The sequence below is a fragment of the Nocardia sp. NPDC049707 genome, from assembly GCF_040674855.1.
Classification (GTDB): Bacteria; Actinomycetota; Actinomycetes; order Mycobacteriales; family Mycobacteriaceae; genus Nocardia.
In genome coordinates, this window is the sequence record NZ_JBFANN010000011.1 from 1 (window position 1) to 57,211 (window position 57,211).

The 57,211-nt window shown below is 65.4% G+C and carries 58 protein-coding genes (1 of these 58 cut by a window edge); 30 read left to right on the forward strand and 28 right to left on the reverse strand.

Annotation, left to right across the window (positions count from 1 at the left end; all coding sequences use genetic code 11):
• Positions 1-182: 182 nt before the first annotated feature.
• The 4 genes from AB0J29_RS12820 to AB0J29_RS12835 form a co-directional block, all read right to left on the reverse strand.
• On the reverse strand, positions 183-1,697 hold the full coding sequence (locus AB0J29_RS12820; protein ID WP_364783874.1) for a histidine kinase N-terminal domain-containing protein: 1,515 nt from the start codon (positions 1,695-1,697) through the stop codon (positions 183-185).
• 24 nt (positions 1,698-1,721) lie between these two features.
• Positions 1,722-1,937, reverse strand: coding sequence for a biotin/lipoyl-binding carrier protein (locus AB0J29_RS12825; protein ID WP_364783877.1), 216 nt, complete (start codon positions 1,935-1,937; stop codon positions 1,722-1,724).
• Positions 1,938-2,209: 272 nt separating this feature from the next.
• On the reverse strand, positions 2,210-2,470 hold the full coding sequence (gene rsrA, locus AB0J29_RS12830) for a mycothiol system anti-sigma-R factor (protein ID WP_364493890.1): 261 nt from the start codon (positions 2,468-2,470) through the stop codon (positions 2,210-2,212).
• 20 nt (positions 2,471-2,490) lie between these two features.
• On the reverse strand, positions 2,491-3,132 hold the full coding sequence (locus AB0J29_RS12835; RefSeq protein WP_364783880.1) for a sigma-70 family RNA polymerase sigma factor: 642 nt from the start codon (positions 3,130-3,132) through the stop codon (positions 2,491-2,493).
• A gap of 366 nt (positions 3,133-3,498) precedes the next feature.
• Here AB0J29_RS12835 and ybaK point away from each other — a divergent pair, with 366 nt between their 5' ends.
• Both ybaK and AB0J29_RS12845 read left to right on the forward strand, forming a co-directional pair.
• Complete coding sequence (gene ybaK / locus AB0J29_RS12840) at positions 3,499-3,993, forward strand: Cys-tRNA(Pro) deacylase (RefSeq protein ID WP_364783882.1); 495 nt, start codon at positions 3,499-3,501, stop codon at positions 3,991-3,993.
• Positions 3,994-4,067: 74 nt separating this feature from the next.
• Positions 4,068-4,370, forward strand: coding sequence for a hypothetical protein (locus AB0J29_RS12845; RefSeq protein WP_364783884.1), 303 nt, complete (start codon positions 4,068-4,070; stop codon positions 4,368-4,370).
• A gap of 24 nt (positions 4,371-4,394) precedes the next feature.
• Here AB0J29_RS12845 and AB0J29_RS12850 read toward each other — a convergent pair whose 3' ends face one another.
• The gene (locus tag AB0J29_RS12850; protein ID WP_364783887.1) at positions 4,395-5,186 is read right to left on the reverse strand and encodes an SOS response-associated peptidase; all 792 of its coding nucleotides are present in this window, start codon (positions 5,184-5,186) and stop codon (positions 4,395-4,397) included.
• A gap of 132 nt (positions 5,187-5,318) precedes the next feature.
• On the opposite strand from AB0J29_RS12850, the gene AB0J29_RS12855 reads away from it, so the two are divergent.
• The 5 genes from AB0J29_RS12855 to AB0J29_RS12875 all read left to right on the forward strand — a co-directional run bounded on the left by AB0J29_RS12855 (position 5,319) and on the right by AB0J29_RS12875 (position 9,840).
• On the forward strand, positions 5,319-6,827 hold the full coding sequence (locus AB0J29_RS12855; RefSeq protein ID WP_364783890.1) for an aldehyde dehydrogenase family protein: 1,509 nt from the start codon (positions 5,319-5,321) through the stop codon (positions 6,825-6,827).
• A 108-nt stretch (positions 6,828-6,935) separates the two neighbouring features.
• Complete coding sequence (aroA, locus tag AB0J29_RS12860; protein ID WP_364783893.1) at positions 6,936-8,246, forward strand: 3-phosphoshikimate 1-carboxyvinyltransferase; 1,311 nt, start codon at positions 6,936-6,938, stop codon at positions 8,244-8,246.
• Positions 8,243-9,244, forward strand: a complete 1,002-nt coding sequence (gene rsgA / locus AB0J29_RS12865) for a ribosome small subunit-dependent GTPase A (RefSeq protein ID WP_364784291.1) — start codon at positions 8,243-8,245, stop codon at positions 9,242-9,244. The genes aroA and rsgA overlap by 4 nt, the downstream gene beginning before the upstream one ends.
• A 54-nt stretch (positions 9,245-9,298) precedes the next feature.
• The gene (locus AB0J29_RS12870) at positions 9,299-9,577 is read left to right on the forward strand and encodes a type II toxin-antitoxin system Phd/YefM family antitoxin (RefSeq protein ID WP_364783896.1); all 279 of its coding nucleotides are present in this window, start codon (positions 9,299-9,301) and stop codon (positions 9,575-9,577) included.
• Complete coding sequence (locus tag AB0J29_RS12875) at positions 9,574-9,840, forward strand: type II toxin-antitoxin system RelE/ParE family toxin (protein WP_364783899.1); 267 nt, start codon at positions 9,574-9,576, stop codon at positions 9,838-9,840. Before AB0J29_RS12870 ends, AB0J29_RS12875 begins: the two co-directional genes overlap by 4 nt.
• A 63-nt stretch (positions 9,841-9,903) precedes the next feature.
• Here AB0J29_RS12875 and secA read toward each other — a convergent pair whose 3' ends face one another.
• A complete protein-coding gene (gene secA, locus AB0J29_RS12880) occupies positions 9,904-12,732 on the reverse strand; it encodes a preprotein translocase subunit SecA (protein WP_364783902.1) in 2,829 nt (942 codons plus the stop codon).
• Positions 12,733-13,353: 621 nt separating this feature from the next.
• Here secA and AB0J29_RS12885 point away from each other — a divergent pair.
• The 7 genes from AB0J29_RS12885 to menD all read left to right on the forward strand — a co-directional run bounded on the left by AB0J29_RS12885 (position 13,354) and on the right by menD (position 22,237).
• On the forward strand, positions 13,354-14,766 hold the full coding sequence (locus AB0J29_RS12885) for a wax ester/triacylglycerol synthase family O-acyltransferase (RefSeq protein WP_364783905.1): 1,413 nt from the start codon (positions 13,354-13,356) through the stop codon (positions 14,764-14,766).
• Between the two features lie 7 nt (positions 14,767-14,773).
• Positions 14,774-15,331 (forward strand): hypothetical protein, encoded by a 558-nt coding sequence (locus tag AB0J29_RS12890; protein ID WP_364784294.1) that lies wholly within the window; start codon positions 14,774-14,776, stop codon positions 15,329-15,331.
• A 337-nt stretch (positions 15,332-15,668) separates the two neighbouring features.
• Positions 15,669-16,826, forward strand: a complete 1,158-nt coding sequence (locus AB0J29_RS12895) for a ferredoxin reductase (protein WP_364783908.1) — start codon at positions 15,669-15,671, stop codon at positions 16,824-16,826.
• Positions 16,827-16,907: 81 nt separating this feature from the next.
• Positions 16,908-18,314, forward strand: a complete 1,407-nt coding sequence (locus AB0J29_RS12900; RefSeq protein WP_364783911.1) for a fatty acid desaturase — start codon at positions 16,908-16,910, stop codon at positions 18,312-18,314.
• Between the two features lie 99 nt (positions 18,315-18,413).
• Positions 18,414-19,661 (forward strand): fatty acid desaturase, encoded by a 1,248-nt coding sequence (locus AB0J29_RS12905; protein WP_364783914.1) that lies wholly within the window; start codon positions 18,414-18,416, stop codon positions 19,659-19,661.
• 140 nt (positions 19,662-19,801) lie between these two features.
• On the forward strand, positions 19,802-20,437 hold the full coding sequence (gene bluB / locus AB0J29_RS12910; RefSeq protein WP_364784297.1) for a 5,6-dimethylbenzimidazole synthase: 636 nt from the start codon (positions 19,802-19,804) through the stop codon (positions 20,435-20,437).
• A gap of 156 nt (positions 20,438-20,593) precedes the next feature.
• Complete coding sequence (gene menD, locus AB0J29_RS12915) at positions 20,594-22,237, forward strand: 2-succinyl-5-enolpyruvyl-6-hydroxy-3-cyclohexene-1-carboxylic-acid synthase (RefSeq protein ID WP_364783917.1); 1,644 nt, start codon at positions 20,594-20,596, stop codon at positions 22,235-22,237.
• Positions 22,238-22,339: 102 nt separating this feature from the next.
• Here menD and AB0J29_RS12920 read toward each other — a convergent pair whose 3' ends face one another.
• A complete protein-coding gene (locus AB0J29_RS12920; protein ID WP_364783920.1) occupies positions 22,340-22,504 on the reverse strand; it encodes a hypothetical protein in 165 nt (54 codons plus the stop codon).
• Positions 22,494-23,774 carry a hypothetical protein gene (locus AB0J29_RS12925; protein ID WP_364783923.1) on the reverse strand — a complete coding sequence of 427 codons (1,281 nt, stop codon included), beginning with the start codon at positions 23,772-23,774 and terminating at the stop codon, positions 22,494-22,496. Before AB0J29_RS12925 ends, AB0J29_RS12920 begins: the two co-directional genes overlap by 11 nt.
• Before the next feature lie 81 nt (positions 23,775-23,855).
• On the opposite strand from AB0J29_RS12925, the gene AB0J29_RS12930 reads away from it, so the two are divergent.
• A complete protein-coding gene (locus AB0J29_RS12930; RefSeq protein WP_364783926.1) occupies positions 23,856-24,110 on the forward strand; it encodes an acyl carrier protein in 255 nt (84 codons plus the stop codon).
• Here AB0J29_RS12930 and AB0J29_RS12935 read toward each other — a convergent pair.
• Positions 24,107-25,567: a class I adenylate-forming enzyme family protein gene (locus AB0J29_RS12935; RefSeq protein WP_364783929.1), complete on the reverse strand. Its 1,461-nt coding sequence runs from the start codon at positions 25,565-25,567 to the stop codon at positions 24,107-24,109. The two genes, AB0J29_RS12930 and AB0J29_RS12935, sit on opposite strands and share 4 nt — an antisense overlap.
• A 51-nt stretch (positions 25,568-25,618) precedes the next feature.
• Here AB0J29_RS12935 and AB0J29_RS12940 point away from each other — a divergent pair, with 51 nt between their 5' ends.
• From AB0J29_RS12940 to AB0J29_RS12955, 4 genes are all read left to right on the forward strand, one after another.
• Positions 25,619-25,957, forward strand: a complete 339-nt coding sequence (locus tag AB0J29_RS12940; RefSeq protein ID WP_364783932.1) for a hypothetical protein — start codon at positions 25,619-25,621, stop codon at positions 25,955-25,957.
• A gap of 314 nt (positions 25,958-26,271) precedes the next feature.
• Complete coding sequence (locus AB0J29_RS12945) at positions 26,272-26,988, forward strand: helix-turn-helix transcriptional regulator (RefSeq protein WP_364783935.1); 717 nt, start codon at positions 26,272-26,274, stop codon at positions 26,986-26,988.
• A 12-nt stretch (positions 26,989-27,000) separates the two neighbouring features.
• On the forward strand, positions 27,001-27,423 hold the full coding sequence (locus AB0J29_RS12950; protein WP_364783938.1) for a hypothetical protein: 423 nt from the start codon (positions 27,001-27,003) through the stop codon (positions 27,421-27,423).
• 79 nt (positions 27,424-27,502) lie between these two features.
• Entirely contained in the window at positions 27,503-28,021 is a 519-nt protein-coding gene (locus AB0J29_RS12955; protein ID WP_364783941.1) for a hypothetical protein, read from the forward strand.
• Positions 28,022-28,182: 161 nt separating this feature from the next.
• On the opposite strand, the gene raiA is transcribed toward AB0J29_RS12955, so the two are convergent.
• The 15 genes from raiA to cofD form a co-directional block, all read right to left on the reverse strand.
• A complete protein-coding gene (gene raiA, locus AB0J29_RS12960) occupies positions 28,183-28,887 on the reverse strand; it encodes a ribosome-associated translation inhibitor RaiA (RefSeq protein ID WP_364784300.1) in 705 nt (234 codons plus the stop codon).
• Positions 28,888-29,132: 245 nt separating this feature from the next.
• Complete coding sequence (locus AB0J29_RS12965) at positions 29,133-29,777, reverse strand: ComF family protein (RefSeq protein ID WP_364783944.1); 645 nt, start codon at positions 29,775-29,777, stop codon at positions 29,133-29,135.
• A 73-nt stretch (positions 29,778-29,850) separates the two neighbouring features.
• Positions 29,851-31,668, reverse strand: coding sequence for an MtrAB system accessory lipoprotein LpqB (lpqB, locus tag AB0J29_RS12970; RefSeq protein ID WP_364783947.1), 1,818 nt, complete (start codon positions 31,666-31,668; stop codon positions 29,851-29,853).
• 2 nt (positions 31,669-31,670) lie between these two features.
• Positions 31,671-33,554, reverse strand: coding sequence for an MtrAB system histidine kinase MtrB (gene mtrB, locus AB0J29_RS12975; RefSeq protein ID WP_364784303.1), 1,884 nt, complete (start codon positions 33,552-33,554; stop codon positions 31,671-31,673).
• 38 nt (positions 33,555-33,592) lie between these two features.
• Positions 33,593-34,279, reverse strand: coding sequence for an MtrAB system response regulator MtrA (gene mtrA, locus AB0J29_RS12980; protein WP_174555219.1), 687 nt, complete (start codon positions 34,277-34,279; stop codon positions 33,593-33,595).
• Positions 34,280-34,348: 69 nt separating this feature from the next.
• Positions 34,349-34,996: a dTMP kinase gene (locus AB0J29_RS12985; RefSeq protein WP_364783950.1), complete on the reverse strand. Its 648-nt coding sequence runs from the start codon at positions 34,994-34,996 to the stop codon at positions 34,349-34,351.
• Positions 34,997-35,097: 101 nt separating this feature from the next.
• A complete protein-coding gene (ahcY, locus tag AB0J29_RS12990; protein ID WP_364783953.1) occupies positions 35,098-36,582 on the reverse strand; it encodes an adenosylhomocysteinase in 1,485 nt (494 codons plus the stop codon).
• 68 nt (positions 36,583-36,650) lie between these two features.
• Positions 36,651-37,721, reverse strand: a complete 1,071-nt coding sequence (locus AB0J29_RS12995) for an alkane 1-monooxygenase (protein WP_364783956.1) — start codon at positions 37,719-37,721, stop codon at positions 36,651-36,653.
• Positions 37,722-37,998: 277 nt separating this feature from the next.
• Positions 37,999-38,619: a TetR family transcriptional regulator gene (locus tag AB0J29_RS13000; protein ID WP_364783959.1), complete on the reverse strand. Its 621-nt coding sequence runs from the start codon at positions 38,617-38,619 to the stop codon at positions 37,999-38,001.
• 116 nt (positions 38,620-38,735) lie between these two features.
• A complete protein-coding gene (locus AB0J29_RS13005; RefSeq protein ID WP_364783962.1) occupies positions 38,736-38,930 on the reverse strand; it encodes a rubredoxin in 195 nt (64 codons plus the stop codon).
• Positions 38,927-39,100: a rubredoxin gene (locus AB0J29_RS13010; RefSeq protein ID WP_364783965.1), complete on the reverse strand. Its 174-nt coding sequence runs from the start codon at positions 39,098-39,100 to the stop codon at positions 38,927-38,929. Before AB0J29_RS13010 ends, AB0J29_RS13005 begins: the two co-directional genes overlap by 4 nt.
• 2 nt (positions 39,101-39,102) lie before the next feature.
• On the reverse strand, positions 39,103-40,341 hold the full coding sequence (locus tag AB0J29_RS13015) for an alkane 1-monooxygenase (protein WP_364783968.1): 1,239 nt from the start codon (positions 40,339-40,341) through the stop codon (positions 39,103-39,105).
• A gap of 245 nt (positions 40,342-40,586) precedes the next feature.
• Positions 40,587-41,102, reverse strand: coding sequence for an NUDIX domain-containing protein (locus tag AB0J29_RS13020; protein WP_364783971.1), 516 nt, complete (start codon positions 41,100-41,102; stop codon positions 40,587-40,589).
• Positions 41,103-41,178: 76 nt separating this feature from the next.
• On the reverse strand, positions 41,179-42,543 hold the full coding sequence (locus tag AB0J29_RS13025) for a coenzyme F420-0:L-glutamate ligase (protein WP_364783974.1): 1,365 nt from the start codon (positions 42,541-42,543) through the stop codon (positions 41,179-41,181).
• The gene (cofD, locus tag AB0J29_RS13030) at positions 42,540-43,538 is read right to left on the reverse strand and encodes a 2-phospho-L-lactate transferase (protein ID WP_364783977.1); all 999 of its coding nucleotides are present in this window, start codon (positions 43,536-43,538) and stop codon (positions 42,540-42,542) included. Before cofD ends, AB0J29_RS13025 begins: the two co-directional genes overlap by 4 nt.
• Positions 43,539-44,051: 513 nt before the next feature.
• On the opposite strand from cofD, the gene AB0J29_RS13035 reads away from it, so the two are divergent.
• The 7 genes from AB0J29_RS13035 to AB0J29_RS13065 all read left to right on the forward strand — a co-directional run bounded on the left by AB0J29_RS13035 (position 44,052) and on the right by AB0J29_RS13065 (position 50,781).
• The gene (locus AB0J29_RS13035) at positions 44,052-44,285 is read left to right on the forward strand and encodes a WhiB family transcriptional regulator (protein WP_029901515.1); all 234 of its coding nucleotides are present in this window, start codon (positions 44,052-44,054) and stop codon (positions 44,283-44,285) included.
• A gap of 196 nt (positions 44,286-44,481) precedes the next feature.
• Positions 44,482-44,961: a metallopeptidase family protein gene (locus tag AB0J29_RS13040; protein ID WP_364783980.1), complete on the forward strand. Its 480-nt coding sequence runs from the start codon at positions 44,482-44,484 to the stop codon at positions 44,959-44,961.
• 96 nt (positions 44,962-45,057) lie between these two features.
• A complete protein-coding gene (locus AB0J29_RS13045; RefSeq protein ID WP_364492763.1) occupies positions 45,058-45,447 on the forward strand; it encodes a DUF3499 domain-containing protein in 390 nt (129 codons plus the stop codon).
• A 61-nt stretch (positions 45,448-45,508) separates the two neighbouring features.
• Positions 45,509-46,879, forward strand: a complete 1,371-nt coding sequence (locus AB0J29_RS13050; protein ID WP_364784306.1) for a phosphomannomutase/phosphoglucomutase — start codon at positions 45,509-45,511, stop codon at positions 46,877-46,879.
• 238 nt (positions 46,880-47,117) lie between these two features.
• Positions 47,118-48,341 carry a tobH protein gene (locus AB0J29_RS13055; RefSeq protein WP_364783983.1) on the forward strand — a complete coding sequence of 408 codons (1,224 nt, stop codon included), beginning with the start codon at positions 47,118-47,120 and terminating at the stop codon, positions 48,339-48,341.
• Positions 48,341-49,582 (forward strand): mannose-6-phosphate isomerase, class I, encoded by a 1,242-nt coding sequence (gene manA / locus AB0J29_RS13060; RefSeq protein ID WP_364783986.1) that lies wholly within the window; start codon positions 48,341-48,343, stop codon positions 49,580-49,582. Before AB0J29_RS13055 ends, manA begins: the two co-directional genes overlap by 1 nt.
• 257 nt (positions 49,583-49,839) lie before the next feature.
• The gene (locus tag AB0J29_RS13065; protein ID WP_364783989.1) at positions 49,840-50,781 is read left to right on the forward strand and encodes a cation diffusion facilitator family transporter; all 942 of its coding nucleotides are present in this window, start codon (positions 49,840-49,842) and stop codon (positions 50,779-50,781) included.
• 66 nt (positions 50,782-50,847) lie between these two features.
• Here AB0J29_RS13065 and AB0J29_RS13070 read toward each other — a convergent pair whose 3' ends face one another.
• Both AB0J29_RS13070 and AB0J29_RS13075 read right to left on the reverse strand, forming a co-directional pair.
• A complete protein-coding gene (locus tag AB0J29_RS13070) occupies positions 50,848-52,308 on the reverse strand; it encodes an NAD(P)/FAD-dependent oxidoreductase (protein ID WP_364783992.1) in 1,461 nt (486 codons plus the stop codon).
• Positions 52,309-52,343: 35 nt separating this feature from the next.
• Positions 52,344-52,655, reverse strand: coding sequence for a hypothetical protein (locus tag AB0J29_RS13075; protein ID WP_364783995.1), 312 nt, complete (start codon positions 52,653-52,655; stop codon positions 52,344-52,346).
• Between the two features lie 20 nt (positions 52,656-52,675).
• Between AB0J29_RS13075 and AB0J29_RS13080 the strand changes: the two genes are divergently transcribed.
• Complete coding sequence (locus AB0J29_RS13080) at positions 52,676-52,876, forward strand: hypothetical protein (protein WP_364783998.1); 201 nt, start codon at positions 52,676-52,678, stop codon at positions 52,874-52,876.
• Between the two features lie 23 nt (positions 52,877-52,899).
• Complete coding sequence (locus AB0J29_RS13085) at positions 52,900-53,118, forward strand: DUF4287 domain-containing protein (protein ID WP_364784001.1); 219 nt, start codon at positions 52,900-52,902, stop codon at positions 53,116-53,118.
• Positions 53,119-53,180: 62 nt separating this feature from the next.
• On the opposite strand, the gene AB0J29_RS13090 is transcribed toward AB0J29_RS13085, so the two are convergent.
• Positions 53,181-54,569 (reverse strand): cation:dicarboxylase symporter family transporter, encoded by a 1,389-nt coding sequence (locus tag AB0J29_RS13090; protein WP_364784004.1) that lies wholly within the window; start codon positions 54,567-54,569, stop codon positions 53,181-53,183.
• A 131-nt stretch (positions 54,570-54,700) separates the two neighbouring features.
• Here AB0J29_RS13090 and AB0J29_RS13095 point away from each other — a divergent pair, with 131 nt between their 5' ends.
• Together AB0J29_RS13095 and AB0J29_RS13100 are read left to right on the forward strand one after the other, a co-directional pair.
• Complete coding sequence (locus AB0J29_RS13095; protein WP_364784007.1) at positions 54,701-56,362, forward strand: ATP-binding protein; 1,662 nt, start codon at positions 54,701-54,703, stop codon at positions 56,360-56,362.
• Positions 56,359-57,060, forward strand: coding sequence for a response regulator (locus AB0J29_RS13100; RefSeq protein ID WP_364492779.1), 702 nt, complete (start codon positions 56,359-56,361; stop codon positions 57,058-57,060). Before AB0J29_RS13095 ends, AB0J29_RS13100 begins: the two co-directional genes overlap by 4 nt.
• A gap of 35 nt (positions 57,061-57,095) precedes the next feature.
• Here AB0J29_RS13100 and AB0J29_RS13105 read toward each other — a convergent pair whose 3' ends face one another.
• Positions 57,096-57,211 carry the 3' portion of an XRE family transcriptional regulator gene (locus tag AB0J29_RS13105; protein WP_364784010.1) on the reverse strand. Its footprint extends 472 nt past the window's final position, so the window shows 116 of its 588 coding nt (coding positions 473-588); the start codon falls outside the window, past its right edge — the gene reads right to left on this strand; its stop codon occupies positions 57,096-57,098.

A 57,211-nucleotide genomic window follows, 5' to 3' on the forward strand; every position in this document is an offset into this window, starting at 1 on the left:
GACGCGACCATCGATGCGGCGCAGTCCGCGCACGCCCGCGATCGACGCGTCGAGACTCGCGCCTACGGCGCATGCGCTTCGACGACTCGGACGCGAGACGGGCCGCGAACGGTCGCTCGTAAGACTCGCTCCGTTGTGGGTGCATGGAGGCTGAATCTTATTGCTTGCCAGGCAAATTTGACTCAGCGCCCTGAGCGACGACCCAATGGGACTCGCAACACGGCATCGGTGCCGATGTCGGCGCCGGGGTGCAGGCCGATGGAACCGCCGAGTTCCGCGGTGACCAGGGTGCGCACGATCTGCAGGCCGAGGCGGTCGGAGGATTCCAGGCTGAAACCCGGTGGCAGGCCCCGGCCGTCATCGCTGATGATCACGTCCAGCCAACGCGCCGAACGCTCGGAACGGATTGTCACCGTGCCGTTTTCGCCGGAATCGAAGGCGTGCTCGATGGCGTTCTGCACCAGTTCGGTCAGCACCATCACCAGTGGGGTCGCGCGTTCGGCGGAGAACACACCGAGCGAACCAGCCCGGCGCACTTTGATTCTCGCGGTGTGCACGGTCGCGACATCGGCCATGATCGGCAGTAACCGGTCCACCACCTCGTCGAGATCGACCTCTTCGTCCACCGACATGGACAGCATTTCGTGCACCGAGGCGATCGAGGTGACCCGGCGCACCGATTCGGTCAGTGCGACCTGCGCCTCCTCATTCTCGGTGCGCCGCGCCTGCAACCGCAGCAGCGCGGCCACGGTCTGCAGATTGTTCTTCACCCGGTGGTGGATCTCACGGATGGTCGCGTCCTTGCTGAGCAGTGCGCGGTCGCGGCGCTTGACCTCGGTGACGTCACGGACCAGCACCGCGGCCCCGGCCAGCTCGCCGTGCGGGCGCAGCACCAGAGTGCGCAGCAGCACGGTGGCGCCCCGCGCCTCGACCTCCATGCGACGCCCGGTCCGGCCGGCGAGAGCGGCCTGGATATCGCCGACGACCTCCTGGGCATCGAACGGATCGGTGATCAGCGACCGGGTGGTGACGGCCAGATCCTGACCGGCCAGATCCGACTGCAGCCCCATCCGGTGATACGCCGACAGCGCGTTCGGGCTGGCGTAGACGACGATGCCGTCGGTATCGAGCCGGATGAAGCCGTCGCCCGCGCGCGGGCTCGAGTGCGTCGCGGCGCGGTCCTCGGTGGTCGGGAAGGTGCCATCGGCGATCATCTGGCACAGATCGTCGGCGCAGGCGACATAGGCGATCTCCAGCGTGCTGCGCACCCGCGAACGCTGTAGATCGGTATCACGGCTGAGCACCGCGATGACATCGTCGCCGCAGCGCACCGGAATGGCCTCGCGGATGGCGTGCACCGGATGCGGATGGTAGACACCCTCGGCCTCGATGTCGCTGTCCGCGCGCACGATCTTGCCGGTCATCAGCGCGTCGAAGACCTGCGGATGATCGGCCTCCGAGGCGATACCGCCGACCCGATCCTCCAGGTGGACCGTCGGTGCGGTAGTCGGGCGGCACTGTGCGACGCAGACGATATCTGCGCCGTCGGCGATCGGCCCCGCACCGACCCACAGCAGCAGATCCGCGAACGACAGATCGGCGAGCAACTGCCAATCGCCGACCACCCGCTGTAGATGGTCCACGGCGACGCCAGGTAGGTCGGTATGTTCGGCCAGCAGCTCACTCAGTGTCGACATATTCGATCTACCCGCTTCAGAAAGTTAAGAGATGACGGCGATCAGGTGCCCGGCCTTGATCGCATCGCCCTCTTTGACGCCGATCGAGGTCACCGTGCCACCGCTTTCGGCCAGCACCGGGATCTCCATTTTCATCGACTCGAGGATAACCAGGGTGTCGCCCTCGTATACCTCGTCGCCCTCGGCAACAACGACCTGCTGCACGACCGACACCAGTTCCGAGAGCACTTCCTCCGCCATGACACCCCATCCACTCGTTCGGCCCGTATCCGCTGAAACTACAGCCAACCACACATGAAACAATGGCCTTCGATCAGAGTGCTCCCCGCAACCGCGGGGGTGATCCAGGAGGATACCGATGGGTAAGCGTGGCCGTAAGAAGCGCAGCCGCAAGGGAAGCGCGGCCAATCACGGCAAGCGTCCTAACGCCTGAGCCGTAGCAGCACGAAAAACACCGAGGGCCAGCATCTTCCGTAAGGAAGACCTGGCCCTCGTGTTTTCGGTATCCGGAACTACTCGGTGGTCTCGACCCGCGTCACTGTGACGGATCGGCGGATCTCCAGGGTCAGTCGATCGCGCAGCGAATCCGGTGCCCGGTCGCCGCCGCATTTGCGGCTCAGCAGGCTCTTGATCTTCTCCTCGATGCCGTAGGCCTCGATGCACGGCGAGCAGTGGTCCATATGGTGCTGCAGCCGAGCCCGGGTGGCGTCGTCACATTCACCGTCGAGCATGAGCCAGACATCTGCGAGCACAGCCGTGCAGTCCAACTCCATATCGGGGTCACGCTCCGTACTCACTGCTTGACCTCCTGGCGTTGCGCGCCGTTGCGGTTGAATCCACGTTCGCGCGCCACATCGGCGAGCAAACCCTTCAGCTGCTTGCGGCCGCGATGCAGCCGGGACATCACCGTACCGATGGGGGTACCCATGATGTCGGCGATTTCCTTATACGGGAAGCCCTCGACGTCGGCGTAGTACACCGCCATCCGGAACTCCTCCGGCAGCTCCTGCAGTGCGGCCTTGATGTCGTCGTCCGGCAGCGCGTCCAATGCCTCGACCTCGGCCGAACGTAGTCCGGTCGAAGTGTGCTCGGCGGTGGCGGCGAGCTGCCAGTCGGTGATCTCGTCGGTCGGATACTGCGCGGGCTGGCGCTGCTTCTTGCGGTAGGAGTTGATGTAGGTGTTGGTCAGGATCCGGTAGAGCCAGGCACGCAGATTGGTGCCTTCCTTGAAGGATTTGAAGCCCTGGAACGCCTTGACGTAGGTCTCCTGCACCAAATCCTCGGCATCGGCCGGATTCCGGGTCATGCGCAGCGCGGCACCGTAGAGCTGGTCGAGCAGGGGGAGCGCATCGCGCTCGAACCGCTGCACCAGCTCGGCATCGTCGACCGCGGCGCCGACCGCACCGCCGGTCACCACGTCATCGTCGCTCGTCACACCAATCCCTTCGATCGCCGTACCTGCCAAATCTACAGGCGCGGTCGAAACGAGTGGGAACTGAGCATCCCCCGCGGCGCTCTCGATGCGCCCGGAGGCGGTATCGGAGTGGAACCACGGAGGGCACCGATCGTGCCGCAAATCGGGCACAGTCGACGCCACCGGGCGTTCTTCGAGCAGAACAGGCACCGACCTCTCCTTTACGTGCTGTAGCCGTGCGGCTTCTGTATTCGCATGCAACATGTCCGGGCTCGGCTGTGTTCCCATAGCGAACTCCCCACCCCGAAAGACACGGTGCCGGCCATCGCTAGCGACCGCTGCAGGTCGCTCGAAAAGGTCAGCAGCATCGCCATTATGGTGACCGGCATGGCAGCAGCCTCCACCCCGGCGATCCGCACCCTGGCCAAGGCCGGTGTGGCCCATCACATCCACGCGTACAAGCACGATCCGCGCGCCGACTCCTATGGCACCGAGGCGGTCGACGCACTCGCCGCCGAGGTCGGGGTGACGGCGGCACAGATCTTCAAGACGCTGGTGATCGAATCGTCGACCGGCGCGCTCGCGGTCGCGGTGCTGCCGGTGCCCAATACCCTGTCGCTCAAGGCCGCCGCCGCGGCGCTCGGTGTGCCCAAGGCGTCCATGGCGGACAAGGCGAAGGCCGAGCGAATCACCGGTTACGTACTCGGCGGCATCTCCCCGCTGGGCCAGCGCAAACTGCTGCCCACCGTGGTCGATGCCTCGGCATTGGCCTGGGATCGCATGCTGTGCAGTGCGGGGCGGCGCGGTCTGGAGATCGAACTGGCACCAGCGGATCTGGTCCGGCTCACCAATGCGGTAACCGCACCAGTCACATCCGTATAATTCCGCACCAAACCAGCAACATTTGTGCGTTACTGAACGGGCCATGATCGTCCGACTCGAGGATGTGATGCGAAATGTCGGCTTGTCAGCGTTTGCGCACCATGATCATCGTTGCGTTCGGAGCTCTACTGCTGCTCGCACCGACGGCCACCGCCGCACCGGGCGGTCCCCTGGCGACCGAGGTCGGCGACTTCTCATTCAACGCGCAGGTCAGCGACGATGCACCGAAGCGGAACGGCACCCCGAAGCAGGATGAAAGGGCCGACAAGGCCGAGAAGTTGGGCGGCGGTGTCGTGAGCAAGATCATCGACCTGGCCGGCAGCATTGCCAAATGCGTGCTGAATATCGCGACACCCAGCGTGAAGTGCCAACTCTGAGTTATCCGATGACCGGCCGGGCGATTACAGCAAGCTGATCTGCCCGGCCTTTTCCGTATCGGCCGGAATATCCAACGGCGCCAACAACTCCGGACCGTTATTGCGCACGCTGTTGACCAGCGACGACACCGGACGCGCCACAATGCCTGCCACCGATTCGGCGCTCGGTGTCTCCAGCAGGGTGGCCGGGGCCGGATGATCCGGATCCAGCCAGGCTGCCCAATGCTCCTGCGGCATGGGCAGCGGCATCCGGTCATGGATGCGGGTGAGCTCGCCGACGGCGTCGGTGGTCAGGATGGTGCACGACAGCAGCGGTTCGCTCGCCTGTTGCGAACGGTCCCGCCATACCGACCACAATCCGGCCATATACAGCCGCGAGCCATCGGCATTCGACATGAAATACGGATGTTTCGCGACCTTGCCCTTGGCCCGGGCATCTGGTTCGACCAACCACTCGTACCAGCCGTCCATCGGGACCAGACAGCGGCGATACTTCACCGCATCCCGAAACGATGGCGTGGTCGCCGCCTTATCGGCGCGGGCATTGAACAGCGGTTTGCCCTTGACCGGTACACCCGGTTCGGCGGCCTTGGTCCAGACCGGGATCAGGCCCCAGCGCATCCGCCGAATGCGCAGTTCGGGGTCGTCATCCGGGTGATCGTGCGCATGCCGCTCCACCACTGTCAGCACCTGGGTGGTCGGCGCGACGTTGTAGTTGGCGAAACCGCCGTTGTTATCGGTCGAAGTCTCGTCGATGGCGTCCAGTTCGGCGGCGAGCCGACCGGGATCGGTAGTTGTCGCATATCTGCCGCACATATCTCGATACTTCCACGCGGTGCCGACAGACTCGGGAAGAATCGACGGCAGGGGTGAACTGGTGAGAGTTGTGACATAGCATCATCTCAAAGAATGGTCGTTAACTTATCTCGGCAAGAGGAGAGACCAACCGTGACAACCATCGAGACCACCCCAGCGGCGCCGGAGACGGCATTGAATTCGGTCGATCCGGCCACCGGAGAGGTCTTCGCCACCCATGCGATCGCGGATGCGGACACGGTGCGCGCCGCCGTCGCCAAGGCCCGCGCCGCGGCCCCCACTTGGGGTGGGCTCAGCTTCGACGAGCGGCGCAAACATCTGCTGCGCTGGTCGAGCCGGTTGGTCACGGACTCCGAAGAGTTCACCGCGCTGATCCACAAGGAGAACGGCAAACCACTCGACGACGCATTCCTGGAGTTGGTGCTCGCGCTCGAGCACATTGCCTGGGCGGCCAAGAACGCCAAGAAGGTGCTGTCGCCGAAGCGGATCGGCCCCGGCGCATTGATGGCGAACTTCTCCGCGCGATTGGAACAACGTCCGTTCGGCGTCATCGGTGTGATCGGCCCGTGGAACTACCCGGTCTACACCCCGAACGGCTCCATCGCCTACGCGCTGGCCGCAGGCAATACCGTGGTCTTCAAGCCGAGCGAATTTTCCACCGGCATCGGCAATTTCCTCTCCGATGCATTCAAGAAGGCCAATCCGGATCTGCCGGAAGGCGTCTTCGAAACCGTCAACGGTTACGGTGCGACCGGGGCCGCGCTGGTCCAAGCCGGTGTGGACAAGATCGCGTTCACCGGCTCCACCGCGACCGGCAAGAAGATCATGGCCGCGGCCGCCGAATCGCTGACGCCGGTACTGCTGGAATGCGGCGGTAAGGATGCGGTGATCGTCGCGGGCGATGCCGACGTCAAGGCCGCCGCCGATGCGGTCGCCTGGGGCGCCACCGCGAACAGCGGCCAAACCTGCGCCGGTGTGGAGCGGGTCTATGTGGACCGCTCGGTGCGCGACGATTTCGTCGCCGAGGTCAAGCGCATCCTGAAGGACGTCAAGCCGGGCTCGGGCCCCGATGCGGCCTACGGTCCGATGACCATGCCCGGCCAGATCGATATCGTGCGCCGCCATATCGATGACGCGCTGGAGAACGGCGGCACCGCGGTGCTCGGCGGGCCGGAGTCGGTCAAGGGACCGTTCATCGAGCCGGTCGTGCTGGTCGATGTGGACGAGAACTCCGAGGCCGTGGCCGAGGAGACCTTCGGCCCGACCGTCACCATTCGCACGGTGAACAGCGTCGACGAGGCGGTCGAACTGGCGAACAAGTCCAAGTACGGGCTGTCCTCGGCGGTCTACTCGAAGGAGAACGGCCTGGAGATCGCGCGCAGGCTGCGCGTCGGCGCCACCTCGGTGAACTCGGTGCTGGCCTTCGCCGCCATCGCCGGTCTGCCCTTCGGCGGTGTCGGCGATTCCGGAATCGGGCGCATCCACGGCGAGCCCGGTCTGCGTGAATTCGCCCGACCGCATTCGATCGCAGTCCAGCGCTTCACGATTCCCGGCATGGCACTGCTCAGCTACTCGCGCACCCAGTTCACCATGAAGCTGCTGCGTCGCCTGGTCCCCGTCCTGCACGGACGCCACAAGTAAAGCCGCTGGTCGCCGCATCGGTCGCGCGCGATCGGTGCGGCGGCTGTGACCTGTGAGGCGCGCGATTTCCGGCGGAGTTGGGCCACCCGCCGCGTGTCCGGGGGCGCGATGGGTGAAGATGGATGGGTGAGTTTCTGGCCAGCGCCCCATGTCGATGTCCCCGTGCACGCGACCGTGACCCTGCCCGGATCGAAATCGATCACGAATCGGGCCTTGATCCTGGCCGCGCTCGCCGAGGGCCCATCGACCATTTCCGGCGCGCTGCGCAGCCGCGATACCGAACTCATGATCGGCGCCCTGCGCGCACTGGGTGTGCGAATCGAGGGCGACGCCGAAACGCTGACCGTGACACCGGCCCCACTGCATGGCGGCACCGTCGACTGCGGCTTGGCCGGGACCGTCATGCGCTTCCTGCCGCCGGTCGCGGCCCTGGCCACCGGCGATGTCGCCTTCGATGGCGACGAGCAGGCCCGGGTTCGCCCACTCGGCACCATCCTGGAGGCACTGCGCCGGCTCGGCGCGGATATCGAGGGCAACGCACTGCCGTTCACGGTGCACGGTAAGGGTGCGCTGCGCGGCGGCGCGGTCACCATCGATGCTTCCGGCTCCTCCCAGTTCGTCTCCGGACTGCTGCTGTCGGCGGCCCGGTTCGACGAGGGCGTCGTGGTGCATCACAACGGCAAGGCACTGCCATCGATGCCGCATATCGAGATGACGGTGGAGATGCTGCGGCGTGCCGAGGTCGTCGTCGATGCACCCGCCGACAGCCGCAAGGCCCAGACCTGGACCGTCGCACCGGGTCCGATCCGCGCGGTGAACTGGGATGTGGAACCGGATCTTTCCAATGCCACGCCGTTCCTGGCCGCGGCCGCCATTACCGGCGGCGAGGTCCGTATTCCGCACTGGCCACGCCTGACCACCCAGCCCGGTGATGTGATCCGGGAGATCCTGGTCCGTATGGGCGCCGAGGTCACCCGATTCGATGGTGTGCTGACCGTGCACGGCCCGGAGCGTTTGGCCGGTATCGATATCGATCTGCACGATGTCGGCGAGTTGACCCCGACCGTGGCCGCCCTTGCGGCACTTGCGGATTCGCCGTCCCGGCTGCGCGGTATCGGACATCTGCGCGGTCACGAGACCGATCGGCTCGCGGCCCTGTCCACTGAGATCAACCGGCTCGGCGGCAATGTCACCGAAACCGAGGACGGACTCGAGATCACCCCGACCCCACTGCACGGCGGCAACTGGCATTCCTATGCCGACCACCGAATGGCAACGGCCGGTGCGATCCTCGGTCTGCAGGTGCCCGGCGTGGCCATCGAGGATATCGGCACCACGGCCAAGACGCTGCCCGGCTTCGTCGGCCTGTGGGAGCAGATGCTCGATCCCACGCTATCGGATCAGGGAGCGGCCCACTGAGACGCCCCAGAGGCAATGTTGCCAGCTACGACGAGTCCGATGTCCGGGTGCGCCCGGGCAAGTCGTCTCGTCCGCGCACGAAAACCCGTCCGCAGCACAATGATGCGGAATCGGCCATGGTCGTCTCGGTGGACCGCGGTCGCTGGGGTTGTGTGCTCGGCGGCGATCCGAACAAGCTGATCGTCGCCATGCGGGCCAGGGAGTTGGGCCGCACCCCGATCGTCGTCGGCGATCAGGTCGACGTGGTCGGCGATCTGTCCGGCAAACCCGACACCCTCGCCCGCATCGTCCGCGTCGGCGAACGGCGAACGGTCTTGCGACGCACCGCCGATGACACCGATCCCTTCGAACGGATTGTCGTCGGCAATGCCGAACAACTGTTCATCGTGGTTGCCCTCGCCGATCCGCCACCGCGTACCGGTTTCGTCGAACGCGCCATGGTCGCCGCGTATGCCGGTGGGCTGCAACCGATCCTGTGTTTGACCAAACACGATCTGGCCGCCGAATCCGAATTCGCGGCCGCCTTCGACGATCTCGACCTCACCATTATCTACGGCGGCATCGGCGACCCGGTCGAACCGGTCCTGGGCCGGCTCACCGACCGGCTCACCGCCTTCATCGGCCACTCCGGCGTCGGCAAATCCACGCTGGTGAATCGCCTTGTGCCCGAAGCGGATCGGGCCGTCGGCGAGGTCTCTGGTGTGGGCAAGGGCAAACACACCTCCACCCAATCCGTCGCCCTGCCGCTACCCCACGGCGGCTGGGTCATCGACACACCCGGTGTCCGTTCCTTCGGACTGGCCCACATCACGCCCGACGATGTGATCGCCGCCTTCACCGATCTGGCCGCCGCCATCGAAGATTGTCCGCGCGGCTGTACCCATCTCGGTCCGCCCGCCGATCCCGAATGCGCGCTGGATGCCTTGCCCGGCAAGGAACGCCGCGTCGCCGCCATCCGCCTGCTACTGACGGCCCTGAACTCCAACGAAGCCTGGTAGGTCCGCGTCGAACAGCGCGTCGGTGGTGTACACATTGCGGTGTACACTCCAGGTATGGAGGATCAGCTCAGCATCCGTGAGGCCCGCGCCCAACTACCCGCTGTTATCAATGCCGCCGTTCAGGACGGGCACGTGACTGTCATAACCCGCGCCGGGGAACCTGCGGCCGCCGTCATCCCGCTGTTCATGCTCGCCAAGCTCGAAGAGTGGGAAGACGAACAACTCGGGCGCATGGCCGATGAAGCGCTCGCCGAAGGCGGCGAACCGGAGCACATCACCCTCGGCCAGATGATGGATGAGATTCTTGATGCCGGCCATGCAGGCGCAGCGTGAAATACGAATTCCGCTGGACCCCAGCCGCGCGTCGCGCATTACGAAATATTCCACATCCTGATGCCATGCGCCTGCTGATCGCGCTCACGCTGCTGGGCGACGATCCGTATCGACGCGACGAGGTGGACGTGCGGGCCCTTACCGGCCGCCCGGGATTCCGGCTACGTGTTGGCAACTACCGCCTGGTTTACGAGGTCGATGACGGCAAGTTGATCATCCTCGTCATAACCGCCGGACACCGTCGCGACATCTACGAGCGCTAGGCATCGGGGCCGGACACTACGAAGGTGCCCATGAAGTTCATGGGCACCTTCGTAATTCGGTAATCAGTGGCGACGACGCGACTTCGGTGCGCGCTTGCCCTTCGACTCCGCGCGGGCGGCCTCACGGCGCTCACGGCGGGTGCTGCCATCGCCGTACTCATCGGCGTCACTGTGCACCGCGGCGTGGCCACCCTCGTCCGGACCCGAATAGTGGAAGCCGTTACTGGCCTGGGAATCGGCGATCCCCTTGGCACGTAACGCCGCCGGTGCGCCATTGGCGACCGGCGCCTCCTGGGTGGGCAGTGGACGCGGCGCGGTGGCGCCGACCGGCGAGCGCAGACCGGGATCGATCGCGACCCCCTCGGGCTGCGGCTGCTGCACCTCGACTTGCAGGTTGAACAGGAAGCCGACCGACTCCTCCTTCAGGCCATCGAGCATCGCGGCGAACATGTCGAAGCCCTCGCGCTGGTATTCGACCAGCGGGTCGCGCTGCGCCATGGCCCGCAGGCCGATGCCTTCCTTGAGGTAGTCCATCTCGTAGAGGTGCTCGCGCCACTTACGGTCCAGCACCGAAAGCAGCACCTGGCGTTCGAGATTGCGCATCGAACCATCGCCGGCCAGACCGTCGATCTGCTGTTCACGCTTCTCGTAGGCGTCGTGCGCGTCATCGAGCAGCGATTCGACCAGTTCGTCCTTGGTCAGGTCGCCCGCCTCGCCGACACCGGTCTCACCGGTCAGCTCCTTGTAGTCCAGGCTCACCGGGTACAGCGTCTTCAGCGCGGTCCACAGCTTGTCCAGATCCCAGTCCTCGACGTAGCCCTCGGCGGTGGCGCCGTCCGCATAGGCGGTGACCACATCGGTGATCATCTCCTGGACCTGTCCCTCCATATCCTCACCGCGCAGGATCCGGTTGCGCTCGCCGTAGATGACGGTGCGCTGCTGGTTCATCACCTCGTCGTACTTGAGCACGTTCTTGCGGATCTCGAAGTTCTGCTGCTCGACCTGGGTCTGCGCGCTCTTGATGGCCTTGGAGACCATCTTCGCCTCGATCGGCACATCGTCGGGCAGGTTGAGCCTGGTCATGATGGCCTCGAGCGCGGCGCCGTTGAACCGCCGCATCAACTCGTCGCCCAGCGACAGGTAGAACCGGGACTCACCCGGGTCACCCTGACGGCCGGAGCGACCACGCAGCTGGTTATCGATGCGCCGCGATTCGTGGCGCTCGGTGCCGAGCACGTACAGACCACCGGCCTCGCGGACCGCGTCGGCGTCCTCGGCGGTCTGCTCCTTGACCCGCTCCAGCGTGGGCAACCACGCGGCCTGGTACTCCTCCGGCGTCTCCACCGGATCCAGCCCCTCCCTGCGCAGGATGATGTCGGTGATGATGTCCGGGTTACCGCCGAGCACGACGTCGGTACCACGACCGGCCATATTCGTCGCGACCGTGACCGCGCCCGGCCGACCGGCCTCGGCGATGATCTCGGCTTCCTTCTCGTGGAACTTCGCGTTCAGCACGTTGTGCGCGATGCCACGCTTGGTGAACTGCTTGGACAGGTACTCCGAGCGCTCGACGCTGGTGGTACCGATCAGCACCGGCTGGCCCTTCTCGTGCCGTTCGGTGACATCGTCGACCACGGCCGCGAATTTCGCCTCTTCGGTCTTGTAGATCAGATCGGACTGATCCGCCCGGACCATCGGCCTATTCGTCGGGATCGGGACCACGCCGAGGCTGTAGATCTGGTGCAGCTCGGCGGCCTCGGTCTCGGCGGTACCGGTCATCCCGGAAAGCTTGTCGTAGAGGCGGAAGTAGTTCTGCAACGTGATCGTGGCCAGGGTCTGGTTCTCTGGCTGGATCTCGACGGCTTCCTTGGCCTCGATCGCCTGGTGCATGCCCTCGTTGTAGCGGCGCCCGACCAGGATGCGACCGGTGAATTCGTCGACGATGATGACCTCGCCGTCGCGGACGATGTAGTCCTTGTCCCGGTGGTAGAGCTCCTTGGCCTTGACGGCATTGTTCAGGTAGCTGACAAGCGGCGAATTGGCCGCCTCGTAGAGGTTGTCGATGCCGAGCTGATCTTCGACGAACTCCACACCCGCCTCGTGCACACCGATGGTGCGCTTCTTGATATCGACCTCATAGTGCAGGTCCTTCTTCAACAGCGGTGCGATGCGGGCGAATTCGGCGTACCACTTCGAGGAGGCGTCGGCCGGACCCGAGATGATCAGCGGGGTACGAGCCTCGTCGATGAGGATGGAGTCGACCTCGTCGACCACGGCGAAATTGTGCCCACGCTGGACCAGATCGTCCAGCGAGTGGGTCATATTGTCACGCAGGTAGTCGAAGCCGAATTCATTGTTGGTGCCGTAGGTGATGTCGGAGTTATAGGACTCGCGACGCTCGGCCGGGGTCATACCGGACAGGATCACGCCGACGCTCAGGCCGAGGAAGCGGTGCACGCGGCCCATCCACTCGGCATCGCGCTTGGCCAGGTAGTCGTTGACCGTGACCACGTGCACGCCGTTGCCGGAGATCGCGTTCAGGTAGGCGGGCAGTACACAGGTCAGGGTCTTGCCCTCACCGGTCTTCATCTCGGCGATATTGCCGAGGTGCAGTGCCGCGCCACCCATGATCTGCACCTTGTAGTGCTTCTGGTTCAGCACCCGCCAGGACGCCTCGCGGGCCACCGCGAACGCCTCGAGGAGCAGGTCGTCCAGCGTTTCGCCGTCCGCGTAGCGCTCCTTGAACTCGTCGGTCTTGGCACGCAGCTCGTGGTCGGTGAGCTCCTCGAACTCGGGCCCGAGCGCGAGGACCTCGTCCGCGAGGTGGGCGAGCCGCTTGACCGTGCGTCCCTCACCAATCCGTAGCAACCTCGTCAGTGTCAGCGCAGGCACGGGTCTCGTCAGTCCTCTGGTCGGTGTGTCAAATGTTCTGCCGTCCCCCGGGGCGGGCGGTGTGCACATGGCCCCCGCCGAGCATGGCGGAATCCGCAGCACGCTTCATGGTAATGCGGCACCCATGTTAGCCGTAGCGACTGCTCGCAGGTCGCTCGAAGGGCCGGTGCCGACGACCAGAGAAATAGCGCCACATCCGCCGCTACCCCGAGGCGGCAGCCGTTTTTTCTCACCGTACCCGTGTGTCGGCCGGCGGAGCGGGTGCGAATCCGATGGACCGGAACCTGTTTTAGCGCACGTGTCATACGATGTGAGTCGTTCGTCATTCCGGACGCCCAGAGCCCTGTTCACCAGGGACGAACTGTTCTCCGACGGCATGTGACGACACCAAGGGGCAGCGCGGCTCAAAAGGCATCCGCTGCATGGCACCCCGATTAATGTGAGCGAATCGAGTTCCGCCGGTCTCGAATCAGGGCAGCATTCCACGGAACCGGGCGTAGGTAAAGGGATGCGCGAATATCGCTGGATATGCCACAGAGGGGGGACGAACCGTTGTGGGCGACCACAATGGGCGGTGAGACGGCTCGGGTGGGAGCCACATCGGAAGGAGCACCGGGCAGCGTGATCACGAGATTGACGCCGCAGGACGCGTCGTTCTATGGGCTCGAGTCGAGCAGCAATCCGATCCATATCGGCTCTCTCGCGATCGTCCGAGGTAGCGACTCCGCACCGGGGGAAACGGCGCTCGACTACGACGGACTGGTCGATCTGGTGGAGAGCAGGCTTTCGCTGGTCCCCCGCTACCGCAGGAAGGTCCGTGAAATCCCGTTCGCCCTCGGCCGCCCGGTCTGGGTCGAGGACAGCCATTTCGATATCACCTATCACATCCGCCGCTCCGCACTGCCCGCCCCGGGCACCGATTCCCAGCTGCACGATCTGGTGGCCCGGCTGGCGTCGCGACCGCTCGATCAGACTCGCCCGCTGTGGGAGATGTATTTGATCGAGGGCCTGACCGAGGGCCGGTCCGCGATTTTCACCAAATCCCATTCCGCGCTCGTCGACGGGGATACCGCACTCGAGATCGGGCACGTCATCCTCGATACCAGCCCGTCCCCGCGCGATATCGCCGATGACGCGTGGGTGGCGCCGCGCGAACCCAACGAGATGGAACTGCTGATCGGCGCGCTGACCCACCTGGCCGCGCAGCCCCGCGAGGCGCTGGAGGTGGCCCGCGACGCGAGCGCACACGCATTCTCGGTGGTCGAGGCCGCGGGCAAGGCGGTGGATTCGATGGTGTCGGCCGTGCGCGCTGCCACTATCGGCGCACCGGACAGCCCGCTGAACGCCAAGACCTCGCGCAATCGGCGCTTCGATGTGGTGCGCACGGATCTGGAGGACTACCGCAAGATCCGCAAACGCTTCGAATGCTCGATCAACGACGCGATCCTGGCCGTCGTCACCGGGGCGCTGCGCAATTGGCTGCTCTCGCGCGGTGAGGCGCTCACCGAATCGACCGTGCTGCGCGCAGTGGTGCCCATGTCGGTCTATGTCGAAGGCATCGACGACCAGCTGAAACCGGCCAGCGAGGTCTCCTCGTTCCTCATCGATCTGCCGGTGGGCGAACCGAATCCGGTGATCCGTCTTTCGCACATCTCCCATGCCACCGCGGCCAACAGCAAGCACCGGCGTGGCGTGCGGGCGCGCACCCTGGTGCACCTGGCCGGCTTCGCTCCGGCGAGCCTGCATGCGATGAGTGTGCGAGCGGCGAGTACGTTCGCAGAGCACACGTTCAATCTGGTGATCACCAACGCACCGGGTCCGCAGACCCCGATGTATATCGGCGGCGCGCGGATGCTGGAGATGTATCCGGTGTCGCCGCTGCTGCGCAACCAGGCCTCGAGCATCGGGATCACGTCCTATGACGGACGCGTCTTCTACGGACTCAACGCCGACCGCGACGCGATGGCCGATATCGGCGTGCTGGCCGCGTCGGTGCACGAGTCCATGGAGGAGATGCTCGGTGCCTGCATCTGAGAACACCATGCGGGTCTATATCCCCGCCACCGTGCCGATGTTGCGTGAGCTCGTCGCGAACCGGGAGCTGCGCCCCGTCGGCGGCACGGCCTTCGCGGTCACGCCGACCTTGCGCGAGGCCTACGCCTCCGGTGACGACGACGAATTGGCGGAGGTGGCGATGGCCGAGGCCGCGCGGGCCTCGCTGCGTCTGCTGGCCGCCGAGCGCGAGGAGGCCACCGAGGCGTCCGATGACGAGGACACCGACGCCGACGACCCCGCCACGACTTATCACAGCCCGGTCTATCGACGCGCGGTCATCGCCGCCGATGTGGCCGGTGCGAAGTTGCGCCCCGACCTCGACGACGCAGTGGTGCGCTTGGCCGGACCGATCGGCTACGACCGGATCGCCTGCGTGCACGTCGACCTGGCCGAGGCCGAACCCGAGGTGGCCAAGGCAGTCGATGTTGTCGATGCCGCCGACCTCGGCGATGCCGATGCCGAATTCGTGCTCGGGGATGCCGAGGACCATCAGCTAGCCTGGTACGCGGCCCAGGAACTGCCGTTCCTGCTCGAATTATTGTGAGCGAGCGGCCAGTAAGCGAACGCGCAACGCAGCGCCTTCGGGGGCACGGTGGAACCGAGCGTTAGCGAGGTGGAGCCTGTGAGCGAGCGCCAGCGAGTGAACCAGGAACGCAGCGCCTTCGGGGGCACGGTGGAACCGAGCGTTAGCGAGGTGGAGCCTGTGAGCGAGCGCCAGCGAGTGAACCAGGAACACAGCGCCTTCGGGGGCACGGTGGAACCGAGCGTTAGCGAGGTGGAGCCGTGACGCCGAACCTGTGCACCCCGGACTAACTTACGATGCCGTAACCTGGCAGCGAGGCGGCCCCACCGGTCGCTACGACAGGAGACGAACGGCGGCAATGGTCTTGAAAAAAGCGGCATTCTCGGTGCATGCGGTCCGGGAGTGGCTGGAGGCTCCGGCGACCGAGGTCGCCGAACGCGGTGGACGGCTGAACGTAGTGCGCGGCGCCGTCGCCCGCGTCACCACGCCACTGCTGCCCGACGACTATCTGCACCTGGCGAATCCGCTGTGGTCGGCACGTGAGCTGCGCGGCCGCATTGTCGAGGTGCGCAAGGAAACCGCCGATTCGGCCACACTGGTCATCAAACCGGGCTGGGGCTTCGACTGGAAATACGAGCCCGGTCAGTACATCGGCATCGGCATTCTGCTCGACGGCCGCTGGCACTGGCGCTCGTACTCGCTGACGTGCCCGCCCAATTGGACCGATCCGGAGCATCGCGGCAAGCGCCTGATCTCCATCGCGGTCAAGGCGATGCCCGAGGGTTTCCTGTCCAGCCACCTTGTCAGCGGTGTCGCCGCGGGCACCATCGTCCGGTTGGCCGCACCCCAGGGCGGGTTCGTGCTGCCGTCACCGCCGCCGGAACGGGTGCTGTTCCTCACCGCGGGTAGCGGTATCACCCCGGTCATGGCCATGCTGCGCGCGCTGGATCGCCGCGATGCGGTCACCGACGTTGTGCATCTGCACTCCGCGCGCACCCACGACGATGTGATGTTCGGCGCCGAACTGCGCGATCTGCACGATCGGCACCCCGGCTTCTCCCCGCATCTGCACCTCACCGACGAGCAGGGTCGGTTCGTCCTCACCGCACTGGACGAACACTTCCCGGATTGGCGCGAGCGCCAGACCTGGGCCTGCGGTCCGGCCGCCATGCTCGACGAGATCGAGCAGCACTGGCATGCGGCAGGCATCAGCGACCGGCTGCATGTGGAGCGCTTCGAGATCGAGCGCTCCGCCATCGGCGAGGGCGGCACCGTGACTTTCGGCAGGACCGGCCGCACCGTGACGGTCGACGGTGCGACCAGTCTGCTGGAGGCGGGCGAGTCCGCCGGTGTGCAGATGCCGTTCGGCTGCCGGATGGGCATCTGCCAAACCTGTGTCGTCACACTGACTTCCGGACATGCCCGCGATCTGCGCAATGGTGATGAGCGCCGCGAGGGCGACAAGGTGCAAACCTGCATCTCGGCCGCGGCGGGCGACTGCGCACTCGACGTCTGAGACAGCGACACCCGCAGCGCACCGTCGGGGGGGATTTGACAGGTACCCTCGAGGTACATCAAGTCAGGGGAAAGGACCCCGGTGGCCATCACCGATATCAAGGCGTTCGCCCATCTCACGGCGACCGACATCGAAGCACTGGGGCAGGAACTCGATTCCATTCGACGCTCCGTCGAATTGTCGCGTGGCGAGCGTGACGCGAAGTACATCCGCCGCACCATCGCCGCGCAGCGCGGCCTCGAAGTGCTCGCGCGCGCGGCGCTCTTCGGCAGCCGAAACCGCTGGGCCTGGCTGAGCGGTACGGCACTGCTGTCGGTCGCCAAGATCATCGAGAACATGGAGCTCGGGCACAACATCAGCCACGGGCAATGGGATTGGATGAACGATCCCGAGATCCATTCCAGCACCTGGGAGTGGGATATGACCGGGCCGTCCGCGCAATGGCGGCGGGCGCACAACTACTCCCACCACACCTACACCAACGTGCTCGGCAAGGATGAGGACCTCGGCTTCGGCATCCTGCGGATGACCCGCGACGAGCAGTGGCGACCGATCCATCTGGTCCAGCCGCTGGCCAATATCCTGCTCGCGGCCACCTTCGAATGGGGCATCGCACTGCACGACTGGAGCATCGAGAAGCAACTCTCCGGCGTGCCGAGCAACCAGCTGATGTCGGAGCCGAATAAGGACTTCGGCCGCAAGATCGGCCGTCAGGTGGCCAAGGACTTCCTGATCTACCCCGCGCTCACCGGCCCGGCGTTCACATCGACGCTGAAGGCGAATGCGGCCGCAAACCTGGTGCGCAACCTGTGGGCCTACGCGGTGATCTTCTGCGGCCACTTCCCCGACGGCGCCGAGAAATTCACCATCGAACAGCTCGAGGGCGAGACCAGCGGCGAATGGTATCTGCGCCAGATGCTCGGCAGCGCCAACTTCAAGGCCGGACCCGCGATGGCCTTCATGAGCGGCAACCTCTGCTACCAGATCGAACATCACCTGTTCCCCGACCTGCCCAGCAACCGGTATCCGGAAATCGCCGAGCGGGTCCGCGAACTGTGTGACAAGTACGACCTGCCCTACACCACGGGCTCCCTCGGCAAGCAGTATCTGCTGGCCTTCCGGACCATCCACAAGCTCGCACTGCCGGACCGTTTCCTCAAGCGCACCGCCGATGACGCACCGGAGACCTCCTCGGAGCGCAAGTTCGCCGGCATCTCACTGCCCGCCCTGCCGAATGCCGAGCGCTGGGCCGACAAGTGGAACGAGACGCACTGGCTGCCCATCGACCCGGAGACCGGTAAACGGCGCGGCCTGCGCTCGGCGCTGCAAGAGGCCAAGGTGGTGCTGCGGGAGAAGGCGCGGCACGAGAAGGAAGTGCTGCGCGAAACCAAACTGGCACTGCAGGAAAAGGCACGTCAGGAGAAGGCGACATTGCAGCGAAAGGCGTTACGCGAGCGGGCGATCCGCCGACGCCGACGCCGCGGGTGAGGTATCATCCCCCAGTCGCGTTCGCAATGGGGGGTATGCCACAGCGAAGTGGGAGTGCCCGCAACCTACGGTCTCGTAACTTACGGTACTGTAACCGCCATGGCGATCTCGGATGTCAAAGAATACGCGCACCTCACCGAAGCCGATGTGGAGGCGCTCTGTGCGGAGTTCGACGCGATCCGGCGCGATATCGAGGCCACACGCGGTGCTCGGGACGCGCGGTACATCCGCAATGTCATCCGTCTGCAGCGTGCGCTCGAGATCAGCGGCCGCGCCGTGCTGTTCGCCAGTTTCCTGCCGCCCGCCTGGTTCGCCGGTGTAGCCCTGCTCAGCACGGCCAAGATCATCGAGAATATGGAGATCGGGCACAACGTCATGCACGGGCAGTGGGACTGGATGAACGATCCGGAAATCCACTCCAGCACCTGGGAATGGGATAACACCGGCCCATCCAAGCACTGGAAGCAGACGCACAACTACCTGCACCACAAGTACACCAATGTGCTCGGCATGGACGACGACATCGGCTACGGGGTGCTGCGCGTCACCCGGGATCAGCGCTGGAAGCCGTTCAATATCGGCAATCCGGTCTACAACCTGGTGCTGCAGCTGTTGTTCGAATACGGCATCGCGATCCAGCATCTCGAGCTGGGCAAGGTGCATCGGTACAAGGAGGGCTCGCCGGAGCGGGCCGAATTCGAGGCGAACCGCCGCGAAGTGCTGGTCAAGGTCGGCAAGCAGGTCGGCAAGGATTACCTGCTGTTCCCACTGCTGACCGGGCCCGCCTTCGTCTCGACGCTCACCGCGAATCTGGCCGCCAACGTCATCCGCAATGTCTGGACCAATGCGGTGATCTTCTGCGGCCACTTCCCGGACGGCGCGGAGAAATTCACCAAGGCCGATATCGACAGCGAATCCATGGGCCAGTGGTACCTGCGCCAGATGCTGGGCAGCGCCAATATCTCCGGCGGTCCGGTCATGCACTTCATGACCGGCAATCTGAGCCACCAGATCGAACACCACCTGTTCCCGGATCTGCCGAGCAATCGCTACGCCGATATCGCGGTGCGGGTGCGCGCCCTGGCCGAGAAGTACGACCTGCCCTACACCACCGGCTCGCTTCCGGTGCAGTACTTCAAGTCCTGGCGCACCATTCTGAAGCTGGCACTGCCGAACAAGTACCTGCGCGCGACCGCCGACGATGCCCCCGAGACCGCCTCGGAGCGCAAATTCGGCGGCGACACCATGCCGAGCTTCGACCCGGCCACCGGTAAGCGTCGCGGCCTGCGCACGGCGCTGAAGCAGGGCCGTCGCCGGATCGCACGGCGGGTCATGCCCGTCGGCTGACACGCAGTCGTCACGAAGGCGCCCGCGGAAGTCCGTGGGCGCCTTCGCCTTTCGATGGGTATATCCGATCGCGGCCATTGCGCTCGCGGTATCCCCGGGCCTCGGCCGGGAGCGCGGGTTGCGGCTGGTTGACTGAGGGCGTGTGTGCGGACGATCTGAGCGTTTACGAGGCCATCCGGATGCGGCGGGATGTGCGGGCCGAATTCACCGGTGACCTCGTCGATGATGCGACGCTGTGGCGGATACTCGATGCCGCGCATCGCGCGCCCAGTGTCGGCAATTCGCAACCGTGGGACTTCGTGGTGGTGCGCGCGGATGCGACGCTGCGGAAGTTCGCGGAGCATGTCGCGCGGAAGCGGATCGAATTCCGGGACGCACTGCCGCCGGAGCGGGCGGCGACCTTCGAACCGATCAAGATCGAGGGCATTACCGAGAGCGGCACCGGCATCGTGGTCACCTACGACCACGACCGCGGCGGCCCGCAGGTCCTCGGCCGCGCCACCGTCCCCGAAACCGGCATCTACTCGGTAGTCCTCGCCATCCAAAACCTCTGGCTGGCCGCGACCGCCGAACAGATCGGCGTCGGCTGGGTCTCGTTCTACAACCCAGAATTCCTCGCCAACCTGGTCGGCTTACCCGAAAACATCCGCCCGGTCGCCTGGCTGTGCATCGGCCCGGTCCACGAATTCCAGCGCATCCCCGACCTGGAACGCTTCGGCTGGCGCACCCGCCGCCCACTGACCGAAGCCGTCCACCAAGAAACCTTTCACGCCTGATCCCCGCAAAAGAAAAACTGCCGCAAAGGTTTCGACTACCTCGCACACCGTATGGAGCCGGTTGCCGAATCGACGCGGTTATCGGCAGGTGACGCAGGTCGCGTGCCTATGTGGACGGCTGGGGCGCAATCCTGCTCGCTGTGAGAGGCTGGAGTGGTGAATGCGTCCGCAGCGCAGGCGCACGTGGTCGTCGACGAACTCGCGCGTGGGGGTGTCCGGGACGTTGTTGTGTGTCCCGGCTCACGAAACGCGCCGCTGGCCTTCGCTGTGCAGGAAGCGGATGCCGCGGGCCGACTGCGACTGCACATGCGCATCGACGAACGGACTGCGGGCTTCCTCGCGGTTGGGCTGGCGGTAGCCAGTGGGCTACCGGTACCGATCGTGATGACCTCGGGGACCGAGGTGGCCAACCTCGGTCCCGCGGTGCTGGAGGCCAACTACGCACGGGTACCGCTGGTGGTTGTCACCGCCAATCGGACCCACGAGATGCTCGGCTCCGGCGCCAACCAGACCGTGGAACAGTTCGGTCTGTTCGGCAGTCAGGTCCGCGACACCATCAGCCTCGGCCTCGCCGACGAAGAGTCTGCGGCCGCCGACTGTGCGTCGTACGGGCACCAGAACAGCGTGTGGCGCTCGGCGGTCTGCCGGGTGCTCGCCGCGGCCTGCGGCACCGGTTCCGGCAACGCGGGCCCGGTGCACTTCGATACCCCGCTGCGCGAGCCGGTGGTGCCCGACCTCGCCCTCCGCGAGTGCGCGCCCGAGGGACGCGAGGGCGGACGGGCCTGGACGCTCACCCCGTGCACGACGGTCGACGTGCCGGTCGACATCGACCTGACCCCCGACACGGTCGTTATTTCCGGCCACGGTGCCAGGCTCCGGCCGGAACTGTCCGAGCTGCCAACCGTCGCCGAACCCACTGCCCCCATGCACGGCCCCGCGTTGCACCCATTGGCGCTGCCACTGCTGAAGCCGAGTCAGGCCATCATCACCGGCCGTCCGACCCTGCACCGTCCGGTGGCCAAGGTGTTGGCCGATCCGGATGTCACCGTCTACGCGGTTACCACCGGGCCGCGCTGGCCCGATGTCTCCGGCAATGTGGTCGGTACCGGCACTCGGGCTATTGTCACCGGCGCATCGCGCCCGGAATGGCTGACGCATTGCCGTGAACTCAGCGCGAGGGCGACCGAGGTGGTTCGGGCCGAACTCGCCGTGCACCCGAAGCCGACCGGCCTGCACGTGGCGGCGGTGGTGATGGACTCGCTGCGCGAGGGCGACCAGCTGCTGCTCGGCGCGTCCAATCCGGTGCGCGACGCGGCCCTGGTGTCGTTCCCGCGCCCGGGTATCGCGGTGCTGTCCAACCGCGGTGTCGCTGGCATCGACGGCACCGTGTCCACGGCTGTCGGCGCGGCGCTGCACCACGACGGCCGCACCGTCGCGCTGCTGGGTGATCTGACCTTCCTGCACGACGCGTCCGGCCTGCTGATCGAGCCCGGCGAACCCTGCCCGGCCGATCTGACCATCGTGGTCGCCAATGACGACGGCGGCGGCATCTTCGAGCTGTTGGAACAGGGTGACCCGCAGTATGCCGAAGTGTTCGAGCGGGTGTTCGGCACCCCGCACGGCGTGGATCTGGCCGCGCTGTGCGCCGCCTACCGAATTCCGCACAGCCAGGTCGATCCGGAGCAGCTCGCCGTCGAGTTGGCCGGGCACGCACACGGCACGCGGGTGCTCGAGGTGATCACCGACCGGTCGCGCCTGCGCGAGCTGCACGCGACGGTGCGCGCCAAGATCGCGTCCTGATTCGAGCTACTTCGCCCCTGTCCGGATGGGCGCGGTCACGCGTCGAAGTTCGTCGTCCAGGGGTGCCGGGATGGCCTGTTCGATGACGTCGGCAGCGTTGGCCTACAAGGCGTCCCGATCGACCGCGACGCCGATCTCCTGCTCGATATCGGTGTCGGCCTCCGGATCATCCGAATACGCCGGGATGGATCGTTCGGCGAGGTCGGCCTCCGAAACCTCGTCCACGACGCGGGGCGCGCTGCGATCGGCGCGATTCTTATCCAGCACTTTCGAGCCGGGCCACCGCGTTGTCGGTGAGCCAGCACACCTCATCCTCGCTCATCGCAATTGCCGGGTACCCGACACTGAGGTCGAGGCCACCAAGCCGCTCGTTGGCGATCACAAACAGTGACGGGCCGAACATGTCGAGCGAAACGGCCCTGGTGACGTCATCGAGCGTATAGGCGCCGTAGCTGGTCTGAAGGCCGGACTCGCCTACCGTGGTCACAGCAAGTCCGTCGAGGCGCCGGTTGTTGTGGATCGTTGGGCCGGCTTCGCGCCGATACACTTTCCATTCGGGAAACTTCATGATCGACGCGGACTCCCGGTCCTTGGCCAGCGCGGCGATCAGCTTGAACGAGGCGTCACGGGCGGTTGCCCAGAAGTCGTCGGTTATCGGGTGCTTGGTACGCAGGATGTCGACGTAGCAACCGCAGGTCTCGTCCGGCAGCGCGAGTTTGCTGAAGCGGCGGAGGTCGACCGTGGTCAACACGGTCATGGCGTCGAGCCGGTACCGCTCGCGCATGGCAAGCAGGAATGCTGCTGTTACCGCACCGTGAGGCGTCGTTCTGTTGGCTTTGATGGCATCCTTGAGCGTTGCCGTTATGTCGGGCCTGAGGTAACGCGCCAGTACTCGCGTTTCGTCCTTCGGATCGGGGACCGTCTGCTTGGGTAGCCGAATGGCCAGCGTATAGGTGGCTTTCTTACCACTACCAGACTTGTTGGGCAGGCCGGCCTCGATCGGCGGAGGCAGGGCGGTGCGGACCGGCGGTTTCAGTTGCGCCAATTCGGGATCGGCGAGAAATTCGAGAAGCGCGCGAGCCAGCATGTTGGCGGACTGGGCGTCGAGCGTCGCGTGATCGGCGCAGATGACGATGTGGTTGAGGTCGGCGTCAGGCGACTGCCGCACCAGCGTTATCCGCAGGCGCGGATGGTTGCCCTTCGGGATCGGTGTGCGGATGTCAGAGGCAAAAACTTTGCGCCAAGCGTCTGGGTCGGTATCATCGAGCACCTTCAACGGGATCTCCGTTGTGCCCTCGGTGTCGAACCAGGACTGGCGATAGGTGAAGGGCGGCACGCGTCGCCAGACAATCTTGCCGTAGCGGATATGAGCGCGAAGGATAGGGTGCTGGGTCTGTAGCCAGGCGAGTGCGCACTGCACAAGCGCGGGATCGAGGCGGCCGCGCACGTGCAGCACCTGCACAGCGATCAGCCCGCCACGCGCATGCAAATGATTGAGCAGTTGTTCCTTTTCGCCCAGCGGGCGCGTTTCACCCAAGCCGCCCTCCCTTGTTTTCGAGTACGAATTCAAGTCACGATGAAACTGGCTTGTATGCTGACTACATAAGGGACTCAAGTTATGAACGATATCGAACAACCGATAATCGAGTATATCTCCGCCATGGTGGCTGAAACCGGCGGAGCGCCGGTCGATCGCGAGACCCCTTTACTGGAGATCGGCCTGCTCGACTCGATCAGTCTGGTGAAACTGGTTCATTTCCTCGAGGAGCGATTCAAGATCAGCATTCCGGAAACGGAGATAGGGGCGGATCTGTTCGAATCGCCTGCGGAGCTAGCAGCCTATGTTTCGCAGCGAACGGCTCAGCCTGCCTAAAGCTCGCGCAGCCGCCCGCGGAGCACCTTGCCGGCCTGGCTCCGCGGCAATGCGTCGATGAACGCGATCTCGGCCGGGACCTTCTGAACCGACAGCCTTTCGCGGGCATAGCGGATCAGCTCATCGGCGGACACATCCGCCCCCTTGACGACAAACGCGATCAGCCGATTGCCGTTGCGCGTGTCCGGGAGGCCCGCCACTGCGGCTTCGGCGACTGCGGGCGAGGTCATGAGCGTCTCCTCCACCTCGATGGGGTCGATCTTGTAGCCGGATACCTCGATCAGCAGCTTGCTGCGGCCACGGATAAAGATGCGACCTTCTTCATCGAGCGAGGCAAGATCGCCGGTCCTGAACCAGCCCTCATCGAACGCCTCGGCATTGGCCACGGCATCGCCGAGATATCCCCGCATGAGCGAGGATGATCTCAGTTCCATTTCGCCGACGGACGGGCCGAATTCGGTGTCGAATGGAACGATGCGGACCCTGGCGTCGCCCGCCGGCGCGCCCACCGAGGCCCAGCTCGCGTCGGGATCGGCGGAGTTATTGTGCGAGAACATGCTCGCCTCGGTCGAGCCGTAATCCTGACGAAGTGTGACACCAAGGCGCTCGCGCACCGCTTCGAAGACCGGCCGCTTCAGTGCGACGCCGCCCGAGAAGGCCAGGCGCAGCCTGAGACCGAAACTGCCGGGCTGACCGGCGACGATTTCGTACATTGCCGGAACGGCACCGATGACAGTGACGTGCTCGCGGACCATGGTGTCGAGCAGCTTCTTGCGCGAAAGCGCCAGCGGCAGCGGATCGCTCCAATAGAGCACCGTTGCACCACCGGCGACGGATTGCGTAGCGCCCAGCAGGAAACCCAACGAGAAGTTGCCCGGCAGCATGTCGAGGACGATATCGTCGGGCTGAAGGTCCCAGGCTGTGCTGGCTCGTTCAGCATCAGCGATGAGTTCGGCATGGGTGTGCGGCACCACCTTGGGCAGCCCGGTCGAGCCGGACGAGAAGAGGTAGAGCGCCATCGTGTCGCCTGGCAGTCTCGGCAGCCGGGTGGTTGCACTTCCTTCGGGCAGGGCGCTCGTCAGGAACAAGGGAATGCCCGGGGCTGCATCTGTGATCAGCATCTCGGCAGCCGCGGCAAGGCCGGGAGTTGCGATGACGGCCTCGGGTCCGACCCTTTGCGCGGCCATGGCAAGTTCGGATCGCGTGGCCGTCTCGCTCAGCGGCATCGCGATGGCGCCGATGGCGAAGAGCGCGTGGGCAGTTACGAAAAGATCGGGTGAGTTCGGAATCAGCAGGGCAACGGGATCGCCCCTCTTGATGCCACGTTCGATAAAGCCGGCGGCGAGTCCGCCGATCCGCTCGACCAAAGCCGCATAGGGCGTAAATGCTTCGCCCTGCCGCAATCCGCTGGTGATCGGTGCCCGCGCTGTCAGCGTGAGCAGATTGTCGTAGATCATCTCTACTCCGCGGGGTTCGCCCGTTCTGCCTCCTGTCAGGATAGGAGTGGGATGCGGCATCTACAAGGCGTCAGCGATCACGCCGGTAGGTCAGGCCCGGTAGGTCTGGCGGAGCACGCCGGTATCGAACGTCAAGGCAGCTGTCAATTGACCGACGCGATGTTGTGCGCGAACGGACTGGTCACCACCCTGGTCAGGTTGAGCCCGACCCCCGAGCACCGGCACGGCCACGGCGCGCTCTACGACGGATTGACAGCCAGCGGCATCGACGGGGACCGGGTGCGCACAGCCGTGGCGGCGGCACTGCCGCCGCCACGCGATGACCACGGCCGGATCACCTTGGCCGCCCTTCGGAATACCCGGCTCAGCGATCCCCTCCATCGCCGCTGAGCCGGGCCCTTCCCGCCGACCCGGTGCGCCCGCACATCAACCGATATCGCGAGCACCGGGGCAACTCGCCGAGCCCGCCCGCACCCGACCCGGCACTCAACCGCCGGCCCACGACGACGCTGTCGGGGCACCCGCGGCCGAGAACGGCCCGGGCAGGCGGATGAGCGGCGCCCGTCCCGGCGAACGCCCCTACTCGTCCCGGAACCGGCAAGGTCGACATCGACACCACTCGGCGCGAACAAACAGTAGCAATCTTGGCATTGATTTTTCAATCGTTTTCTATGAAGTTGGCTTTTTCCGCCAGGAGCTCTACCATGAGGCTCACTATGCAAAGCCCTTCGGAGCTGTCGCGACATAAGCGCTTCGGCCGAATCATCAAGGAACGCCGCGACGAACTCGGCCTCACCCAGATGCAGATCGGCGATCTGGGAGGGCCTTCGGCGCCGACGATCCGCAAGATCGAAGACGGCGATGCGACCATCAGCACGCACACGCTGAACAAACTCGACGCGCCACTGCGCTGGCTGCCGGGCAGTGCGGCACGCACCTATGCGGGCGGCAATCCGACCGTGCACGAGGTCGCGAACCACACCCCGAGTACCGACGGGTCGATCGTCTCCGGACCCGATTCGATCCGCTTCGACCTCTCCGATCTGACCGGACTGCTCGCCGCCGCTGGTCGGCTCAACGACGCGGTCGAGCGGGGCCGGACCACCGAACCCCATGTGGTCGCGGCCATTTCGGATCTCAACGGGGTCGTCTCCCGACTCTCCGCGCGGTACGCCACCGTGATGCTGGAACGCAACGGCGGCCCCGGCAAAACCCTGCACCCGCTGGTCGCGATGGCGTTCTCCCATCTGCTCGATGTGCCCGCCGAATCCAGCGATCCCGCCGACCTGGAAGAACGCCGCTATCGCCGCTGGCTGGCCGGACGCACGGAGGATGTGGACGCCGGCACCGAGGACCGCTTTCGAGCACGCTGGCTGGCGGCCACTCCCGGTGCGCCAGCGATTCGAAACGGCAAGCAGTAAAGGGCAGTACAGATGACCAACGATGTGACGAGCCGAGTGCGACCGACGCTCAGCCACAAGGTGAATCGACTATTCGCGACCGTGCACCCGCGGTCGGAACCCGAGCGCACGACGGCCGCGGTGGCCGAACAGGTCGGCGCGCAGTTGGGCCGCATCGTCCCGGAAGATCAGCTCGACCGGTTGCGCCGCGGCGAATTCGACTCAGCGCCGGTCGGATCCGAATTGCTCACCGCCATCGCACAGTGCTTCGGCGTGAGCGCCGACTACCTGACCACTACCGGCGCGGCGGCGGCCGCGATCGATCGGGAACTCGAATTGCTCGCCACCATGCGCGATGCCAATGTCGCCAGCATCGCGCTGCGCGGATCCGATGTCGATCTCGCCGCGCTGACCGCGCTCATCCAGCGCACGGATCAACCGGTCGAGCAGCCGTAGACCGGGCAATTTCCGAACAGTCGGTAGCATCGTCGGTTGCATGGGGCGGGACCGCAGCGCTGTAGGAGATTGCCGACGAATGCCCGCTATGGAGAACCGGTTCCGGGAAGTATCCCGGGACGTACCGATACCATCCCCGTGGAATCTGACCGCATACCTCGAAGCCGTCGTCGACCATCGCGGTCGCACTATCACCCTGCAACCGGTCGATACCGCATTACTCGCGGGCACCGGCTGCGGTACCGGCAGCGGTTTGTGGATTGCCAAGCGCGACAGCGACATCATCGTCTACGGCGCCGACACCACCGAATGGCATGCCGAGCACATCATCGTCCACGAACTCGGTCATATGCTGCTCGGCCACGGACCGGAATCGACGACCGAAACGCCCGCGCCACAGCCGATGTCGGCCCTCGCGGAACTACTCCCCTCGATCTCCCCGGAGTCCATCGCATATGTCCTCGGGCGCAGCGATTACGCAACCGCCCGCGAACGCGATGCCGAAACCTTCGCCGACCTTGTCATGCTGCAGGCCATCCGCCCACCGCGCCGAGATTCCTTGCTGCACAGAACCTTTTTCCGGGAACGGCGGCATTGAGGGCCTCGCTATGGGCTTGCCGACGCGACGACTGATCTCGCACGAACATGTGGGTAATTCGTCGGATACGCCGAGAAATCGACCGACACCTGACCGCGAGCCCGCGACGTAACGTCGCGGGCTCCCACGACCGGCACAAGGCGCGGCGAGGCGGATAAGGACTACGCGAGCCGGATCAGGCCGTAGTCGAATGCGTGGCGACGGTAGACGACCGACGGTCGGTCGGTCTCTTTGTCCTGGAAGAGGAAGAAGTCGTGGCCAACGAGTTCCATTTGGTAGAGGGCGTCGTCGACGGACATCGGGGTCGCACTATGGACCTTGGTTCGGACGATATGGCCGGGTCCAGCTGCATGATCCGCGGATTCCGATTCGGCGGACCGACCGCGATCGGCCTCGAGGTGCTCATGTGCGATCGTCCCGTTCGCCTGTGCGAACAGTGATTCATCGACCAGATCGGCGGTCGCCTCGGCCACCGAGACCGGGGTCTTGTCCCCGTAGTGGACGCGGCGGCGATCCTTCGTTCGACGCAATCGGCTCTCCAGCTTCGCGGTCACCGATTCCAGCGCAGCGTAGAAGCTGTCCGCACATGCCTCCGCCCGTACGATCGGGCCCTTGCCGCGCGCGGTAATCTCGACGCGCTGGCAGCTCTTGCGTTGACGACGATTGCGTTCGTGGAACAACTCCACATCGAAGATGAATATCGACGGATCGAAGCGTTCGAGACGGGAAAGTTTCTCCGCGACGTAAATTCGGAAATGGTCAGGAACCTCCACGTTGCGGCCCTTCACCACGACATCGCCGCGCGGTGCGCGAGGTCGTTCCGCTGTGGGTTGCTCAGTCGCATCCACGGTGCTGTCATCGATCACCGATGCCTGTGCTTCTTTCACAGCGAGGGGGTCTTGCACTGAAGGTCGTGAAGAAGTCGTCACGCGTACCTCCCGGATATGGCCGCACAAACCCATATGCGTGCGGCGGGATGAGCTGTGCCGATAGACAATCTCTCGGCACCTGATGTCCGAGGTGCCACCTCCAAACTCCCGGTTCGGGTGTGTGATCGCGACGCTAGTACGCCAACGGGCGGTCCGCCAGTGTTCACGCAAATTTCGCGGAGTCAAGCCGAGCACGTCACCAACACGGCACGTACCCGTACTCCGATCCGGTCGAGCGCGCGGACCGATTCGCGGGCGGTAGCGCCGGTCGTGAGCACATCGTCGACCAGTACGACCTCGGCATTCGCCGAAACTCCCGACCGAGCTCCGGTAGCAGGTCGAGCCATGATCCGACCGCGCAGATTGTGTTGCCGCTCACCGACTGTCAATCCCACCGAATCGCGCACACCCCACCACACCCGCAACATCGGTATCACCCGGCTATCCGGCAGCCACCGCACCGCCGCCCGTGTCGTGCGCACGACCGGATCCCCGCCGCGGCGGCGCGCGGCCACCCGCCGACTCGGTGCCGGAATCAATACCAGCGGCCGCTCGGCATCGCGCAACCGCACCAGACCAGCAGCGAGTGCCAGCCCCAACGGCTCGGCCAGATCGCGACACCCCTGCTCCTTGGCCGCGAGCACCGCCCGCCGCGCCGGACCCGCATACGACGCGAGCGCCCAGCACGGCACCCCCGGATCGGTGCGCGGCCGCACTCGCCTCGGCGGTCCACCCAAGGTCGCGGCACAGTCGGGACACCAACCCACCCCGACCACACCGCATCCGACACAGTCCGCGGCCAGGATCAGATCCAACAGGGTTCGCATCGCCCGAGTCTGCGCCCAGCCACCGACAGATTCGCGGATATCGGTGTCGCAGTATTCGTTTCGGTGCCGACGATCAGCCGGGGAGCACCGGGACCGAATTGTCGCCGTTCAGACCGGGCACCTCGCGCCAGAAGCGGTCGGTGGTCTGATCGCTGTACTGGAGCTGGAGTACCGCACGCGAATCTCCCACGTACTCGGCTTCCGGCGAGGCACTGACCACCCGGACGGGCGCGGTCAGATTCTGGCTGATCTGCGGAGTCGGCTGTGATCCGTCGATCGAAACAATCGTCAGTGGATCGACATTGCCCTCCCTGGCGATGACGATGGTTTCCGCGGTGAGCCAGCTCAACGACACCGCCCGTGTGCTGAGGGTGAGCGCTAGTTGCACCGGCGAGGTGAGCGCGTACTTGCCGTCCGGATGTCGTTCGACTACCGCCACATAAACCTTGCCATCGGCGATGAGCGCCGCACGCACACCGGTGCTCGAGACCCGCAATTCGGTAATCGGCAGCCGCGGCGCCGCCCCTTGCGCCGAGGCCATCAGCGCCGAAATATCCACTTCCTGCTTCGACACGATTCCGGTGGCGCGATCGTTGACCGCGCGGATGACCCGTTCGCCATCGATCACGGCCCAGGCGGCGGTGCCATCGGCACTCCAGGACGGTCGGCTGATGGTCGAACCCTCGTCGACAGGGATGGCGTTGCCGCCGTAGCTGCCGACCAGCAGTGTGCGCGGCAGCTCCGGTGGCGCCCGTCCGGCATCGGCGACCGCGGCGACCAACTGACCGTCCGAGGACAGCGCGGCCGACTGCAGATTGTTCACCGTGCCGAAGTAGCCCGGCGGGGTGATCATCCCGGTTTCGGTGACCTGCACCAGCGAGCCGTTGCGCAGCGCGTGCAGCCCGATCCGGTTGCGCGCGTGGACAGCTGGGCTCAGCTGTTCGACATCGGCGACCGACCAGCCGTTGGCGGCGAAGCGCTCATCGAGCGGTTTACCGTCGGCGAGCAGCATGTACGGGCCAAGGATTTCCGCCCCCGCGAGCGTCAGCACCACCTGTCCGGCAAGTAGTTCTTTATCGCGTGGGGACAGCCCCGAGGCACCCGCGAAATCGATGCGGACGCCGCCGAGCCCGACACCGACGTCGATTGGGTCGTTGTTCGGCTTGGTGATCGGGCCACGCAAGGTCACCGGAGGTGCGAGTTCATTGCGCACGACCGGGGCGAGCGCGGGCTGGGTGCCCTCGGCCAGCAGGCTGAGCAAGCGCTGGGTCAGCTGGTTCTTGGCCACTGAAATCCAGCGCAGATCCGGGACGACGGTGGTGCCGGTCGGGTCGACGAAGTACAGGACGTAGCGGCGGTAGGACTTGGCGAAGGCGGTTTGCTCCATCACCACGCCGTCGGGCAGCTGATCGATGCGCCACTCGCCGTCGACCTTGGTCATTTCGATCTTGTTTTCCAGAGGCGCGTCGATGGCCCGATAGGCACCGTCGGCGGCGAGCTCGCCGACCTTGTGCGCGCGGATCACATAGGTCGCCTTATCGCCCGAGCGTGATTCGCGCAGGGTATCGGCCTTGTCCACGATCAGCGTGCCCGCCGCGTCGTCCCACTGCGACGCCGCCGACTGTGTCATGTACTGCCGAGCGGCGATGTGGCTATTGGCCGGATCGGCGGTGGCCTGCAGGAAATCGCGCAGCAACAGGTCCGGGTCACGACCGGCGATGGGCGGCGGCGGCCCCTCGGAGGTGGGCTCGCGATTGATGGTGCCGAGTGCCTGCGGTGCGGAGGAATCCGGCAGGTTCGCGCATCCGGTGAGTACGACCAGCGCCGCCACGGCAGCGGCGCCCAGCGCGGACGGCCGCAGCGATTTGCGCCTCGGATACCAGCTACGCATCCTCATGACTGTACGTCCCCACCGTCGCCCGGCACGCTGTGCCCGGCCTGCTTCGATTCGGTGGATTCGGCTTCATCGGGCTCTGGTCCCGTGCCATTGGTCGAAGCGCCGCCGTTCGAATCGTCAGCAATCGCGTCGTTGTCCGCCGAATCCTGGGCGACCGCATCGGTTCCGCCTCGAGCAGCTGCACCACCGTTCGTCTCGACGCGGATCATCGGCAACTCCGTGACTGTCGCTTCGGTTTCCGTCTCGTCGATGCCCGGACCCTCGGCCGGTTCCGGCTCGACCCGCGGCGCGGGCAAGGATTTGCGCTGCACCGGTTCCAGCGGCAGCGGGCTCGCGCCCATCTTCTTGCCGCGCACCAGCGGCAGTAGCAGCCGGAAGCTCGCGCCGACACCGATCTCGCCCCATGCCTCCAGCTTGCCCTCGTGCAGATTGGCGTCCTCGACACTGATCGACAGACCGAGTCCGGTGCCGCCGGAGCGCCGCATCCGGGACGGGTCCGAACGCCAGAACCGATTGAAGACCAACTTCTCCTCACCGGGCCGCAGGCCGACACCCTGATCGCGCACGATGACCGCGACCGCATTGGCCTGCATATCGCCGCGCATCCGAATCAGCACCGGCTTGCCCTCGCTGTGGTCGATCGCGTTTGCCAGCAGATTGCGCAGCACCCGCTCCACCCGTCGCGGATCGACCTCGGCGACCACCGGGTCATCCGGCATATCGATGACCACCTCGACACCGGATTCCCTGGCCAGATGCCGCACGGTCGAGATCGCCGCCCGCGCGCACATCCGCACGTCGAGCGATTCGACCTGTAGTTCGGCCACACCGGCATCGTGGCGGCTGATCTCGAGCAGGTCATTGAGCAGCCCCTCGAAGCGGTCGAGTTCGGTGACCAGCAATTCGGAGCTGCGGGCCAGCGCCGGATCGAGATCGTCGCTGCTGCCATGGATCAGGTCGGCGGCCATGCGGACAGTGGTCAGCGGGGTGCGCAGTTCGTGGCTGACATCGGAGGTGAAACGGCGCTGCAGATTTCCGAACTCCGCCAACTCGTTGATCTGGTTGGACAGACTTTCGGCCATCTCGTTGAAGGCCTGGGCCAGCCGCGCCATATCGTCCTCGCCGCGCACCAGCATGCGTTCCCTGAGCCTACCGTCGGCGAAGCGGGCCGCGATCCGTGCGGCCGAGCGGATCGGGAGCACCACCTGCCGGGTGACCAGTGCGCTGATCGCGGCCAACAACACCAGCAGCACGACGCCGCCGATCATCATCGTGCCGCGCATCAGCGACAGGCTGCGCTCCTCATTGGCCAGCGGGAAGATCAAATAGATCTGCAGCGTCGGTATCTCCGCGCTCGGGCTGCCGATGATCAGCGCCCGGCCGTGATAACCATCCGGATCCGCAACCGTGGCGAACTGGTAGCTGACCTGGTTGCGTGCGACGAAGCGACGCAGTTCCTCGGGTACCTCCTGGATCGGTCCGACCGGAGTACCGCCGACCAGGCTCAGCGCCGAGTCGAAACTGCCTGCGGCACCGGTGGATTGGCCGGTCCCGCCGCGGCTGGACAGCGCATTGCGGGCATCGATCAGCCGCTGCTGCTGGGTGCCGATATCGTGTACACCGGCGAGCTGGCTCTCCACCGTATTGCGGGCGCGATCCATCTCCTCGACCGCGCCGTTGATCTTCGCGTCGATCAATCGATCGGTGATCTGACTGGTCAGCACCACGCCGAGGATCGTGATGACGATCAGCGACAGGGTGAGCGTGGACACGATGACGCGCAATTGCAGCGAACGCCGCCAAACATGGCCGAGTGCGCTGCCGACCTCTTTGAGCCAAGCGACAACCGGCGCGAAGGATCGTTCGAGACGCTGCACCACACCGGGCGAGGCGGTCGAACGATCCGAATCGCCTCCGATCACGGGGGTCCGGCCTTGTAGCCCACACCGCGGACGGTCAGCACGATCTCCGGATTCTCGGGATCCTTCTCGACCTTCGCGCGCAGCCGCTGCACGTGCACGTTCACCAGGCGGGTGTCGGCCGCGTGCCGGTAGCCCCAGACCTGCTCGAGCAGCACTTCACGGGTGAAGACCTGGCGCGGTTTGCGGGCCAGCGCGACGAGCAGATCGAACTCCAGCGGCGTCAGCGAGATCTGCGCACCGCCGCGGGTCACCTTGTGCGCGGGCACATCGATGACGATATCGGCGATGGAGAGCAGTTCGGCGGGCTCTTCCTCGGTGCGGCGCAGGCGCGCACGCACGCGGGCGACGAGTTCCTTCGGCTTGAAGGGTTTGACGATGTAATCGTCGGCGCCGGACTCCAAACCGAGCACGACGTCGACCGTATCGGTCTTCGCCGTGAGCATCACGATCGGAACCCCGGAGTCGGCCCGCAGCACCCGGCATACGTCGATACCGTTCATGCCCGGCAGCATCAGGTCGAGCAGCACCAGATCGGGACGGATCTCCCGAACCGCCGCTAGTGCCTGCGTGCCGTCGCCGACCACATGCGGGTCGAACCCTTCCCCGCGCAAGACGATCGTCAGCATCTCAGCGAGTGCCATATCGTCGTCGACGACCAGAATCTTCGGCTTCATAAGTACTATGTTGTCATCTCTCGCGCTCGGAACGGGCCGCCACGCCAACACTGGTGCAATCCCGCCGCACATCCAACCTTATCCGGCAGTAATTTCGACCAAACGAGTAGTGAGTGTCGCAGGATCGTCACCGGATCGGTATTTCGACCACGGCCCGTACCAGTCCCGTTCAGCCAGCTCACGGTACACCTCGCCGGTGCGCCGCTGTAGTCCGCCGTCGCGCTCGTAGGCATCGAGCGCGCGACTGTCGTCGAGTTCGCCACGCAGCCGGGCACGCTCGGCCGCGACATCGGTCGGCACGTCCAGCAACAGCTGCAGCGTCGGCAGCGGCAACTCGAATCGACCGAACTCCAATTCGCCCACCCAACGTACGATTTCGCCGTCGGCAGACTGATACAGGCGTGCAGCCGAATACGCGGCATTGGAGGCCACGTAGCGGTCCAGGATCACGATGTCGTTGTCGGCCAACAACTTCGACAGGTCATCGCGCGCCGCGGCCCGATCGAGTGCGAACATCAGCGCCATACCGTGTACCGAGTCGGCGAGATCGCCATGGGCGCCCCGCAATGCCTCGGCCGCGAGATCCGCGTGGATGGACCGGTCATAGCGCGGAAACGCCAGTGTTTCCGCGCGCAGACCCCGCGCGCGCAGGTTCGCGATGACGCCGTGGATCAGCGTCCGCTTCCCGGCACCGTCGAGGCCCTCGACCGCAATCAAGACACCCATGGTGAGCAGGCTACCGCCAAGCAACGACACCGAATGACAGCGCCCCGCCGACCGGGCTCGATCGACGGGGCACACGTCTTTTCGGCGCTACCGGTGGCGGCTCAGTAGCGATAGTGCTCGGGCTTGTACGGGCCGTCGACGTCGACGCCGATGTACTCGGCCTGATCCTTGCTGAGCTTGGTCAGCGTGCCGCCGAGCGCCTCGACGTGAATGCGCGCGACCTTCTCGTCCAGATACTTGGGCAGGCGGTAGACCTCGTTGTCGTACTCCTCCGGCTTGGTCCACAGTTCGATCTGCGCGATCACCTGATTGGAGAAGCTATTCGACATCACGAACGACGGATGTCCGGTCGCATTGCCGAGATTCAGCAGCCGTCCCTCGGACAGCACGATGATGGACTTGCCGGACTCCTTGAACGTCCACAGGTCGACCTGCGGCTTGATGTTCAATTTCGTTGCGCCGGAATGCTCCAGCGCCGCCATATCGATCTCGTTGTCGAAGTGACCGATGTTGCCGAGGATGGCCTGGTCCTTCATCGCCTTCATCTGGTCGAGGGTGATGATGTCCTTGTTGCCGGTCGCGGTGATGACGATATCGGCCTCGCCGATCGCCTGCTCGACGGTGACGACGTCGTAGCCGTCCATCAGCGCCTGCAGTGCGTTGATCGGATCGATCTCGGTGACCTGCACCCGGGCGCCCTGTCCCGCGAGCGATTCCGCGCAGCCCTTGCCGACGTCACCGTAGCCGCAGATCAGTACCTTCTTGCCACCGATCAAAACGTCGGTGCCCCGGTTGATTCCGTCGATGAGCGAGTGCCGGGTGCCGTACTTGTTGTCGAACTTGGACTTGGTGACCGAGTCGTTGACATTGATCGCCGGGAACACCAACTCACCCGCCGCGGCGAACTGGTAGAGCCGCAGCACGCCGGTCGTGGTCTCCTCGGTGACGCCCTGCACCGATGCGGCGATCTCGCCCCACTTGGTCTTATCGGTTTCGAAGCGCTTGCGCAGCAGGCTCAGGAAGACCTTGTACTCGGCCGAGTGGTCTTCGTCCTCCGGCGGTACCAGGCCCGCGTTCTCGAACTGCGCGCCGCGCAGCACGAGCATGGTGGCGTCACCGCCGTCGTCGAGGATCATATTCGCCGGTTCGCCCGGCCAGGTCAGCATCTGTTCGGCGGCCCACCAGTACTCCTCCAGGGTCTCGCCCTTCCAGGCAAAGACCGGGGTGCCCTTGGGCTCGTCCGCGGTGCCATGCGGACCGACGACGACCGCCGCGGCGGCATGGTCCTGGGTGGAGAAGATGTTGCACGAGGCCCAGCGGACCTCGGCGCCCAGCGCGGTCAGCGTCTCGATCAACACGGCGGTCTGGATGGTCATATGCAGCGAACCGGAGATGCGCGCGCCCTTGAGCGGCAGCACCTCCGCGTACTCGCGGCGCAGCGCCATCAGACCGGGCATCTCGTGCTCGGCGAGGCGGATCTCCTTGCGACCGAATTCGGCCAGCGACAGGTCCGCTACCTTGTATTCGATGCCGTTGCGGACATCAGTGGTCAGGGACGTGCTTGCGGGAAGTTCTGAGGTCGTCATCTGCCTCTATCAGCCTCTCCTGGTTCGTCAGTACCGGGTTAAGGCTAACCGCTGAGTGCTTCGGCGGACTACGCGGTCACGCCGTAGGACATCAGGATCCGACGCCGCTTACGCGGCTGGATATTCGCGAGGGTGATATCGCCGCCGTAATGGGCCAGTACGCGATGATCCATGATGTGTCGCCACAGCGGCGGAATGGCCGCGAACACGATCATGGACAGGTATCCGGCGGGCAGCTGCGGCGCCTGCATCGAACTGCGCAGGGTCTGGTACCGCCGCCCCGGATTCGCGTGGTGATCGCTGTGCCGCTGCAGATGGAACAGGAAGATATTGGTGACCAGATGGTCACTGTTCCAGCTATCCCGCGGCGAGCAGCGCACGTACCGGCCGTTGGGTTGGCGTGTGCGCAGCAGTCCATAGTGCTCGATGTAGTTCACCGTCTCCAGCAGCATGACACCGATCACCGCCTGCAACGCCAGATACGGCAGTGCGCGCCAGCCGAAGATCGCGAGCAGCGTTCCGAACAGCGCCAGGCTCATCGCCCACGCCTGCAGGATGTGGTTGTCCGCACTGAACCAGCGTTTGCCCCTGCGGGTAAGGCGCTCGCCTTCGAGCCGGATGGCGGAGCGGTATCCGCCGGAAATGCTGCGCGGTAAGAACTCCCAGAGTGATTCGCCCACCCTGGCGCTGGCGGGATCTTCCGGCGTCGCCACGCGCGCATGATGGCCGCGGTTGTGCTCGACGAAGAAGTGTCCGTAGCCGGACTGCGCCAGCGAAATCTTGGCCAACCAGCGCTCCAGATGTTCGACCCGGTGGCCGAGTTCATGCGCCGCGTTGATGCCGATACCGCTGACGAACCCGAGAGTCATTGCCAGCCCGAGCTTGTCGACTACGGCCAGCTCGTCACCCGCCCACATGGCGCTGGCGACGATCAGGCCGGCCAATTGGAACGGCAGGAACAGATAGGTGCACCACCGGTAGTACCGATCGTTGGACAGCAACTCGTAATCCTCATCGCGCGGATTGGTGCCGTCCACACCGACCATCCAATCCAGCACGGGGATGACGATCAACACGATGATCGGCCCGATCCACCAGAAGACCGGAGCGCCGGTATGTAAAACCAACTGCGATGGCAACAACGCGATCGCAGGAGCGATCAAGCCGAGGACCCACAGATGGCGTTTGGGGTCGGGCGACCCCTCCGGTTTGCCAAGCGCTCGCACGTTTGCCCCGCTCAGTAAGTACGCGACTCCGACGCATGAGAATACATGCACACCTTACGTCTGTTACACAGCAGCTCGGCGCCGAAAGATGTCGCCAGTTACATGCCTGGCGGTTGGTTTTCAAGCACCTTCATCTGTATCCGCGATCATGGCAAACGCATCGCAAACGGTCAATTTCCCAGTGGCGGAATCAGTGCCGCTCGCGCGAGGCCAGAATTGCCTCGACGTACGGGCTGAAAACAGCACTCAATTCCGCGGGCGCGTTGCGGCCGGGCGCGGGCGGCGTGGGGATGTAGCTGAGCGCGATACGCACCAAAGCCTGTGCCAGCACATCGGATTCGGCCGCCGTCGCCTGCACCCAGCTGTGCTGGAATGCGATGGACAGCCGCGCGGTCGCGTGTTCGAGCAACGGCTCGGCATCAAGGGTGATGAGCCGCAACAGATCCAGCTTCACCTCACCGGCGACCAGCGACTGGACCAGCGGGTCGGCGGCGGCCGCCTGGAAGAAGTCGCGTAGCCCCTCGTCGAATGCGGCCCGCGCGTCGCCGATATTGCCGTCGATAGCCGAGCCGACATGATCGACCAGATCGTCGGCCAGGCGAAGCGCATAGGACTGCGCGAGCCCGGCGCGCGAACCGAATTCGTTGTAGAGGGTCTGCCTGCTGACACCGGCGCGGGTGGCCACATCACCGAGGGTGATCTTGGACCAGTCCCGCTCGGTGAGCAGCTCGCGCATCGAATCGAGGACGGAGGTGCGCAGCAGTTCCCGCGCCGCCTCCTGATAGGAAAGCTTGGGTCTGATTTGCGGCACTCCCGGGTCCCTCCGTGGTAATGCTCCGCTCCCTCCTCCGGGACCGTCGCTCGCGCCGCGGGTCCGTTGCGCGGCATACCCGCGAGGTTGTCACGGGTGGTTGCCGCAGTCAAAATTCACGACCGTTCGATCTCGACCATGTAAAAGTCGGCTTTGGCGGCGCCACAGTCCGGACAGCTCCAGTCGTCGGGGATGTCATCCCAGCGGGTGCCCGGCTCGATGCCGTCATCCGGCCAGCCCTTCGCCTCGTCGTATTCGAAGCCACACTGAATGCATTGGAACAACTTGTATTCGGGCGATGCTTCACTCATGTTGGAACCCCCATCGGTTCGAAGTCGATCTTCTCGCGGACGCCACAGTCGGGACAACACCAGTCGTCGGGTATCTTTTCCCACCCGGTGCCCGCCGGAAACCCTTCGTGCGGAGCGCCTTTCAGCTCGTCGTAGACGTAATCGCAGACGGGACAACGAAAACTGCTCATGCTCACGCCTCCGACCCGGCCGTACCGTAGCGCGCGATCACCTTGTCCCGCTTGGCCGGATGGATATTCGCGCGGGTGATATCGCCGCCGTAATGCGCGAGCACCCGCTTATCCATCACGTGCCGCCACAGCGGCGGGAAGTAGGCGAGCAGGATCATGCTGGCGTAGCCGCTCGGCAGGTTCGGCGCACCGTCCCAACTGCGCAGCGTCTGATAGCGGCGGGTCGGGTACGCGTGGTGATCGCTGTGCCGTTGCAGGTGGTACAGGAAGATATTGGTGACGATGTGGTCGCTGTTCCAGCTGTGCACCGGGGCCGGTCGCTCGTACCGACCGGATGCGGTGCGCTGGCGGATCAGGCCGTAGTGCTCGAGGTAGTTGACCGCCTCCAGCAGGCTGAAGCCTACGATCGCCTGCAGAATCAGGTAGGGCAGCAGGCCGATTCCGAACACCGCGAGCAGCACCGCGTACAGCGCCACCGACATCAGCCAGGCGCTGAGCACCTCGTTGCGCAGACTCCACAACTTCTTACCGAGCCGATCCAGCCGGACCTTCTCCAGCCGCCACGAAGAGATGAAGCTGCCCCACACCGTGCGCGGCCAGAAGGCCCAGAACGATTCGCCGACCCGGGAACTCGCGGGATCCTCGGGCGTGGCGACGCGCACGTGATGGCCACGGTTGTGCTCGATATAGAAGTGTCCGTAGCACGACTGAGCCAGGGCGATGCGCGAGAGCCAGCGCTCCAGATCGACCTTCTTGTGGCCGAGTTCGTGCGCGGTATTGATGCCGATGCCGCCGATCATGCCGATGGTGATGGCCAGTCCGATCTTGTCGACAATGTGCAGCCCGCCGTCGATGCCGAGCCAGCTCAGGTTGTCCGCCGTGATCAGATAGCACCCCATGACCAGCGTCGCGTACTGGAACGGCAGGTACAGGTAGGTGAGATAGCGGTAGTACTTGTCGTTCTCCAGGTACTCCATCACCTCGTCGGGCGGATTTTCGCCGTCCGGGCCGAAGAAGATATCGGCCAGCGGAATCACTACGTAGACCAGCACCGGGCCCAGCCAGAACGGGACTTGGGCCAGCCTGTGCCAGCCGAATTCGTTGAATGCCCAGATCAGCGGCAAGCCGATGGTGAAGAGGCCGGTCGGTGCGAACAGCCCCCACAGCCATAGGTAGCGCTTGCGGTCACGCCAATCGGTCGCGGCGGCAGGCCGACCCGGCGCATACGGTTCCGTGGACATCGTCGTCTCCTCATCCAAGCGGCACATCACATGTGATGTGCAGTACCACTTACTGTGGACATTAGAGATCAACTTGTCTTCTGTCTAGACAAATTTATCAATTTGTAAAGTCTGGCGGAAAGGGTGAATCAGACACCGCAGCACTGCGGTACGCCCGAGACGACGATCGCCGCACCATGGGGGATGACGCGGCGATCGCGCGCTCAGCGAGCGTCTGTGAACTGGGGCGATGGAGGTTCGATCGATCAGTGAAGCAGGACGTCGGCATTGTCGGGCAGCGCGTCGACCGGCCACCACCGCAGGTCAGTGGATTCGTGGCTGCGGATGGGGACCGCGCCGGGTGGGGCGACGATGCGGAACAGCAGATCGAGGTGGCGGGTCGGGACACCGAGCGAACAGGTGATCGGATGGGCCTGCGCGCCATAGAGTTCCGGATCCATGCGCAGGTCCGTGATGCCGGACTCCTCGGTCGCCTCGCGCAGCGCGGCGTCGGCCACCGTCTCGTCACCCTCCTCGCAGTGCCCGCCGAGCTGGATCCAACGGCCGACCCGCGGATGCAGCGTCAGCAGCACCGCGCGCTCATCGTGTGAGAAGACGACGGCCGAGGCCGTGATGTGACCGGGTGCATGCTCGCGCAGACACCCACGCGGTGCGGATCCGAGAAAGGCCAGCATCGCCTCGCGCAGCGAGGCATCGACCCCCGTCGGCTGCCACGCCTCGAGCAACTGTGTGGCCGAGGCGTGCAGCGAACTCACACTCACGACTGCGCCTTGCCGGCGCTCGGCTCCGCCGTGTGCGATTGCACGCTGTGTCGATGGTTCACTCGCTGACGCTCGTTCACAGTTCGACCAGGCCGGGGCCAGGACCGAAGACCGGACGCGGGGTGAGTTCTTCGAGGGGATGGCCGATGGCGATAGCGCCCAGGGGATTCCAGTCGTCGGCGAGGCCGAGGACGTCGCGAGTGATCTCCGGGGCGAAGATGGTCGAGCCGATCCAGCAACTGCCGATACCCTCGGTGGCCAGTGCGACGAGCAGACCCTGTACCGCCGCGCCGACCGCGACGGTGAACATGGTGCGCTCGTTACCGCGCCGCCGCTCGTCCGGATAGTCGTGGGCGCCGTCGGGCACACAGAACGGAATGATCACCTCGGGTGCGTCGTGCAGGATGCGGCCGCGGGCGATTCGGCGTTCCACCCGCTCCGGATCGAGGCCATCCGCGGTGAGATCGTCCCGCCACTTGGCGGCCATGGCCGCCAAGAGCCGGGCGCGCAGACCGGGCTTGCGGATCCAGACGAAACGCACCGGACGGGTGTGATGCGGCGCGGGCGCGGTGAGCGCCTTCGCCACCGCGGCGCGAATGCTTTCTGGATCGACTGGGGTATCGGCGAATTGACGAATCGAACGACGTAGCAGCAGCGCCTCGGAGCGCCCCTGCTCGATCGCCTCGGCCGTACCGAGCCAGAACAGATCATCGCTGCCGCCGCGCAGCAGGTCCGCGGCACAGGAACCGTCGTCGGTGATCGGCAGACCGCGCACCACCGCGACCGGGACGCCGCCGAACTTGCCCTTCACCAGGTCAGCCGCGGCGGCCAATTCGTCGGCTACCGCCACCTGGGTGACATGCAGTTCATTGCCCTGCCCGTCGACCGTGCCCGCATAGTCGTGCAGCACCCGCAGGCCGGCGGCGCCGATAGCGGTATCGGTCTGCCCGTTGCGCCAGGCCCGGCCCATGGTGTCGGTGATGACCACCGCGATCTGTACCCCGAGCCGCTCGGATAACGCGGTGCGCAACACCTTCGCGCTGGCATCCGGATCCGAGGGCAGCAGGACGAGTTCACCCTGCTCGACATTGGATCCATCCACCCCGGAAGCGGCCTGCACGATGCCGAGCTTGTTCTCGGTGATCAGCGTGCGGCCCTTGCGCGCGAGCACACGCACCGCCTCCTGCTCCACCAGCACGCGGCGCGCGGTATCGCGCTCTTCCGGATCCAACGGCGCCTCGACAATGCGGCCCTCGGCCTTGGCGACGATCTTGCTCGTGACGACCAGGATGTCCCCGTCGGCCAACCAGGGCGCGGCTGCGGCGATGTGTTCGGCGATATCGTCACCGGGCCGAAATTCCGGCAGGCCGGTGATCGGCAAGATCTGCAACTCCCCCGCCGCATGATCGATCGGGCCCGTCAATGGCTCTTGCGTCGTCATCGCTTCACTCCCGCCAGGTCGAGCGCCTCCCGCACCATTTCAGCGGTGGTCGGCGGATCGGTCATCAATAGCGGCACGCTGCGCACTTCGACATCGGGCACGTCCGCGGTATCAGTGCTGTGGATCAGCCACCCATCCAGGATGCCGGTGGCCGAGCGCGCACCGTAGTGGCGCCCGATCGCCTCGGCGCTGGTTTCCACTCCGATCACCAAAAGGCATTCATCGGCCATGCCGCGCAACGGTTTTCCGTCGATCACGCCGGAGATGCCGATCACCTTGGCCTCGGTAGTGCGCAGTGCGCCGCGAATGCCGGGCACGGCGAGGATGGCGCCGATGCTCACCACGGGGTTGGAGGGGGCCAGCAGCACAGCGTCGGCCTCGGCTATGATCTGTGTCACATTTGGCGCCGGTTTGGCGTCATCGGCCCCAATTGTGGCGAATCCGTGCGTCTCGATGTCCGCGCGGTAGCGAACCCACCACTCTTGGAAATGGATCGCGCGGCGTTCGCCAGGGTTGCCAGGGTCACTGACAACGACATGCGTTTCGCAACGATCGTCGGTAGCCGGGATGAGTTTTACGCCCGGCTGCCACCGGTTGCACAACGCCTCGGTGACCGCGGAGAGCGGATACCCGGCGCGCAACATTTCGGTCCGAACCAAGTGCGTCGCGATATCGCGATCCCCCAAACCGAACCAATCGGGTTGGGCATGATATTTGGCCAGTTCTTCCTTGGCGTGCCAGGTTTCGGCGACCCGGCCCCAACCGCGTTCGGTATCGATTCCGCCGCCAAGGGTGTACATGCAGGTATCGAGGTCGGGGCAGATCCGGAGGCCGTGCATCCAGACGTCGTCACCGACATTGACGATGGCGGAAACGTCGGCATCGGGCAGTAGTTCCCGGACGCCCTGAAGGAAGCGCGCGCCGCCGACCCCGCCCACCAGGACGGCGATCTTGGGCCCACTTGCGGGTGCGGTGTCCGCTTGTTGTGGAGTCACATCGACACAGCCTATGCGCTGCCGGAACGGCTGCCGTTCTCGTCGAATTTGCTGCTTATTTGCTATTCCATGTTCAAGATCAGCTCCGGAAAGCGGTAGCGGATAGTAACGGAATTGCGACGACGGCTTGACCATCGACACGTTCGGCGTGTCTAATCACAGTCATGTCATTTCGGGTTCGCGCGAGAGTTCAAGGCGCGGACGGATTTTCGAACATGTGTTCGCACCGGAGTGGCAAGCTCGGGGATGTCCGCGGGACAACATCGCGGGGTACGGCCGTCGGTGTGCGTGTTGGTCCGACGGAAAGAATCAATCTGCGCTAACACACAGTGAGGAGGCGGAGCGATGGCCAATGAGCTGGCCCCTTCGGGCATGCCGGGCGGCGTATCGCAAACCGATTCCACAGCAGGCGCAGCACGTGGCGTCTGCGCAGAGATCGGTCGGATCGGACCTGAGATGACCGACGGAGTGACAGCACCCCGGCTCAGCTTGGTCGCGACGGGCTTCGACGAGATGTTCGAATCGATCGAGGAGCAGTGGCAGGAACGCGCCCTGTGCGCACAGACCGATCCGGAGGCGTTCTTTCCCGAGAAGGGCGGCTCGACCCGTGAGGCCAAACGGATCTGCATGGGCTGCGAGGTACGCGACGAGTGCCTGGAATACGCACTCGCGCACGATGAACGCTTCGGTATCTGGGGCGGCCTCTCCGAACGAGAGCGGCGCCGCCTGAAGCGCGGCATCGGCTAGAGACTTGGGCCCTGCCCCGGAGTTGCCTGCGAACGCGGCGAGTCACCGACGTGTCGACTGATTTCGCCGGCACATGGGTAACTCCGGGGGCACGCCCAGCAGTCGACCGCACCCGACCATCGGCCGCCGATGCGGCGGACACCGCACCCGGCGGGGTGCCGACAGTCGGGGAAGCGGATTAGCCTAGGTTTTAGTCATGGCCCGTTCACGAAATCGTCGTCCACCGACCGCACGATCGGTGATCCGTCGTGGGCGCGGGGTGCGCGGGCCGATGCTCCCACCGACAGTGCCGGCATGGCGCACCAGGGGGCAGCAGTTCGACCGGCTGGTCCTCGAAGCTTTCGCGCCGTTGGACACCCAGTGGCACGACCGACTCACCAAGCTCGATATCGCGGTCGACGATGTGCCGAAAATCCGCCCGCTGCACCCGGATTCGGTCACCTGGCCGGACGAGGTGGTGGCCGACGGGCCGGTGCCGCTTTCGCGACTCATTCCGGCCGGTGTGGACCGGCACGGAGTGGCAACCCGCGCCCGAGTTGTGTTGTTCCGCAAGCCACTCGAGCTACGCGCGGGCGATCCCGACGATCTGGTCGATCTGCTACGCGAGGTTCTGGTCCAACAAATCGCCACCTATCTCGGCGTCGATCCGGACATCATCGATCCCGAAGGCGCGTAACGAACACACCGCCGAGCGCCGGTGAACTCGCCCAAATCGCCGAATCCTTAGCGTGTCTGAGCACATCGGAACGTCGAGCGCGTTACGCTCATCGGCGTGATCCCCATGCGTCGTTGCTGCCGACCAGGTTGCAAGAATCCCGCTGTTGCGACGCTCACCTACGTGTACTCCGATTCGACCGCGGTGGTCGGGCCGCTGGCGACGGTGGCCGAACCGCATTCCTGGGATCTGTGTGAAACACATGCTTCCCGGATCACCGCACCAAAAGGTTGGGAAATGGTTCGCCACGAAGGCGGATTCTCTTCCAACACACCGGATGACGATGATCTGACGGCATTGGCCGAAGCGGTCCGCGAGGCCGGCCTGCGCCGCCGCCCCCCGGAGCACGACCAGCGTCGCTATTCCGATTACGCCCCGCCAACACCGCGCGCGACGCGCACCGGTCGGCGCGGACACCTTCGAGTACTTCCGGACCCGCCCAGCTAACAGTCGGGACGGGACCGTGTCAGAGGCGTCGGCGCGAGCCACTAGGGTGGTCACCATGACAGTGGCCCGCTCTGCCGAATTCGTGAACGCGGTGATCAAGGCTTATGACGTTCGCGGGGTCGTCGGTGAACAGATCGACGGAGAATTCGTCCAGGATGCGGGGGCCGCGTTCGCACGGTTGATGCGCGCCGAGGGTGCGACCCGCGTGGTCATCGGACACGATATGCGCGAGTCCTCCCCAGAACTGGCCGCCGCGTTCGCCGACGGCGTACTCGGCCAGGGTCTCGATGTGGTGCACATCGGACTCGCCTCGACCGATCAGCTGTACTTCGCCTCCGGTCATCTCGATTGCCCCGGCGCGATGTTCACCGCCAGCCACAATCCAGCCCGCTACAACGGCATCAAGCTGTGCCGCGCGAAGGCGCTTCCGGTGGGTCAGGACACCGGCCTGGCGGCCATCAAGGACGAGGTGATCAACGGGGTACCCGGCTACGAAGGAACGCCGGGCAGCACCACGAGGACCGATCTGCTCGGCGAGTACGCGAAGTTCCTGCGCGGACTGGTCGATCTCGACCATGTCCGCCCGCTCACCATCGCGGTGGACGCGGGCAACGGCATGGGTGGGCACACCGTGCCCGAAGTGCTGGGCGCCGTGGCGCAGCTGACGCTGGTGCCGCTCTACTTCGAGCTGGACGGCTCGTTCCCCAATCATGAGGCCAATCCGCTCGATCCGAAGAATCTGGTCGATCTGCAGGATCTGGTCCGCAAGTCCGGCGCCGATATCGGTCTGGCCTTCGACGGCGATGCCGACCGCTGCTTCGTGGTGGACGAGAACGGCGATCCGATTTCGCCATCGGCGATCACCGCCCTGGTCGCCGAGCGCGAACTGGCCAAGGAGCCGGGTGCGGTCATCATCCACAATCTGATCACCTCGCACGCGGTGCCCGAACTCGTGCACGAACTCGGCGGCACCCCGGTGCGCACCCGGGTCGGGCACTCGTTCATCAAGCAGGAAATGGCTGCCACCGGCGCGGTATTCGGCGGTGAGCATTCCGCGCACTACTACTTCCGCGACTTCTGGGGCGCCGATTCCGGTATGCTCGCGGCCCTGCACGTGCTTGCGGCACTCGGCGAGAAAGACCGGCCGATTTCGGAGCTCATGTCATCGTACGAAACATATGCGGCGTCCGGGGAGATCAACTCGACAGTGGCGGACGCGAAGGAGCGGACGATGGCTGTGGTGGACGCATTCGAGGATCGGGCCACATCGGTAGACCGGTTGGACGGGGTCACCGTCCAACTCGCCGACGACGCCTGGTTCAACCTGCGCGCATCGAATACCGAACCGTTGCTGCGGCTGAACGTCGAAGCCAGGTCGACGGACGACGTAGACGCGCTCGTGACCGAGATTCTGAGCATCGTCCGCTCCTGACTGGGATAGTGGAACCAGGGCGGATGCAATCACACACCCAGGACTCGGCGACGGAGAAAGTAGACGGCTCAGCCCAATACCGAGATTCTGAGCATCGTCCGCTCCCGACTGGAATAGTGGAATTACAGACGTTGGATTCGCCCGACCTGGGTGCTCGAGTCGATCCCCCCGAATCGACAGCCCGGGTGGGAGCAGGGCGGGACCGCACACAGCGCGATGAGGGGAGGTGGGACGCCCGATGATCGCTGGAACACCGGTGCTCGACCTCGACGATGCCGTTTCGCTCGAGGCTGCCGATGTCGGCGGCGCCCTGCGCTCGGCGGCATCCGGCGGCGCGCAGGTACGCGCGACCGCGGCAGCGGTCGGTGAGGACGCGCTTGCGCGCCTCGCGGATCTGCGACCACGCAGTGTGGTGTTGGTCTCCGGCGCGGGCCGGGCCGCACGCGCCGCGAGTCTGATCGTCGCCGCGATCGGCGACCGCGCCGGCCTACCCGTGGTCCCGGTCGCTGCCCTTCCGCCCTGGGTCGGTCCGCTCGACGTGGTGCTCGTCGCAGGCGATGACGCGGGCGATCCTCGGCTGATCGATGCGGTCGACCGGGCACAGCGCCGGGGCGCGGAAGTCGTGGTCGCGGCTCCACACGAAGGCCCGCTGCGGGCCGCCGCTGCCGGACGTACCGCACTACTGGAGCCGCGGATTCCGGTCCTGGACCACAATCGGCTGCTGCGCTTCCTCGCGGCCTGCATCGCGGTGTTGCGCATCGTCGATCCGAACCGCTCCGGTGCGATCGTCCCCGACCTGACCGAGCTGGCCGATGTGCTCGATGCCGAGGCCTTGCGCGATGGTCCGCACAATGAGGTCTTCCACAATCCGGCCAAGACGCTGGCCGCACGCATGCAGCAGCGCGCCATCGTGCTGGCCGGGGACTCCCCCGCCGCCAGCGAGCTGGCCGAGCACGGCGCCGAGGTGCTGTTGCAGTCGGCGGGCAAGGTGGCCACCGCGGTGGATCTGGCCGAGGCTGTTGCCGCCAATCCCCGAATGGTCGAGGCCGCAGGCGAATCCGCGCCGAACTTCGATCCGCTGTTTCACGACGAGGAACTCGACGGCCCCGCGCCGGTGGAGCGCATCAGGGTGTTCGTGCTCAGCGCGGCCCTGGATCAGGCCGCGGCGCGTCGTCGACTCGCCGTCTTCGGCGGCAGCGGATCGGGTCTGGTCGACGCCGATCTGGTGAGCGCGGATATCGAACTGCTGCACACCTCGCTCACCGATCCCGCCACGCCTATGCCTGCCAGAGTGGATGACTCGGGCGTGCCGAGGCCCGGCACCATCACCCTTGCCAACGAACTCGAACAACTCGCGGTGCTCGCCCTACGCTTGGAGATGGCCGCCGCCTATCTGCGATTGATCGGCTCGCGCGGCGGTGCGACACAGTCCACGGAACAGCTCGACGGGGGACACTACTAGTGCACGAACTCGTTGGTGCGCTGCGTTCCTATGCCTGGGGTTCACGCACCGCACTCGCTCAATTGTGCGGCCGGCCCGTCCCTTCCGCGCATCCGGAGGCGGAGCTGTGGTTCGGCGCGCATCCGGCCGATCCGGCGCACGTCCGCTTGGAGCACAACACGCGCTCACTGCTGGAATTGGTCGCCGACGATCCAGAGCGCGAACTCGGTGCCGCCGCACCGGAATTCGGTGGACGGCTGCCATTCCTGTTGAAGATCCTCGCCGCCGAGGAACCGCTATCGCTGCAGGCACATCCGAGTTCGGCGCAGGCACTGGCCGGATTCGAGCGGGAGAATCTCGCACGGGTGCCGCTGGATTCACCGATGCGCAACTATCGCGACGAGAACCATAAGCCGGAACTGGTTGTGGCGCTGGATCGATTCGAGGCCCTGGCCGGATTCCGGGATCCACTGCGCACGGTCGAGTTGCTGCGCGCACTGGATGTGCCCGGACTGCGCTCCTACGCAGATCTGCTTGCCGCCCAACCCGATTCGGCCGGACTGCGGACACTGTTCACGACCTGGATCACGCTGCCGCAGAGCGTCCTCGGCACACTGTTGCCCCAGGTGCTGGATGGATGCGTGCGCTATCTCTCGGAGAAGGGGCTCCATCAGACTGATAAACGACAGCGGGAGTTCACCGCGGAGGCGCGCACCACACTCGAACTCGCCGAGGCCTATCCGGGCGATGCCGGTGTGCTGGCCGCGCTGCTGCTGAATCGGCTGACGCTGGAACCGGGACAGGGACTGTTCCTCGCGGCGGGCAATCTGCACGCGTATCTGCGCGGGCTCTGCGTGGAGATCATGGCCAACTCGGACAATGTGCTGCGTGGTGGTCTGACGCCTAAGCATGTCGATGTGCCGGAGTTGCTGCGGGTGCTGGATTTCGAAGCGATCGATTTGCCGGTGGTGCTGCCGGAACCGGCGGGCGATGGGTCGGTGCGGTATCGGACACCCGCGCCGGAGTTCGCGCTGCGGCGGTTCGACCTGACCGCCGGATCCGGGCAGGTGCCGCTGACATCTGCTGGACCGGGGATCGTGCTGTGCACGGCGGGGACGGTGCGGCTGTTCCACGGGGGCAGTGAGCTGGTGCTGGAACGCGGTGCGGCGGCGTGGATATCCGCGGCCGACACCGAGATTCGCGCCCAAGCCGTCGATGGTGCCGCCCAGGTGTTCTGCGCGTGCGTCGGTGGCGGGAACTGACCTGTCGCCCAGTCTGCTCGTATGCTGCCCTAGGCTGTTCGTTCGACGGCCTCCTGACGGGGCCACCACGGAGCGAGTCTTACGAGCGACGTTCGCGGCCCGTCTCGCGTCCGCGCGAAGTCGCGGCCATGAACTCAGCCGAGCGGCGGAAGGGCATGCGACGTAATCGCGAGTCTCGGCCGCTCGGACGCGAGACACCAGGGCCACGAACACACAGCGCCGCAAGCGCGGCACATTGGGCACAGGAGGACCTACTCATGTCGGCTGGTGGGGGCAAGAAGGCGATTCTCGCCGCATTGTCGGCGAATGCGGGGATCGCGGCGGCGAAGTTCGTCGGCGCGTTCATCACCGGTTCGGGATCGATGCTGGCCGAGGCGGTGCACTCGGTCGCGGATACCGCCAACCAGGGGCTGCTGCTGCTCGGTCAGCGCCGCGCCGCTCGCGATGCCGATGAACTGCACCCGTTCGGATACGGGCGCAATCGATACTTCTATTCGTTCATCGTGGCGCTTGTGTTGTTCACGCTCGGCTCGATCTATGCCATCTATGAGGGCATCCACAAGATCCAGCATCCGGAGGAACTGAGCAATCCGATCGTCGCGATCGTCATCCTGCTCATCGCGATCTGCCTGGAGGGCTACAGCTTCATCACGGCGATGCGGGAATCCGTCCCGCTCAAGGGAAATGCGAGCTGGTGGCGGTTCATCCGCAATTCGCGCAGTCCGGAACTGCCGGTGGTGCTGCTGGAGGACACCGGCGCGCTGGTCGGTCTGGTCTTCGCATTGGCGGCGGTCGGGTTGACCATGCTCACCCATGATCCGGTCTGGGATGGCATCGGCACCCTGGCCATCGGCGGACTGCTCGGCGTTATCGCGTTGATCCTGGTCGTGGAGATGCAGAGCCTACTCATCGGTGAGGGCGCGACGCCGGAGGAGGATAAGGCGATCCGCGCCAACCTGGTCGACGGCAAGCGCATCGACCGGCTGATCCATCTCAAAACGCAGTATCTCGGGCCGGAGGAGATCCTGGTCGCGGCCAAGATCTCGATCGTGCCCGATCTGGCTATCGCGGATATCGCCGCGGCCATCGATGATGCGGAGGCCAGAGTGCGGGCGGCCGTGCCCGCCGCGCGGGTGATCTATCTGGAACCCGACCTGTACCGGACGGCACGGGCTGATTCAGCGACTCCACGCAATTAGGGGCCTGAGCTGGCGCTTCTCGGCCGATTCCGGCGAATCGCGCCAGACCCGGCAGAACGGGCACGTTCAGGTCGGATTCGAGGTGCGCAGCAGATCTGTTGGGTCGATGCGGATTCCGAATTCGCTGCGCAGCACATGCCGTGCGGCGTGCATGCCCGACATGCCGTGGACACCCGGACCCGGTGGGGTCGAGGAGCAAAGATAGACCCCGGGTAGTGGTGTGGCGTATGGATTCCAGCGCGCGACCGGGCGGAAGGCGAACTGGCGCAAAGTCATCGCGCCGGCGGAGATATCGCCGCCGATGTAGTTGGCATTGTGCGACGGCATTTCGGCACCGGTGACGACATTCTTGGCCAGGATCAGGTCGGTGAAGCCCGGGGCGAACCGTTCCACCTGAGCGATGACGGCGGCGCTGATATCGCGAGTGGAACCGTTCGGGACGTGGGCGTAGGTGTAGAGGGTATGACCGCCCGCCGGTGCCCGCGTCGAGTCGACCACGCCCGGCTGGATGGCGAGGACATAGGGACGATCCGCGTGTTGTCCTGCGGCGATGGTCTTTTCGACGGCCATTGCCTCGGCGCGGGTGCCGACCAGATGTAGCGTCCCGGCAAGCTCACACCCCGGCGCCTGCCATGGCACCGGCCCGGACAACGCGAAGTCGACCTTGCAGGCTGCACCGCCATAACGGAAGCGGCGCAAGCCGTTTGCGTAATGATCCGGCAGCCGGTCTGCCGCGATGCGCAGCAGTTCGGCGGGCGCGGTATCCAGCACAACCGCACGCGCGCCACCGAATTCGTCGAGCGAATCGACGCGGTGTCCGGTGACGAGCTTGCCGCCGAGCCGTTCGAGTTCGGCGATCAGCGCGTCCGGAATGGCCTGACTGCCGCCGCGCGGCAGCACCCAGCCACCGGCATGCGCGAGTGTCGCGAGCAGCATGCCCGCCCCGGCCGCGGGGATGGCGCGCGGCGGTGTGATCGCGTGCGTGGCAACGCCGGTCAGCAGTGCCGGTGCTGTCTGCTCGCGAAATCGCACGTTCCACAGGGGCGAACCCTGCTCGAGCACCCGTAGTCCGAAACGCAGTCCGGTCAGTAGATCGGCGGGCGGACGGCGCAGGTCCGACATCGCGAAATCCACGACCTGCCGCCAATGCCGGACCATCGGCTCGAAGAGCGCACGCCAGGCGGCGCCGTCCCGGCCGAGCCCCGCGGCGGTGCGGTCCAGATCGCGCCACGCCACACCGGCCGTGCCGCCGTCGAGCGGATGCGCGTAGGACACCTCGGGCGCGAGCAGTTCGACATCGTGCGCGGCCAGATCGAAGGCACGAAAGAACGGCGACGCCAGGGCCATCGGATGCGCACCGGCGCAGACATCGTGCCGGTATCCGGGCAGCGTCAACTCGGCGGTTCGACTCCCGCCGCCCGCGGTGGCCTGCGCCTCGTGCACCTCGACGGTGAGACCGGCACGCGCCAGGATCACCGCAGCGGCGAGACCATTGGGACCGGAACCGACCACGACGACATCAGGCATACCTCGATTCTGCCGGGCCGCCCCGGGCTGTGCCGTCACCCGCGCGAGGTATATATCACCCGGTCACTCCCCTGATGTGTCCATTGGCCGAGCAGCACCCGGATGCGCTCCTCCTGCAGGTCGTCGACCAGGCGACCGCTGCGATCCAGCGTGGCGATCGCGGGCACCGCGCTACCGGCCACCTCGGTGCCGGCTTGTAGCTCGAATTCGCCCGCGAACGGCGCGTACGCGGTCTGGATCTCACCGAATGCATCGCGCAGCGCCTGCGGCGCCTCCAGGCCGAACTTCAGGTCATCCTGGTGCTGCTCGCCACCAAGCAGCGCTACGCCCTTGGCATCGTTGGTCATGCGCGGTCCCGATCGGCGACATGCTCATTGTCCTCAACTGGGGCGGTTCCACCGCGGCCGCGTTCGGCATCCACGGGCTGACTGCCACGTTGGTCATCGTGACCGGGGTCCTGCTGATCCGCGCGCGGACGGTCCTGAACCGGCAGGAAGCTCCGCCGCCAACGCCTGATCACCGGATCGCACCGATGAGTTTCGGTGATCCGCCCCGTCGGTATCGCTGAACGCACGAACAGAGGAGACGACCATGGCAACGACCAAGCCCAAGGGCCCCGCATCCTACTTCCCATCGATCGAGGCCAAATACGGTCGCACCATCGACGAGTGGAAATCCGCCATGCGCGCGTCGAATCTGGCTTCGCAGAAGGAAATCGTCGAATGGCTGAAGTCCGAGCACGGCTTCGGCCACGGCCACGCCACCGCGATCACCCAGCACTACCTGCATCCGGAGAAGTGGGCCGACTGATCCCACCGACACCAAGAAGGGGCCCGCAGATCCTGCGGGCCCCTTCGTCATACGGGGTACAGCTAGGCCGGAACCAGATCCTTGGTGTCGTCCTGCTGTGGCCGCGGGCCGTGGTCATCGTCGACCATGGTCCGTTCGTCGAAGGGCAATTTGCGATCGAGGACCGTGCGGACCCGGTCCACATCGATGGTCTTGGTCCAGGTGCCGACCAGGACCGTAGCGATGGCATTGCCCGAGAAGTTGGTCAGCGCACGGGCTTCCGACATGAACCGGTCGATGCCGACGATCAGGCCGACGCCATCGAGCAGTTCGGGACGATGGCTCTGCAAACCACCCGCAAGCGTGGCCAGACCCGCACCGGTGACACCGGCCGCGCCCTTGGAGGCGACGATCATGAACAGCAGCAGGCCGACCTGTTCCCCGATACTGAGCGGTTTACCCATCGCGTCGGCGATGAACAGCGACGCCATGGTCAGGTAGATGGCGGTGCCGTCCAGATTGAACGAATAGCCGGTCGGCACGACGACACCGACGGTGGTCCGTTCGACACCGAGGTGCTCCATCTTGGCGATCAGCCGCGGCAGTGCGGACTCCGAGGAGGAGGTGCCGACGATCAGCAGGTACTCCCGCGCCAGGTAGCGGACCAGCTTGAACACCGACACCCGGGATACCGCCCACAGCAGCACGCCGAGCACACCGAAGATGAAAACCAGACAGGTCAGATAGAACGCGACCATCAGCAGTGCGAGTTGCTTGACCGCATCGAGTCCGGTCTTGCCGACCACATTCGCGATCGCGCCGAACGCACCGATCGGGGCCAGCCACAGGATCATCGACAGAACCCGGAACACCAGCTTCTGCAGCGATGCGACACCGCGCAGGATCGGCTCGCCCGTCCTACCCATGGCCTGCAGCGCGAATCCGACGAGGAGCGCGATGAACAGTGCTTGCAGCACACTGCCGGTGGTCAGCGAGGACACCATCGTGGTCGGGATGATGCCCTGGATGAAGTCCCAGGTGCCGCCCGCGGCATGCGCCTGATCGGCCAGCTTCGCGCCCTGCTTGGCGGTCTTGGCGATATTCAAGCCCGAACCCGGCTCGAGTAGGTTGCCGACGACCAGACCGATGCCGAGCGCGATCGTCGACATGATCAGGAAATACCCGAGTGCGAGCCCGCCGACCTTGCCGACACTGGCGGCCGAGCGCACCGAGCCGATGCCGAGCACGATCGTGCAGAAGATGACCGGCGCGATCATCATCTTGATCAGATTGACGAACATGGTGCCCAGCGGGCCGACGTCCTGACCGAACTCGGGCGCCAGCCAACCGACCAGAATTCCCGCGATGACGGCGACGATGACGGCCAGATACAGCCAGTGGGTACGGTCGCGTGGCACTGGCCGCTGTGGTGCTTCGGCGGTATCGATTGTTCGGTCGCTGCTATCGCTCATGGTGGGTGAAGTCTCTTTCAAGTGGTACCGGCGTGAGGTGACTCATGCCCTCATGTGCACAATGTTGGCTGCTAGCGGTGATGGCGGTCACGCTTTGGTGCATTTCGTTCAAGTTGCATGAGGGATAGAAAGTGTTGCGCGGTGAGAAACACGGGGGACGAGGTCGGCTATCGCTGGCCGGTCAGGCCTTCGTGCTCCAGCTCGTGGTCCTCGGGCTGGTCATCGGAATCGGGGCGGTTCTAGCCGTACTGGACGCCAGGCATGACAGCGATGTCACCACCACACGCGAAGTCACCGATGTCGCGGTGGCCGTGGCCGTTGCGCCGTCCACCCTCTGGGCCCTGCACACTCCTGACGCCACCACCCTGCTGCAACCGGTGACCGAACGGACCCGCAAGGCGACCGGGATGGACTTCATCGTGGTGATGGCACCGGATCGGACCCGGTACACCCACACCACGCCCGCGCTCATCGGGCAACCGTTCAGCGGCAATATCGATCGGGCGTTGGCCGGGGAGACGTTCACCGAGACGTACACCGGAACGCTCGGTCCCTCCATTCGGGCGGTCACTCCGGTCTATGACGACGGGCGCATCATCGCATTGGTGTCGGCGGGGGTGACCCGGGCGCGGATCGGCGATCAGGTCGCCACGCAATTGCCGTTGATTCTCGGCGTGGCCGCGGCGGGTCTGGTCGTCGCGGCGGCGGGTTCGTTCCTGCTGAGTCGCCGGATTCGTCGGCAGACGCACGGTCTCGCGCCGGACGAGCTGCGTACACTGTACGAACAGCACGACGCGGTGCTGCATTCGATCCACGAGGGGCTGGTCGTATTCGGGCCGAACGGTACCCGTGCGGAGGTCGTCAACGACGAGGCGCGCAGGTTGCTCGATCTGCCCGATGGGCCCGTCGCGCGGACGGATCTGCCGATCTCGATGCAGCGGATGAGCTGGGGGGTGGTTCGCGACGAGATGCATGTGACCACGGACCGGATCCTGCTGGTCAATCAGGATATCGTTACCTGGGAGCGGCGACCGATCGGCACCGTGATCACCATTCGCGACCATACCGAATTGCGCACCGTGATGGGCGAACTCGATTCGGTGCGCGGTTTCGCGGAATCGTTGCGTGCGCAGGCGCACGAATCGGCCAATCGGTTGCACACCGTGATCACCATGGTGGAGTTGGGGCGTTATCGAGAGGCGGTGGAGTTCGCGACCGCGGAACTGCAACTGTCCCAAGCCCTTATCGATCGGTTGCTCACTTCGGTCGGCGATCCGGCGCTCGCAGCACTGCTGCTCGGCAAGGTGAACCAGGCCGCCGAGCGCGGCATCGAGCTGACGATCACCGAGGATACGGCGCTCGACTCGACCGCACCGCTGTCCGCGCAGGAGACGGTGACGCTGGTTGGCAATCTGATCGACAATGCCATCGACGCGGCTGCCGATGGCGCCGTCGGCTGGGTGGAAGTCACTGTGCACCAACAGGATTTATCGGCAGATCCGCCGCAGGCACCCGATCCGGCGCTGGCCGTCGAGTTGGCGGCGGTGTTCGATTCGGTGCGGTCGGCGAACGGTCCGGCACTGTATGTCCGCGTCGCGGACAGCGGACCCGGCATGTCGGCCGAAACCTTCGCCCGCGCCGCCGAACGCGGCTACTCCACCAAGGCCGACCATCAGGGTCTCGGGCTGGCACTTGTCCATCGGCTTGTCGACCGGCACGGCGGCGTGATCGGCACCGAACGAGATCCGGAAAGTGCTGTGACCGTGACGATCCCACGAGAGGATGCGCGATGATCCGAGTGTTGATCGTCGAGGACGAGCCCTTGATCGCCGAGGCGCACCGCGCCTATGTCGAACGGATTCCGGGGTTCACCGCGGTCGCGGTCGCGCACACCGGTCGCGAGGCCATGCGCGCCGCCGCCAACGCGGCCGCCGAGAATGCGCCGATCGACCTGGTACTCATGGATATCGGACTGCCCGATGCCAGCGGCCTGGATGTGGCCGCCGCCCTGACCGGCCTCGCACCCTGCCCCGACGTCATCGCCATCACCTCGGCCCGCGACCTGGCCATGGTGCGCACCGCCGTCTCCTACGGTGTGGTCCTCTATCTTCTGAAACCGTTCACCTTCGCCGCCTTCCGCGACAAACTCGAACGCTACCGGGAATTCCGCACCGCTCTGCCCTCAGGCCAAACCGCCATCTCCCAACAGGACATCGACCGCGCCCTCAGCGCCCTACGCACCTCCGACCAACGCGCCACCGCCCCCAAAGGCGTCGCCCCCCAAACACTGGACGAAATCTCGCGCACAGTCCGCGACGCCCCAGGCGGGCTAACCGCCGCCGACACAGCCAGCACCGTCGGCGTTTCCCGCATCACCGCATGGCGCTACCTGGAAAAACTCGCCGACGACGGCCTGGTCGACCGCAAATCCGACTACGGCCGCGCCGGCCGCCCTAAAACCCGCTACATCTGGAAAATCCGCCCCGAGTAGCTGCTCCGCGCAGCTGGCACGGCAGTTTGCGGGTGTTACGTCGGGCGGGATCGGGGGGTGGTGCGCAGGTGGGCGCGTTCGCCTTGTTTGCCGAAAAGGCTCAGGAACTCAACGGGTTCGGGGTCGGCGGTGCCGAACCAGTGGGGGATGC

Bases quoted from the DNA above. Each gene is read 5' to 3' on its own strand.
- AB0J29_RS12945 (WP_364783935.1), top strand. From the start codon at position 26,272: ATGAGGCTCACTATGCAAAGCCCTTCGGAGCTGTCGCGACATAAGCGC.
- AB0J29_RS12965 (WP_364783944.1), bottom strand. From the start codon at position 29,777: ATGCGAACCCTGTTGGATCTGATCCTGGCCGCGGACTGTGTCGGATGC.
- AB0J29_RS13015 (WP_364783968.1), bottom strand. From the start codon at position 40,341: ATGTCCACGGAACCGTATGCGCCGGGTCGGCCTGCCGCCGCGACCGAT.
- AB0J29_RS13090 (WP_364784004.1), bottom strand. From the start codon at position 54,569: ATGAGCGATAGCAGCGACCGAACAATCGATACCGCCGAAGCACCACAG.
- AB0J29_RS12905 (WP_364783914.1), top strand. From the start codon at position 18,414: ATGGCGATCTCGGATGTCAAAGAATACGCGCACCTCACCGAAGCCGAT.
- AB0J29_RS12825 (WP_364783877.1), bottom strand. From the start codon at position 1,937: ATGGCGGAGGAAGTGCTCTCGGAACTGGTGTCGGTCGTGCAGCAGGTC.
- AB0J29_RS12820 (WP_364783874.1), bottom strand. From the start codon at position 1,697: ATGTCGACACTGAGTGAGCTGCTGGCCGAACATACCGACCTACCTGGC.
- AB0J29_RS13010 (WP_364783965.1), bottom strand. From the start codon at position 39,100: ATGAGCAGTTTTCGTTGTCCCGTCTGCGATTACGTCTACGACGAGCTG.
- AB0J29_RS12870 (WP_364783896.1), top strand. From the start codon at position 9,299: ATGGAGGATCAGCTCAGCATCCGTGAGGCCCGCGCCCAACTACCCGCT.
- AB0J29_RS12950 (WP_364783938.1), top strand. From the start codon at position 27,001: ATGACCAACGATGTGACGAGCCGAGTGCGACCGACGCTCAGCCACAAG.
- rsrA (WP_364493890.1), bottom strand. From the start codon at position 2,470: ATGGAGTTGGACTGCACGGCTGTGCTCGCAGATGTCTGGCTCATGCTC.
- ahcY (WP_364783953.1), bottom strand. From the start codon at position 36,582: ATGACGACCTCAGAACTTCCCGCAAGCACGTCCCTGACCACTGATGTC.
- AB0J29_RS12985 (WP_364783950.1), bottom strand. From the start codon at position 34,996: ATGGGTGTCTTGATTGCGGTCGAGGGCCTCGACGGTGCCGGGAAGCGG.
- AB0J29_RS12890 (WP_364784294.1), top strand. From the start codon at position 14,774: ATGCGGGTCTATATCCCCGCCACCGTGCCGATGTTGCGTGAGCTCGTC.
- AB0J29_RS13065 (WP_364783989.1), top strand. From the start codon at position 49,840: ATGTCGGCTGGTGGGGGCAAGAAGGCGATTCTCGCCGCATTGTCGGCG.
- AB0J29_RS12895 (WP_364783908.1), top strand. From the start codon at position 15,669: ATGGTCTTGAAAAAAGCGGCATTCTCGGTGCATGCGGTCCGGGAGTGG.
- AB0J29_RS13040 (WP_364783980.1), top strand. From the start codon at position 44,482: ATGGCCCGTTCACGAAATCGTCGTCCACCGACCGCACGATCGGTGATC.
- AB0J29_RS13075 (WP_364783995.1), bottom strand. From the start codon at position 52,655: ATGACCAACGATGCCAAGGGCGTAGCGCTGCTTGGTGGCGAGCAGCAC.
- AB0J29_RS13100 (WP_364492779.1), top strand. From the start codon at position 56,359: ATGATCCGAGTGTTGATCGTCGAGGACGAGCCCTTGATCGCCGAGGCG.
- AB0J29_RS12850 (WP_364783887.1), bottom strand. From the start codon at position 5,186: ATGTGCGGCAGATATGCGACAACTACCGATCCCGGTCGGCTCGCCGCC.
- AB0J29_RS12935 (WP_364783929.1), bottom strand. From the start codon at position 25,567: ATGATCTACGACAATCTGCTCACGCTGACAGCGCGGGCACCGATCACC.
- AB0J29_RS12955 (WP_364783941.1), top strand. From the start codon at position 27,503: ATGCCCGCTATGGAGAACCGGTTCCGGGAAGTATCCCGGGACGTACCG.
- lpqB (WP_364783947.1), bottom strand. From the start codon at position 31,668: ATGCGTAGCTGGTATCCGAGGCGCAAATCGCTGCGGCCGTCCGCGCTG.
- AB0J29_RS13070 (WP_364783992.1), bottom strand. From the start codon at position 52,308: ATGCCTGATGTCGTCGTGGTCGGTTCCGGTCCCAATGGTCTCGCCGCT.
- AB0J29_RS13035 (WP_029901515.1), top strand. From the start codon at position 44,052: ATGTTCGAATCGATCGAGGAGCAGTGGCAGGAACGCGCCCTGTGCGCA.
- AB0J29_RS13055 (WP_364783983.1), top strand. From the start codon at position 47,118: ATGATCGCTGGAACACCGGTGCTCGACCTCGACGATGCCGTTTCGCTC.
- aroA (WP_364783893.1), top strand. From the start codon at position 6,936: ATGGGTGAAGATGGATGGGTGAGTTTCTGGCCAGCGCCCCATGTCGAT.
- ybaK (WP_364783882.1), top strand. From the start codon at position 3,499: ATGGCAGCAGCCTCCACCCCGGCGATCCGCACCCTGGCCAAGGCCGGT.
- AB0J29_RS12940 (WP_364783932.1), top strand. From the start codon at position 25,619: ATGCGGCATCTACAAGGCGTCAGCGATCACGCCGGTAGGTCAGGCCCG.
- AB0J29_RS12845 (WP_364783884.1), top strand. From the start codon at position 4,068: ATGTCGGCTTGTCAGCGTTTGCGCACCATGATCATCGTTGCGTTCGGA.
- AB0J29_RS13025 (WP_364783974.1), bottom strand. From the start codon at position 42,543: ATGACGACGCAAGAGCCATTGACGGGCCCGATCGATCATGCGGCGGGG.
- AB0J29_RS13080 (WP_364783998.1), top strand. From the start codon at position 52,676: ATGCTCATTGTCCTCAACTGGGGCGGTTCCACCGCGGCCGCGTTCGGC.
- AB0J29_RS13085 (WP_364784001.1), top strand. From the start codon at position 52,900: ATGGCAACGACCAAGCCCAAGGGCCCCGCATCCTACTTCCCATCGATC.
- AB0J29_RS13005 (WP_364783962.1), bottom strand. From the start codon at position 38,930: ATGAGTGAAGCATCGCCCGAATACAAGTTGTTCCAATGCATTCAGTGT.
- AB0J29_RS12930 (WP_364783926.1), top strand. From the start codon at position 23,856: ATGAACGATATCGAACAACCGATAATCGAGTATATCTCCGCCATGGTG.